Source organism: Providencia vermicola (genome assembly GCF_020381325.1).
GTDB lineage: Bacteria > Pseudomonadota > Gammaproteobacteria > Enterobacterales > Enterobacteriaceae > Providencia > Providencia vermicola.
The window spans coordinates 1-57671 of record NZ_JAGSPI010000002.1; the positions used below are offsets into that span (position 1 = coordinate 1).

The 57671-nt window shown below is 41.4% G+C and carries 54 protein-coding genes, 3 tRNA genes and 1 rRNA gene (1 of these 58 running past the window's edge); 20 read left to right on the forward strand and 38 right to left on the reverse strand.

Going from position 1 to position 57671, the window contains the following annotated elements; all coding sequences use genetic code 11:
• Both KDJ85_RS02580 and gmhB read right to left on the reverse strand, forming a co-directional pair.
• Nucleotides 1-472: ribosomal RNA gene (locus tag KDJ85_RS02580) — 16S ribosomal RNA — on the reverse strand; the annotation flags it as partial.
• A 431-nt stretch (nucleotides 473-903) separates the two neighbouring features.
• Nucleotides 904-1470 carry a D-glycero-beta-D-manno-heptose 1,7-bisphosphate 7-phosphatase gene (gmhB, locus tag KDJ85_RS02585; protein WP_225818360.1) on the reverse strand — a complete coding sequence of 189 codons (567 nt, stop codon included), beginning with the start codon at nucleotides 1468-1470 and terminating at the stop codon, nucleotides 904-906.
• Between the two features lie 170 nt (nucleotides 1471-1640).
• On the opposite strand from gmhB, the gene metN reads away from it, so the two are divergent.
• From metN to proS, 6 genes are all read left to right on the forward strand, one after another.
• Nucleotides 1641-2672 (forward strand): methionine ABC transporter ATP-binding protein MetN, encoded by a 1032-nt coding sequence (gene metN / locus KDJ85_RS02590; RefSeq protein WP_225818361.1) that lies wholly within the window; start codon nucleotides 1641-1643, stop codon nucleotides 2670-2672.
• A complete protein-coding gene (gene metI / locus KDJ85_RS02595) occupies nucleotides 2665-3318 on the forward strand; it encodes a methionine ABC transporter permease MetI (RefSeq protein ID WP_206083774.1) in 654 nt (217 codons plus the stop codon). The genes metN and metI overlap by 8 nt, the downstream gene beginning before the upstream one ends.
• Before the next feature lie 60 nt (nucleotides 3319-3378).
• Nucleotides 3379-4200, forward strand: coding sequence for a MetQ/NlpA family lipoprotein (locus tag KDJ85_RS02600; protein ID WP_225818362.1), 822 nt, complete (start codon nucleotides 3379-3381; stop codon nucleotides 4198-4200).
• Nucleotides 4201-4325: 125 nt separating this feature from the next.
• Nucleotides 4326-4730, forward strand: coding sequence for an Rcs stress response system protein RcsF (gene rcsF / locus KDJ85_RS02605; protein WP_047756065.1), 405 nt, complete (start codon nucleotides 4326-4328; stop codon nucleotides 4728-4730).
• Between the two features lie 7 nt (nucleotides 4731-4737).
• The gene (tsaA, locus tag KDJ85_RS02610) at nucleotides 4738-5457 is read left to right on the forward strand and encodes a tRNA (N6-threonylcarbamoyladenosine(37)-N6)-methyltransferase TrmO (RefSeq protein WP_225818363.1); all 720 of its coding nucleotides are present in this window, start codon (nucleotides 4738-4740) and stop codon (nucleotides 5455-5457) included.
• A 99-nt stretch (nucleotides 5458-5556) separates the two neighbouring features.
• On the forward strand, nucleotides 5557-7275 hold the full coding sequence (proS, locus tag KDJ85_RS02615; RefSeq protein ID WP_225818364.1) for a proline--tRNA ligase: 1719 nt from the start codon (nucleotides 5557-5559) through the stop codon (nucleotides 7273-7275).
• Between the two features lie 61 nt (nucleotides 7276-7336).
• Here proS and chbG read toward each other — a convergent pair whose 3' ends face one another.
• From chbG to nlpE, 7 genes are all read right to left on the reverse strand, one after another.
• Nucleotides 7337-8092, reverse strand: coding sequence for a chitin disaccharide deacetylase (gene chbG / locus KDJ85_RS02620; protein ID WP_225818365.1), 756 nt, complete (start codon nucleotides 8090-8092; stop codon nucleotides 7337-7339).
• A 35-nt stretch (nucleotides 8093-8127) separates the two neighbouring features.
• The gene (locus tag KDJ85_RS02625) at nucleotides 8128-9480 is read right to left on the reverse strand and encodes a 6-phospho-beta-glucosidase (RefSeq protein ID WP_225818366.1); all 1353 of its coding nucleotides are present in this window, start codon (nucleotides 9478-9480) and stop codon (nucleotides 8128-8130) included.
• A gap of 121 nt (nucleotides 9481-9601) precedes the next feature.
• A complete protein-coding gene (chbR, locus tag KDJ85_RS02630; RefSeq protein WP_225818367.1) occupies nucleotides 9602-10468 on the reverse strand; it encodes a transcriptional regulator ChbR in 867 nt (288 codons plus the stop codon).
• Nucleotides 10469-10477: 9 nt separating this feature from the next.
• A complete protein-coding gene (chbA, locus tag KDJ85_RS02635) occupies nucleotides 10478-10822 on the reverse strand; it encodes a PTS N,N'-diacetylchitobiose transporter subunit IIA (protein ID WP_047756063.1) in 345 nt (114 codons plus the stop codon).
• Nucleotides 10823-10866: 44 nt separating this feature from the next.
• Nucleotides 10867-12228 (reverse strand): PTS N,N'-diacetylchitobiose transporter subunit IIC, encoded by a 1362-nt coding sequence (gene chbC, locus KDJ85_RS02640; protein ID WP_225818368.1) that lies wholly within the window; start codon nucleotides 12226-12228, stop codon nucleotides 10867-10869.
• Nucleotides 12229-12336: 108 nt separating this feature from the next.
• Nucleotides 12337-12657: a PTS sugar transporter subunit IIB gene (locus KDJ85_RS02645; RefSeq protein ID WP_225818369.1), complete on the reverse strand. Its 321-nt coding sequence runs from the start codon at nucleotides 12655-12657 to the stop codon at nucleotides 12337-12339.
• 376 nt (nucleotides 12658-13033) lie between these two features.
• Nucleotides 13034-13690: an envelope stress response activation lipoprotein NlpE gene (gene nlpE / locus KDJ85_RS02650; RefSeq protein WP_225818370.1), complete on the reverse strand. Its 657-nt coding sequence runs from the start codon at nucleotides 13688-13690 to the stop codon at nucleotides 13034-13036.
• Nucleotides 13691-13964: 274 nt separating this feature from the next.
• Between nlpE and rof the strand changes: the two genes are divergently transcribed.
• Complete coding sequence (rof, locus tag KDJ85_RS02655; protein ID WP_042848970.1) at nucleotides 13965-14228, forward strand: Rho-binding antiterminator; 264 nt, start codon at nucleotides 13965-13967, stop codon at nucleotides 14226-14228.
• A 60-nt stretch (nucleotides 14229-14288) separates the two neighbouring features.
• On the opposite strand, the gene tilS is transcribed toward rof, so the two are convergent.
• From tilS to rpsB, 19 genes are all read right to left on the reverse strand, one after another.
• Nucleotides 14289-15641, reverse strand: coding sequence for a tRNA lysidine(34) synthetase TilS (tilS, locus tag KDJ85_RS02660; RefSeq protein ID WP_225818371.1), 1353 nt, complete (start codon nucleotides 15639-15641; stop codon nucleotides 14289-14291).
• A gap of 17 nt (nucleotides 15642-15658) precedes the next feature.
• On the reverse strand, nucleotides 15659-16543 hold the full coding sequence (locus tag KDJ85_RS02665) for a DMT family transporter (RefSeq protein ID WP_225818372.1): 885 nt from the start codon (nucleotides 16541-16543) through the stop codon (nucleotides 15659-15661).
• A 109-nt stretch (nucleotides 16544-16652) separates the two neighbouring features.
• On the reverse strand, nucleotides 16653-17612 hold the full coding sequence (gene accA / locus KDJ85_RS02670; protein ID WP_225818373.1) for an acetyl-CoA carboxylase carboxyl transferase subunit alpha: 960 nt from the start codon (nucleotides 17610-17612) through the stop codon (nucleotides 16653-16655).
• Nucleotides 17613-17624: 12 nt separating this feature from the next.
• On the reverse strand, nucleotides 17625-21107 hold the full coding sequence (gene dnaE / locus KDJ85_RS02675; protein ID WP_225818374.1) for a DNA polymerase III subunit alpha: 3483 nt from the start codon (nucleotides 21105-21107) through the stop codon (nucleotides 17625-17627).
• 11 nt (nucleotides 21108-21118) lie between these two features.
• Nucleotides 21119-21712 (reverse strand): ribonuclease HII, encoded by a 594-nt coding sequence (rnhB, locus tag KDJ85_RS02680; protein WP_206083758.1) that lies wholly within the window; start codon nucleotides 21710-21712, stop codon nucleotides 21119-21121.
• Nucleotides 21712-22860, reverse strand: coding sequence for a lipid-A-disaccharide synthase (lpxB, locus tag KDJ85_RS02685; RefSeq protein ID WP_225818673.1), 1149 nt, complete (start codon nucleotides 22858-22860; stop codon nucleotides 21712-21714). Before lpxB ends, rnhB begins: the two co-directional genes overlap by 1 nt.
• Before the next feature lie 56 nt (nucleotides 22861-22916).
• Nucleotides 22917-23714 (reverse strand): acyl-ACP--UDP-N-acetylglucosamine O-acyltransferase, encoded by a 798-nt coding sequence (gene lpxA / locus KDJ85_RS02690; RefSeq protein ID WP_225818375.1) that lies wholly within the window; start codon nucleotides 23712-23714, stop codon nucleotides 22917-22919.
• 1 nt (nucleotide 23715) lies between these two features.
• Complete coding sequence (fabZ, locus tag KDJ85_RS02695; RefSeq protein ID WP_047756012.1) at nucleotides 23716-24168, reverse strand: 3-hydroxyacyl-ACP dehydratase FabZ; 453 nt, start codon at nucleotides 24166-24168, stop codon at nucleotides 23716-23718.
• Between the two features lie 129 nt (nucleotides 24169-24297).
• Entirely contained in the window at nucleotides 24298-25335 is a 1038-nt protein-coding gene (gene lpxD / locus KDJ85_RS02700) for a UDP-3-O-(3-hydroxymyristoyl)glucosamine N-acyltransferase (protein WP_225818376.1), read from the reverse strand.
• Nucleotides 25336-25338: 3 nt separating this feature from the next.
• A complete protein-coding gene (gene skp / locus KDJ85_RS02705; RefSeq protein ID WP_206083755.1) occupies nucleotides 25339-25833 on the reverse strand; it encodes a molecular chaperone Skp in 495 nt (164 codons plus the stop codon).
• 89 nt (nucleotides 25834-25922) lie between these two features.
• Entirely contained in the window at nucleotides 25923-28337 is a 2415-nt protein-coding gene (bamA, locus tag KDJ85_RS02710) for an outer membrane protein assembly factor BamA (RefSeq protein ID WP_225818377.1), read from the reverse strand.
• A gap of 41 nt (nucleotides 28338-28378) precedes the next feature.
• Nucleotides 28379-29731 (reverse strand): sigma E protease regulator RseP, encoded by a 1353-nt coding sequence (gene rseP / locus KDJ85_RS02715; protein WP_225818378.1) that lies wholly within the window; start codon nucleotides 29729-29731, stop codon nucleotides 28379-28381.
• A gap of 8 nt (nucleotides 29732-29739) precedes the next feature.
• A complete protein-coding gene (cdsA, locus tag KDJ85_RS02720) occupies nucleotides 29740-30600 on the reverse strand; it encodes a phosphatidate cytidylyltransferase (RefSeq protein ID WP_225818379.1) in 861 nt (286 codons plus the stop codon).
• A gap of 9 nt (nucleotides 30601-30609) precedes the next feature.
• Entirely contained in the window at nucleotides 30610-31365 is a 756-nt protein-coding gene (gene uppS / locus KDJ85_RS02725) for a polyprenyl diphosphate synthase (RefSeq protein WP_225818380.1), read from the reverse strand.
• A gap of 186 nt (nucleotides 31366-31551) precedes the next feature.
• Nucleotides 31552-32745 carry a 1-deoxy-D-xylulose-5-phosphate reductoisomerase gene (gene ispC / locus KDJ85_RS02730; protein ID WP_225818381.1) on the reverse strand — a complete coding sequence of 398 codons (1194 nt, stop codon included), beginning with the start codon at nucleotides 32743-32745 and terminating at the stop codon, nucleotides 31552-31554.
• A 147-nt stretch (nucleotides 32746-32892) separates the two neighbouring features.
• On the reverse strand, nucleotides 32893-33450 hold the full coding sequence (frr, locus tag KDJ85_RS02735) for a ribosome recycling factor (RefSeq protein WP_125890289.1): 558 nt from the start codon (nucleotides 33448-33450) through the stop codon (nucleotides 32893-32895).
• 108 nt (nucleotides 33451-33558) lie between these two features.
• Entirely contained in the window at nucleotides 33559-34287 is a 729-nt protein-coding gene (gene pyrH / locus KDJ85_RS02740; RefSeq protein ID WP_206083748.1) for a UMP kinase, read from the reverse strand.
• Between the two features lie 217 nt (nucleotides 34288-34504).
• Nucleotides 34505-35356 carry a translation elongation factor Ts gene (gene tsf / locus KDJ85_RS02745; RefSeq protein ID WP_206083747.1) on the reverse strand — a complete coding sequence of 284 codons (852 nt, stop codon included), beginning with the start codon at nucleotides 35354-35356 and terminating at the stop codon, nucleotides 34505-34507.
• A gap of 143 nt (nucleotides 35357-35499) precedes the next feature.
• Entirely contained in the window at nucleotides 35500-36225 is a 726-nt protein-coding gene (gene rpsB / locus KDJ85_RS02750) for a 30S ribosomal protein S2 (RefSeq protein WP_102139937.1), read from the reverse strand.
• A 660-nt stretch (nucleotides 36226-36885) separates the two neighbouring features.
• Here rpsB and map point away from each other — a divergent pair.
• The 4 genes from map (at nucleotide 36886) to KDJ85_RS02770 (ending at nucleotide 42112) form a co-directional block, all read left to right on the forward strand.
• Entirely contained in the window at nucleotides 36886-37683 is a 798-nt protein-coding gene (map, locus tag KDJ85_RS02755; protein ID WP_225818382.1) for a type I methionyl aminopeptidase, read from the forward strand.
• Between the two features lie 108 nt (nucleotides 37684-37791).
• Nucleotides 37792-40428 (forward strand): bifunctional uridylyltransferase/uridylyl-removing protein GlnD, encoded by a 2637-nt coding sequence (gene glnD, locus KDJ85_RS02760; RefSeq protein ID WP_225818383.1) that lies wholly within the window; start codon nucleotides 37792-37794, stop codon nucleotides 40426-40428.
• 62 nt (nucleotides 40429-40490) lie between these two features.
• Nucleotides 40491-41318, forward strand: coding sequence for a 2,3,4,5-tetrahydropyridine-2,6-dicarboxylate N-succinyltransferase (gene dapD, locus KDJ85_RS02765; protein ID WP_225818384.1), 828 nt, complete (start codon nucleotides 40491-40493; stop codon nucleotides 41316-41318).
• Between the two features lie 413 nt (nucleotides 41319-41731).
• The gene (locus tag KDJ85_RS02770; protein ID WP_047755916.1) at nucleotides 41732-42112 is read left to right on the forward strand and encodes a DUF3461 family protein; all 381 of its coding nucleotides are present in this window, start codon (nucleotides 41732-41734) and stop codon (nucleotides 42110-42112) included.
• Nucleotides 42113-42190: 78 nt separating this feature from the next.
• Here the strand turns inward: KDJ85_RS02770 and KDJ85_RS02775 are convergent, their stop codons facing one another.
• The 3 genes from KDJ85_RS02775 to KDJ85_RS02785 are packed head-to-tail and all read right to left on the reverse strand — an operon-like array spanning nucleotide 42191 to nucleotide 43762.
• The gene (locus tag KDJ85_RS02775) at nucleotides 42191-42643 is read right to left on the reverse strand and encodes a flavodoxin (RefSeq protein ID WP_047755915.1); all 453 of its coding nucleotides are present in this window, start codon (nucleotides 42641-42643) and stop codon (nucleotides 42191-42193) included.
• Between the two features lie 21 nt (nucleotides 42644-42664).
• On the reverse strand, nucleotides 42665-43423 hold the full coding sequence (truC, locus tag KDJ85_RS02780; protein WP_225818385.1) for a tRNA pseudouridine(65) synthase TruC: 759 nt from the start codon (nucleotides 43421-43423) through the stop codon (nucleotides 42665-42667).
• 3 nt (nucleotides 43424-43426) lie between these two features.
• Nucleotides 43427-43762: a YqcC family protein gene (locus KDJ85_RS02785; RefSeq protein ID WP_225818386.1), complete on the reverse strand. Its 336-nt coding sequence runs from the start codon at nucleotides 43760-43762 to the stop codon at nucleotides 43427-43429.
• Between the two features lie 239 nt (nucleotides 43763-44001).
• Between KDJ85_RS02785 and KDJ85_RS02790 the strand changes: the two genes are divergently transcribed.
• Nucleotides 44002-44889, forward strand: coding sequence for a DUF535 family protein (locus KDJ85_RS02790; protein WP_225818387.1), 888 nt, complete (start codon nucleotides 44002-44004; stop codon nucleotides 44887-44889).
• 445 nt (nucleotides 44890-45334) lie between these two features.
• Here the strand turns inward: KDJ85_RS02790 and syd are convergent, their stop codons facing one another.
• Complete coding sequence (gene syd / locus KDJ85_RS02795) at nucleotides 45335-45895, reverse strand: SecY-interacting protein (RefSeq protein WP_225818388.1); 561 nt, start codon at nucleotides 45893-45895, stop codon at nucleotides 45335-45337.
• Nucleotides 45896-46038: 143 nt separating this feature from the next.
• Here syd and queF point away from each other — a divergent pair, with 143 nt between their 5' ends.
• The 3 genes from queF to xni all read left to right on the forward strand — a co-directional run bounded on the left by queF (nucleotide 46039) and on the right by xni (nucleotide 49134).
• On the forward strand, nucleotides 46039-46884 hold the full coding sequence (queF, locus tag KDJ85_RS02800; protein WP_225818389.1) for an NADPH-dependent 7-cyano-7-deazaguanine reductase QueF: 846 nt from the start codon (nucleotides 46039-46041) through the stop codon (nucleotides 46882-46884).
• A gap of 108 nt (nucleotides 46885-46992) precedes the next feature.
• Nucleotides 46993-48360 (forward strand): nucleotide 5'-monophosphate nucleosidase PpnN, encoded by a 1368-nt coding sequence (ppnN, locus tag KDJ85_RS02805; protein WP_225818390.1) that lies wholly within the window; start codon nucleotides 46993-46995, stop codon nucleotides 48358-48360.
• Nucleotides 48361-48378: 18 nt separating this feature from the next.
• Entirely contained in the window at nucleotides 48379-49134 is a 756-nt protein-coding gene (gene xni, locus KDJ85_RS02810; protein ID WP_225818391.1) for a flap endonuclease Xni, read from the forward strand.
• Between the two features lie 55 nt (nucleotides 49135-49189).
• Here xni and rlmM read toward each other — a convergent pair whose 3' ends face one another.
• Genes rlmM through KDJ85_RS02825 form a run of 3 tightly spaced genes read right to left on the reverse strand, consistent with a single transcriptional unit; the run spans nucleotide 49190 to nucleotide 51650 of the window.
• Nucleotides 49190-50293: a 23S rRNA (cytidine(2498)-2'-O)-methyltransferase RlmM gene (gene rlmM, locus KDJ85_RS02815; RefSeq protein WP_225818392.1), complete on the reverse strand. Its 1104-nt coding sequence runs from the start codon at nucleotides 50291-50293 to the stop codon at nucleotides 49190-49192.
• Nucleotides 50286-50681 (reverse strand): DUF423 domain-containing protein, encoded by a 396-nt coding sequence (locus KDJ85_RS02820; RefSeq protein WP_206083735.1) that lies wholly within the window; start codon nucleotides 50679-50681, stop codon nucleotides 50286-50288. Before KDJ85_RS02820 ends, rlmM begins: the two co-directional genes overlap by 8 nt.
• A gap of 27 nt (nucleotides 50682-50708) precedes the next feature.
• On the reverse strand, nucleotides 50709-51650 hold the full coding sequence (locus KDJ85_RS02825) for a transcriptional regulator GcvA (protein ID WP_206083734.1): 942 nt from the start codon (nucleotides 51648-51650) through the stop codon (nucleotides 50709-50711).
• A gap of 700 nt (nucleotides 51651-52350) precedes the next feature.
• Here KDJ85_RS02825 and csdA point away from each other — a divergent pair.
• The gene (gene csdA, locus KDJ85_RS02830; protein ID WP_225818393.1) at nucleotides 52351-53556 is read left to right on the forward strand and encodes a cysteine desulfurase CsdA; all 1206 of its coding nucleotides are present in this window, start codon (nucleotides 52351-52353) and stop codon (nucleotides 53554-53556) included.
• A gap of 29 nt (nucleotides 53557-53585) precedes the next feature.
• Nucleotides 53586-54044 (forward strand): cysteine desulfurase sulfur acceptor subunit CsdE, encoded by a 459-nt coding sequence (gene csdE, locus KDJ85_RS02835; protein ID WP_225818394.1) that lies wholly within the window; start codon nucleotides 53586-53588, stop codon nucleotides 54042-54044.
• A 37-nt stretch (nucleotides 54045-54081) separates the two neighbouring features.
• On the opposite strand, the gene tcdA is transcribed toward csdE, so the two are convergent.
• Together tcdA and mltA are read right to left on the reverse strand one after the other, a co-directional pair.
• Entirely contained in the window at nucleotides 54082-54903 is an 822-nt protein-coding gene (gene tcdA, locus KDJ85_RS02840; RefSeq protein WP_225818395.1) for a tRNA cyclic N6-threonylcarbamoyladenosine(37) synthase TcdA, read from the reverse strand.
• A gap of 30 nt (nucleotides 54904-54933) precedes the next feature.
• Complete coding sequence (gene mltA, locus KDJ85_RS02845) at nucleotides 54934-56043, reverse strand: murein transglycosylase A (RefSeq protein ID WP_225818674.1); 1110 nt, start codon at nucleotides 56041-56043, stop codon at nucleotides 54934-54936.
• Between the two features lie 263 nt (nucleotides 56044-56306).
• Between mltA and KDJ85_RS02850 the strand changes: the two genes are divergently transcribed.
• The 3 genes from KDJ85_RS02850 to KDJ85_RS02860 all read left to right on the forward strand — a co-directional run bounded on the left by KDJ85_RS02850 (nucleotide 56307) and on the right by KDJ85_RS02860 (nucleotide 56612).
• Nucleotides 56307-56383 (forward strand) — tRNA-Met (locus KDJ85_RS02850).
• Between the two features lie 56 nt (nucleotides 56384-56439).
• A tRNA-Met gene (locus KDJ85_RS02855) sits at nucleotides 56440-56516 on the forward strand.
• A gap of 19 nt (nucleotides 56517-56535) precedes the next feature.
• Nucleotides 56536-56612, forward strand: a tRNA-Met gene (locus KDJ85_RS02860).
• A 113-nt stretch (nucleotides 56613-56725) separates the two neighbouring features.
• Here KDJ85_RS02860 and amiC read toward each other — a convergent pair.
• On the reverse strand, nucleotides 56726-57671 hold the 3' portion of the coding sequence (gene amiC / locus KDJ85_RS02865; protein WP_225818396.1) for an N-acetylmuramoyl-L-alanine amidase AmiC. Its footprint extends 305 nt past the window's final position; the window shows 946 of its 1251 coding nt (coding positions 306-1251); its start codon lies off the right edge, out of view; it ends in the stop codon at nucleotides 56726-56728.

Below are 57671 nucleotides of genomic sequence, written 5' to 3' on the forward strand. Positions count from 1 at the left end.
TGATGATATTAGCATCAACGCCTTCCTCCCGACTGAAAGTACTTTACAACCCTAGGGCCTTCTTCATACACGCGGCATGGCTGCATCAGGCTTGCGCCCATTGTGCAATATTCCCCACTGCTGCCTCCCGTAGGAGTCTGGGCCGTGTCTCAGTCCCAGTGTGGCTGATCATCCTCTCAGACCAGCTAGGGATCGTCGCCTAGGTGAGCCATTACCCCACCTACTAGCTAATCCCATATGGGTTCATCCGATAGCGCAAGGACCGAAGTTCCCCTGCTTTGCTCCTAAGAGATTATGCGGTATTAGCCACCGTTTCCAGTGGTTATCCCCCTCTATCGGGCAGATCCCCATACATTACTCACCCGTCCGCCGCTCGTCAGCGGGAAGCAAGCTTCCCCTGTTACCGCTCGACTTGCATGTGTTAGGCCTGCCGCCAGCGTTCAATCTGAGCCATGATCAAACTCTTCAATTAAAAAGCTTGATGCTCAAAGAATGTTTACTGTCGCCTGATTTCCAAAGAAACCAGATTACCTATTAGTTCATATATATGAATTAACGTGTTAGTCACTCTTCAAGACTTAAAATCAAATATTTTTTTGATAGTGTCCTGTGAGTGCCCACACAGATTGTCTGATAAATTGTTAAAGAGCGTTGCAGCATTTCGTATTGAAATTTGACCTTCTGGGTCGTTGCTGCGAGGAGGCGTATAATACGTTTTCCTCCGTGAGAGTCAAGCAATTTTTTGCTTTTTCTTTTCAGAATCTCTCGCTGCCGTTTCAGTGTTCACCGCGCTTTGCGTTGTCTTGTTCCCGGTCAGTGGATGCGCATTATAGGGAGTCAGAAAAATCTGGCAAGTGTTTTTTAAAACTTTTTTTCTGACTGCTCGCTTATCACCCAAAATGACTATTTTTTGATTCTTTTTAGCGTTTCAGGCAGGTCTGCAATGCTATTAATCACGAAATCGGCACTATTCATGGCTTCTTCTGTCACAGGTTCGCCACTTTTAACTAACACTGTCGCCCCAACTTTTGCTGCTTTACCTGCTAAAATATCTGCGAGTTTATCACCAACCATTATAGAAGCTGCCATATCTATATTTAAGAAAGCCTGAGCATCTAATAACATGCCAGGTTTTGGTTTACGACAATTACAGTCTTGGCGATATTCTTCAACATCTGACTCAGCGTGATGTGGGCAGAAATAAATGCCGTCCAGGTCAACACCACGATCGGCAAGCGACCAGTCCATCCATTCGGTTAATTGCATAAATTGGTCTTCGGTATAAATGCCACGACCAATACCCGATTGATTTGTGACAACCACTAATGCATAACCCATTTTTTTTAATTCCAACATGGCTTCAATTGCGCCTTCAATAAATTCGAAGTCATCTATTTTATGTACATAGCCATGATCGATATTAATTGTTCCGTCTCTGTCTAAAAAGACTGCTGGTATCCCGTTACTCACCTGTTTACTCCTCAAACTAAATATCTTTTTAGTATCTCACGAAAAGAAATGAAATGAGAATAGAATAAATCGCACAATCTTTATTGACTTAGACGTCTAGACGCCTTAACATCCAACCATATTAGATACACTATCTAAAGAACAATTCAGATAAAAGTTAGAAAACATAAATGATAAAGCTCTCAAATATAAATAAAGTTTTCCAGCAAGGAAGCCGTAGCATCCAAGCGCTGACTGATATTAGCTTGCATGTACCTTCTGGTCAGATATATGGCGTTATTGGTGCTTCAGGCGCAGGTAAAAGTACGTTAATTCGTTGCGTGAACATGCTAGAGCGCCCAACCTCAGGCCAAGTTGTTGTTGATGGGCAAGATTTAACATTAATGACAGAAAAAGCGTTGACGAGAGCACGCCGCGGTATTGGCATGATTTTCCAACATTTTAACTTATTATCTTCGCGCACTGTTTTTGATAATGTTGCTTTACCACTAGAACTCGACAATACGCCTAAAGACAAAATTAAAGAGCGAGTTGATGAGCTATTAGAGTTAGTCGGTTTAAGTGAAAAGAAAGAGGCTTATCCTGCTAATTTATCTGGTGGGCAAAAGCAACGTGTTGCAATCGCGCGGGCTTTAGCAAATTCACCAAAAGTTTTACTGTGTGACGAAGCGACTAGCGCATTAGACCCTGCAACAACGCGTTCCATTTTAGAACTATTAAAAGACATTAACCGTCGTTTAGGGTTAACCATCTTATTAATCACTCACGAAATGGATGTCGTAAAACGTATTTGCGACCAAGTTGCAGTGATTAGTGGCGGTCAATTAATCGAACAAGATAAAGTGAGCGAAGTGTTCTCTCACCCGAAAACACCTGTTGCACAGGCTTTTATTCAGTCAACGTTAGTTATTGATATTCCAGATGACTATAAAGAGCGTATGAGTACAGAGGCTGGTAAAGATTTATCGCCATTAGTGAAATTAGAATTTACAGGTCAATCCGTTGATGCACCACTAATTTCAATGGCAGTACGTAAGTTTGATATTGATATTAATATTTTAAGCTCTCAGATTGATTACGCAGGCGGCGTAAAATTTGGTGTGATGCTAGCTGAGCTACATGGCATTAATGGTGGTGTTGAGTCCACAATTGAATTTTTGAAAGAGCACCACGTGAAAGTAGAGGTTTTGGGTTATGTCTGAGAGAATGATTTATTTGCTGATTAACGGCACCATCGACACTATCACAATGACCTTTGTTTCTGGCTTTTTAGGCTTTGTTTTAGGCTTACCATTAGGTGTTTTGCTTTATATTACGCGTAAAGACCAAGTGATGGAAAATGTCGGTTTATATCGTGCACTTGCCGTTATAATTAATATTTTCCGTTCAGTACCATTTATTATTTTACTCGTTTGGATTATTCCATTAACGTCATTTTTAGTGGGTACAACCATTGGTTTAAAAGCCGCTATCGTCCCTTTAACCATTGGTGCCGCGCCATTTATTGCACGTATGGTTGAGAATGCGTTATTAGAAATTCCAAGTGGTTTGATTGAATCAGCACGTGCCATGGGGGCAACGCCTCTTCAGATCATTCGTAAGATATTGATCCCTGAAGCAATGCCAAGCCTGATTAACGCAGCAACTATTACTTTAATTATGTTAGTTGGTTATTCCGCAATGGGCGGCGCAGTAGGAGCCGGTGGTTTGGGTCAAATCGCTTTGCAATATGGTTACCAAACCTATAACCCTGTTGTGATGAATACCGTAATTGTTCTTCTTGTCATTTTAGTAAACGCAATCCAGTTTGGTGGCGAGTACTTAATGAAAAAAGTTTCACATCGATAGTCAGTAAAATAGCGGCGCCATTAAGGTGCTTATAAAGTCCGTATGAAAGGGGTAATACCAATGTCTATTAAATTAAAATCTATCGCAGTTGTCGGCGCGCTATTAGGCACACTCGTTTTAGCGGGCTGTGGCGAAAAAGAAAAAGATGCTAACAGCATTAAAGTTGGTGTGATCATGGGCAAAGAATTAGAAGTTGCTGAAGTCGCACAAAAAGTTGCTAAAGAAAAATACGGTTTAGATGTTGAGCTGGTTTCATTTAATGATTTCGTATTACCAAACGAAGCATTAAGCAAAGGCGATATTGATTTAAACGCCTTTCAACACAAGCCATACCTTGATCAACAAATTAAAGATCGTAATTATAAGTTAGTACCAGTTGGCAATACGTTTATTTACCCAATTGCTGCTTACTCTAAAAAAATCAAATCTGTTGATGAGTTAGCTGATGGCTCACAAATCGCATTACCGAATGACCCAACAAACTTAGGTCGTTCTTTACTGCTACTGCAACAACAAGGTTTAATTAAACTAAAAGATGGCACAGGTTTAATGCCTACTGTCCTGGATGTTGTTGAGAATCCAAAAGGTCTGAAGTTTGTTGAACTAGAAGCGCCACAGCTACCACGCGCACTTGATGACCAAAAAATTGCTTTAGCTATCATCAATACAACTTGGGCTAGCAGCGCAACACCTAAACTGACGCCTGCAAAAGATGGTTTATTTGTTGAAGATAAAGATTCTCCGTATGTGAATATTATTGTTGCCCGTGAAGACAATAAAGATAACGAAAATGTAAAGAAATTTATCCAAGCTTATCAATCAGATGAAGTTGCTAACAAAGCTAACGAAGTTTTTGATGGTGGCGCAGTTAAAGGCTGGTAATCTTTTTTATTATTAAAAAAACGATTAAAATACCAGATGGCTCCGTGCCACCTGGTATTTTTTGCAATTTATAGACTATAAAAATAACGATATTTTATTGAATCATATAAGAAAGGTAATAACTTATGAGACTGTTATTGCTCACCTTAGCGGCGTTCACGTTAGCTGGGTGTGGGATTAACCAATACACGAGTCCAGGGGCAAACAAAGGTTTCACGAGTATGAAATTGTCTAAGCCTGTGCCAAGTGTGACTGAAGAACCAGAAACAGCAAATGTTAAATTAATGAATAGCCCTGAAGAACTCCTAGGGATGCCTTTCAAAGATTTAGGTATTGTTTCTGGTGAGTCTTGCAGAGAAAGCGTTCAAAGCCCTCCTGCAAATCTAAATACAGCGAAAAACAGTATGTTATCACAAGCTGCTTTTATCGCTGCTGATGCTGTCCTTTTGCACCAATGCCAGACAATGACCGCTCCTGGTTGTTATCAAGCAACGATTTGTGAAGGTAGCGCATTAAAAATTGTTGAATAACCGTCACATGCAATCTTTTCAATTTGACGCTATTGGTCATATCGAATCTCCATATAAAGAAAAGTTTGCCATCCCGCGCCAACCTGGGCTTGTTCCAGGTGGTGTAGGACGTCTACACCTTCATCCCCCTTTCAATGATGCCAATACCGTTCGTGGCTTAATGCAGTTTAGTCATATCTGGGTAATTTTTGTTTTTCATCAAACAATGAAAGGCGGCTGGAAACCATTAGTTCGCCCACCTCGTCTCGGTGGTAATGATAAAATGGGTGTGTTTGCAACTCGTTCAACATTTAGACCAAATCCAATTGGTATGTCCCTTGTTCAGTTAAAAGGAATTTCCATCAAAAATAACCAAGCTATACTCGAGCTTGGCAGTCTGGATCTCGTTGACGGTACGCCTGTCATTGATATCAAGCCTTATTTACCTTTTGCAGAGGCAATACCAGAAGCAGCTGCGGGATATGCTCAGGATGCACCTTCAGATAATATGCAGGTTATATTCACACAAGCCGTTGAAAACCAATTAGCCTCTTATCAACATCAATATCCGGCTCTAAAGCAATTTATTGAACAAGTTTTGATGCAAGACCCTCGCCCTGCGTATAAAAAACAATCTACTGAAATTCGTGACTATGCAGTTCATTTATTAGATTTTAATATTCGTTGGCGAGTATTTAATGGTGTGACTGAAGTATTCGCTATCGAACCCTATGAAAAAACGTGTTAACCCCTTTTGGCGAGTCTCAGTCGCTGGTAGACTAGCTCTCTATATACTTTGGTAAGCAAGCGGCTTGCCATAATTTGTTGTTCTAATGGAACCTATACAATGCGTACTAGCAAATATCTGCTCTCAACTCTAAAAGAGACCCCTGCGGATGCAGAAGTTATCAGCCACCAGCTGATGCTGCGTGCAGGAATGATCCGTAAACTTGCCTCTGGTCTGTATGACTGGTTACCCACAGGCGTGCGTGTTCTGCGTAAAGTCGAAAACATCGTCCGTGAAGAAATGGAAAATGCAGGCGCTATCGAGGTATCTTTACCTGTCGTTCAGCCTGCAGATTTATGGCAAGAAAGTGGACGTTGGGAACAGTATGGTCCTGAGTTACTGCGTTTTGTTGACCGCGGTGAGCGCCCGTTTGTCCTTGGTCCAACCCATGAAGAAGTGATCACTGATTTAGTGCGTAACGAAATCACGTCTTATAAACAACTGCCATTAAATTTATTCCAAATTCAAACCAAATTCCGTGATGAAGTTCGCCCACGTTTTGGCGTCATGCGTTCACGCGAATTTATTATGAAAGATGCATACTCTTTCCACATTAGCCAAGAATCATTGCAAGAAACCTATGATGCAATGTACGAAGCATATAGCAAAATTTTCACGCGTATTGGCTTTGATTTCAGAGCGGTTCAAGCAGACACTGGTTCCATCGGTGGTAGTGCATCTCACGAATTCCAAGTGTTAGCAAAAAACGGTGAAGATGATGTTATTTTCTCCACTGAGTCTGACTATGCCGCAAATATCGAATTTGCCGAAGCATTAGCGCCAACCACGCCACGCGGGGCACCAACCGAAGAGCTTCGTTTAGTCGATACACCAAATGCAAAAACAATTGCTGAGTTGGTTGAGCAATTTAACTTACCTGTTGAGAAAACAGTTAAGACTCTCATTGTTCATGCCGAAAAAGATTCAGGTCATACGTTAGTGGCACTATTAATCCGCGGCGATCATGAACTAAATGAAGTTAAAGCTGAAAAACATCCTTTAGTCGCTAGTCCACTTGAGTTTGCAACAGAAGCTGAGATCAGAAATGCAGTGAATGCCGGCCCAGGATCACTAGGCCCGATCAATATGCCTCTACCGATTGTTATCGATCGCAGTGTTGCAGTGATGAGTGACTTTGGTGCAGGTGCAAATGTTGATGGTAAACATTACTTTGGCATCAACTGGGAACGTGATTTAGCATTACCTGAAACTTATGATTTGCGCAATGTCGTCGAAGGTGATCCAAGCCCAGACGGTAAAGGTGTACTACAAATTAAACGTGGTATCGAAGTTGGTCATATTTTCCAATTAGGTACCAAATACTCAGAAGCGATGAAAGCATCTGTACAGAACGAAGAAGGTCACAACCAAATCGTCACCATGGGTTGTTATGGTATTGGTGTAACACGTATCGTCGCCGCAGCTATTGAACAAAGCCATGATGATCGTGGAATTATTTGGCCAGATGCAATTGCACCTTTCCAAGTTGCTATTTTGCCAATGAACATGCACAAATCTTATCGCGTTAAAGAAGTCGCTGAAAAACTGTATGCAGACTTAAAAGCAAACGGCATTGATGTGATTTTTGATGACCGTAAAGAACGCCCAGGTGTGATGTTTGCAGATATGGAGCTGATTGGTGTTCCATACACTATCGTGATTGGTGACCGCAACTTAGATAACAACCAGATTGAATATAAATCACGCCGCAGTGATGATAAAGAATTGGTTGGCTTAGAAAATGTCGTTAGTTTCCTTAAAGGTAAGCTCGGCAAATAAGTTAGGTTAAAAGCCAAAAAATAGAGCCCAAATTCTAGTCATATTGAATTTGGGCTTTTTTTTAAATATCTCGGTAGGAACCAACTTTAAAACCACGAGCTATTATTTGTGATTTTAAATTTTCCGAGGTTAATACTTCCAACTCATTTAAACGTGGATAAGCGTAGTTGCTTTTTAATAACGCATTATCAATAAAAGCGGGATGACTCATGACCTCAATAGAGTGGTGGCCCTGTGCTTTGGCTTCATCAATAATCTTCAAAAACAATGTTTCTGAAATCTCATCACCATAAAACTCACTACTGAAACAGTCAGTGCTTGCCACTTGATATGACAATGGTGGCCAATTTTTTTCTAATTGGCGGTCTACACGCAATGCAACTCCCTGTTCTTGTGCAAAACCCACGACTATTGGGAAAATTCCTTCAATCATATGTACATGATGATGGCTATCAATATGGCTGGGCTTTTGGCCAAAAATTTCAATAAATTTGTGATATTGCAGATTCAGTTCTTGTTCAATCTCAGATAAAGGTAAATCATTAATATCGATATCCCACAGCCATTTACCCAACATTCCATTCCGACTGAGAGTCGGCATTGATGAAAAAGGCTTACCTGCCGTTAAAACAAAATGCATTCCCACCGCTAAACTCGGATTTTCATGACTTAATTTAGCCGCGTGAGATATGGCAGGCATATTCATCATTGCACTCGTTGAATTAACAACGCCATTGCGATGAGATTCGATAATGCCGTAATTCACAGCTTCGCATAATCCAAAATCATCGGCATTCACAATAAGTAATGAAGCCATTTGTTCTCCCTTAATGCTATAAGCAATTTAACTAATTAACTTTCCTGCTCAAGTTGTTGTATAGCTGCTGCAAAGTTCGGCAGGTGTTTTTTATGGGCGATAAGTAGTTCTTTCGAAATTAAACGCGCATCATTATCGGAGTGAATTAATGGGTTCAAATTCATCGCCAGTAATACATCATTAAACTGACCATTGACAGCTGCTTGGCTAGTAGCAATTTCAAAGTTTTTTAAGGTATAAATTAAGCCAAGTACTTTATCATCAAAATGCGTTACTCGTGGGTGCGGTTTCGCACCATCACGCCCAAGTAGGCAAGTCATTTCCACCGTCCAATCTTCAGGAATATTATCAATATGCCCCTGATGTGGAATATTAACGTAATGCTCCGTATTTTTATCGTTATAAATCGCGTTAATGACTTCACAAGCTGCATCCGAATAATAGGCTCCACCACGTAACTCAAGCTCTTTAGGTTTCACATATAGTGATGGATCCTTATAAAGTTCAAATAGCCGATGCTCTACTTTTTGCACTATTTGAGCTCGAGCCCCACCTTTATAATATTCACCAAGCTCGATAGCTAACATTTCTTTTGGTTTAAAGTAATACAGTAAATAAGAACAAGGGATCAGATTTAAGCTGCGAATTAGTCCTTCTTCAAACGCAAGGTCAGTGATGTTTTTTACTGAGTTGGCACTTAACGTACCTGACGCAATACCATTTAATAGCTCATCAAAACGAGAAACTCCATTAACAATCACATCCTTGATAAAAACCATATGGTTTAAACCGAATAAGTCGATGGATAACTCATCGTTATCTGACAGATTAAGAACATCTGTAATAAACATTTTCATGCCAATAGGAATATTACACACACCAATAAAACGCTTAAAGTTAGTGTGCCGGTAAACCGCTTCTGTCACCATCCCGGCAGGGTTAGTAAAATTAATCACCCATGCATTAGGGCAAATTTCTTCCACATCTTTAATAATGTCAAAAATAACTGGGATGGTACGCAACCCTTTAAATAATCCTCCAGCACCATTGGTTTCTTGGCCTAGATAACCATGCTTTAATGGAATAGACTCATCTAATTCACGAGCTTTTAATTGGCCGACCCTTAATTGCGTAGTCACAAAATCAGCATCTTTAAGTGCTTCTTTGCGATCCAATGTCTTCACTATTTTTAATGGAATGTTTGCATGTTTAACCATGCGTTCGCATAAATCAAAAATAATCTCTAGTTTTTCTTTGCCTTCCTCAACATCCACCAACCATAACTCAGTGATCGGAAGCTCATGGTAACGTTTAATAAAACCTTCGAGTAATTCAGGTGTATAGCTACTACCGCCACCAATCGTGACAACTTTTAACTTCTGAGTCATATTAACCTCATAGAACCTTATACAATAGACATAGAAAGGCACACCATCTTTATTAGAAAAGATGGTTATGCTTGAATTTTTTAATTAAGAATGTTTTGAAACTTAGTTTAATTAATACTAATTAACCCACCATTTTCTGCTCAACACTGTATAAATTTTTCCGATAATCACTTGGCGTCAGTGAGGTTGACTCTTTAAATTTTTTCACAAATAAACTTGGGCTACTGTAACCAGACTCAAATGCAATATCGGTAATCGAATAGTTGGTAATTTCTAATTGTTTTTTAGCAAAATTAATTCTGATATCGTTAATAATTTGCATTGGTGTTTTACCATAAAAACGTTTTGTCGCCCTTGTTAAATACTCTTGTGATTTCCCCGTCATAGTGATCATATTTTGCAGAGCACTTTCACTGAACATCGCAATATCGTGCATGTCTTCAAGTGTATTTTTAAGCCATTGAGGAGCATCATCTTGCAGGCTTTTTTCGCGAAAATGACGTAATCTATTGACGACATTAAACGTGACTAATTCAATAAACTCATTAAATTCGCTATCTCTAAAATTTAAAGAGGCGATGACGGACTCAATATAAGCCATAAATTCATTTTTTAATGGATAGCTTTGTGACGCAACAAAGCAGCTTGGTAATAATGGCAAATAGTGTTTATCAAAAAACGATTTGCTAATTCCAACATTTAATATTCGAGTTGGCCCAAAGTCATAAGCACTTTCGTGATATGAGCCAATAGGTAAAAAAACAAAATCCCCTCGCTCTAATAATATCTTTTTTCCATTAATAAATTGGTAACAACGCCCCGTTAATACAATCGTATATTCATAATAGTCATGTTGATGCAGTCCACTTGCACTCTCAACTTTATTATAAATAAAGACATGAAAGGTTTTATTGTTAAACAGTTCGCTTTCTTGAACTAATTTAATTTCAGCATTAGTGTCAGTTCTTTTCATCAGTGTCTGCATCATTATCCCCTTTTAACGGTTTAATTTTTCATGTAGCTCAATTAATTCAGTAATCAATTCGCGAGCTAGCATGGCATTCATTAAATGATCTTGAGCATGAACAAGGACTAAACTAACTTTAATTCTGCCCTCCCCCATGTCGCTTTCAATGAGCTGAGTTTGTACTTTATGTGCTTCATTCAAAGAAGAGTGGGATTGCTCCATTAAACTTTTGGCCGTGGCGAAGTCGCCCTCTTTAGCCTTTCTTAATGCGGTATAAGCTAAACTTCTCGCTTGACCTGCATTAATAATTAAACCCATGACAACTTCTTCTAATTCATTAGTTTCATCTTCTTGAATATCATCGAGTTCAAACATATTTTTATCTCTACTTAAATGGGAGGAGCAAGCTCCTCCGTTTTTTAAAACTTCAGTGCATTAGCAATATCTTCTTCGCTTTCTTCTTCATCTATCGTGTTTTGGGCTTTATTCGAAATCACCACAAATGGTAGATAAACCAGAACAGCAACACCAAGGTTAAATAAAGCAAGTAGTAAGGCGGCAATACTTCCATTGGTGTTAAAGAAGGCAGCTAAGCCTGTTGGCATTGTCCACGGTGCAATATTGGTCACTGGTGGGATAATCCCTAAAGAATACGCTGCTACCATTATTCCAGCCAATAAAGGCTGAATCAGAATAAATGGAATAAACATAACTGGGTTCATGATGATAGGTAATCCAAAAATAATTGGCTCATTTATTTGGAAAATACCCGCTGGTAACGCTAATTTTGCGACTTGGCGGTGATCTGCACGACGTGAAGCAATAAAGATAGCAATGATCAGCCCTAATGTTGCCCCTGTTCCGCCTAAGAAGACGTAGGAATCAAGCATTGGTTTTGCCCACATATGGAAAGATTTACCCGCAGCAATTGCCGCATCGACCGAACCATACTCCGCATATAATGAGACGTTTTCCAGTGCCCATGGCGTCATAATCCCACTATCTAAGGCCGTCAAGGCAAGTGAACCGTGAATACCGAAGAACCACAGCAATGACGTAAATACCACATAAGCCCAACCAACGACATTCCCCATTGATGCGAGAGGAGTCGACACCGTATCCATAATAATCTGGTGGAAATTTGTACTAATGCCGCTAGAAAGCGCCCATGACACAATCCCCATTATTGATAAGATAATAAAACCAGGAATAAGTGCAGAGAATGAACGGGAAACAGATGGAGGTACGCTATCAGGTAATTTAATCACCCAGTTACGACGTACAATAAATGCAAACATTTCGGCAACCACTAACCCCAAAATAATACCCGAAATGATATTTGCCCCACCCAACCAATTCGCGCCAACAGCATAAGCACCATTCACTTCGTAAGGTGTCACCGTCATAAAAGCAGCAACAGCCAGTAGACCTGCGGCTAATGGGTCAACTTTTCGCTCTTCAGCTAATGCCATCGAGATAAAAAAGGGCGCCATGAGGGACATAATACCTAGTGTCCCGTTATACACATTCCCCCCTATCGCTTTAAATCCATTTAAAGTTTCAATTGTCGATGGTTCTAATCTCACACCCAATGAGTAGAAGAACGACCCAGCATCAAAGCTTAAAAACACATTATTAATTAATACAAACATTGCCCCGACTAATGTCAGCGGCATAATACGAATAAAACCATTCTTTATTGCATTAACGTGAGGTTGCTTTCCCAATCTAACTGCGAAGGGCAGAAGCACCTTTTCAAGCGAAGTGATAACAAGACTCATAAAAATACCCTCGATTTTTTGAGTGTGCTCCATTCTGATTAGGCTAATCTGCAATAAATAGCACTAAGATTGATGGAGTTATTATTGAGTAGGGGTAGCTCTCTAATGTTAATTTGCTGTATGTTTTTTTATGCTTGCAACGGCTGCTTTTAATACCCCAAGTCCATCCACTTTGCCGTATAACAATGAATCAATCACCTCGACAGGCTTATTGGGTAGTATTTTTTGAATATCCGTTAACATCCAAGCAATTTGAGGGCCGAGTAAAACTAAATCTGCGTCAACACCTTTCTCATTCGCTAAACTTTCAGGGAAAGCCTCTATGTTGACAGGTACATCATATTTTTCTGCTTGTTGCCTCATTTTGTTAACTAACAATGAAGTAGACATGCCAGCAGAACAAAATAAATAGATATTTTTCTTCTTCATTCCTTATCCTTTGATTTGTTCTATTTTTTAGTTACCGCTTAGATTTATAAGTTTTTTTACAGACTTACGGCTTTTCTTAAATCAACAAACTAAAAATTAAAATTATTTCTAGTTGAATGGAGTATACGGACTTCCCTTAGTTTACGATATTTCATTGTTATCAAAAATTGTCTCTGATTGACCAACTGCTATGATAACCCTCACAAAATAAGCAAATATTTTGCGACAATAAAAAAGTTATACTGATATCAAAAAAAGGAATGCTTGAAGGAGTACAGATATAGATAAGGTGTTTTTCTATTGATATTTTAAGACGTTAAATAAAAAAGCCCAATATTTCTATTGAGCTTTTTAAGGGAGATACATGCCATCTAAATTATTTGCAAGATGCCGTTTTATCAAATTTAATTTGCCCTGTTTGAACAAGTGCAGGGTCAAATTGACCATCTTCCATTGATGGACGAACCGTATAATAGCCTTCAACTTCAACATAAACAGGTGTTCCGCCATCAACGCCTGTTTCGCTGTACGCTTTTTCTAGCTCAATACCCGAAGCAGAATATTGACGCCCTGTATCACACTCTGTAAATACTGCGGCATCCGCCATATAGCGATATTTCCCTATTTTTTTACTTGGCTGAACACGGTTTAACGTATAGTTCAGTTCCGTTTCAATTGGGTTACCTTCTAAATCCAGCAAAGTGACGGACTCACCATTATCGGCTTTAGCAAAAAAGGTATTCTCACCTTGCGGATTAGTAGTACGGAGCTTATTACCTTCAAGGTTCCATTTGCCTGCTTCATGGAAGCCGCTGTTGCCGTCTTTTGTTCCCAAGTAAATCAATTGTTCTACATAACTACCATCTTGGTTAACTAACAATGTTGCTTCAATGCCTGAGCAATCTGCACAAGGTAATACCCCAGTATAGACCTGATCAACTGGCGTTTTATTGGTATTTTGCGCACTACTTTGGCAGCCTGCTAATGCCACTGTACCAACCGTCATTAAGACTAATAATAGTGATTTTTTCATGATAATTCCCTTGAAATCATTCGTTTTTAACTCGTTTACCAATATTAATCATCATAGCATCTCAAGCCATAAAAGAATGGAAACAGTAACATAATTCAGACATAACTGATAAAAAAATACCACGCATTAATTGGATGAATAAGAATTATCTTTTTCATCCAGTAGCGATTATAGTTATTAAAATTACTATGCTATTATCGTACTAAGCATTTTTTTGCTTGATACAACATGTTCAAGGCGGCAATAACCGCCACTAACACAGTGGTGAGGGAATATGTCTACAGATACTGAATATCAACCTATCAATTGTGATGATTACGAATATCTAGAAATTGCATGCCAACGTCAGTTGAAGTTGCAAATAAAACTTAATGACGGCGAGAATATTGAAGGGCAAGCCAGTGATTTGCTCCTACGAAAAAAAGTCGAGTACCTGATTGTTGAAACACATGAAGGAACCAAGGAGCTACGACTGGATTGCATTAATTCCTTCAGTCATCCTGAAATCGGCACAATTGTTGTCGACCACTCCCACTAATACTCACAATTTGAGTTCTTCTTACCCCTTATGATGGTCACAGTCATAAGGGGTTTCTTATTATAAAGCTAACTGAAATCTCGATTCCTGCTGCCAATCTATTGCAATCCCCAATAATTCATCATTCATTAACCCTTCTGGTGTGATAAAACAACCCACTGCCGTAATCAGTTGGTCATTGTAATAAATCAGTGGGATACGCTCCCGCATCCATGGCGCAATGCCCAATTCCTGCCATATTTTTTTACTGCTTCTTGAACGGTGCCGCCCCACAATATTAAGTGCGCCTTGCAAACCAAAACGCACAGTCACTTTTTCATCTGGCTCCGGAGGGCGAATTTGCCCTTGCCCATCCATAACCTGTAGTCGCCCAAGTGATTCAGGTAGTTCAAACGAAGCGGGATATGACCACGCATATTGCTGCCCCACCAAGTTTTCAATACGTGGAACTATCCACAATACACCTTGGTAACGGCGAACTTCAACCTGCCCTAGACGGCAAACAGGTTCAGCATCTTGTCTGGCAAGCGCCACTTCTTGCCAAATACGCTCTAACTGGTTAAATGGCGGCATCGGGAGTTGATGCAACCCAATCCAGCGGCGGATCAACGCGTTACGTTTCGCCGAAGAACAGTGCTGTAATTCATCAATAAATAAACCACCTCGGTAATCAATCATACCTTCAAGCGTTTCTTGCAATAACTCATCCAGCAAGGATTCTTGCTCCGCACATAGCAATGCACTACGAGCAATAGCATTGGACATATGCGGCCAACGAGCAGTTAAACGGGGTAAAATATGCAGCCGAAGGAAATTGCGGTCATAACGATCATCTTGGTTGCTATCATCCTCCACCCAAGGTAACTGCTGCTCTTGCATGTATGCTTCTAAATCAATACGGGCGACGGTTAATAATGGGCGCAACAATTGTGTTTGCCCTTGTGGCGTAACAAAGGGCAGAGATTCAGGCATTGATGATAACCCCGCAGGACCACTTCCACGTTTTAAAGCTAATAAAAATGTTTCTGCTTGGTCATCCAAATGCTGAGCAGTCACCAACACTTCATCAACATCAAGTTCTTCACGGTAAGCCTGATAACGAGCATCTCGCGCAGCGGCCTCAATACCTTTTTCACTAGGATCAATGAAAACAGGGCGGCAAACAAAGGGAACCTCCCATTGTTGGCATAGCTGCGCACAATGCTGCGCCCACGCATTTGCCTTAGTATTTAGGCCATGGTGGACATGGATAGCGCGAATACTTAATGATGAGTCATTATTTTTCTTGAGCTGACAAAGGGCATGTAACAAGACTGTTGAGTCAATTCCACCACTAAACCCAACGAGTATTTTTTTATAATCACCAATTTTTTCACGTACTCGCTCAATGACCATGGATGATATCTGTTCCATTCATTCGCCCTTTTTAGCTATTGCTGATTGCGGCGTTTTGCACCAACACATAAAACACCTGAAATAATCACTAACATAACCCCAATAATATACGCGATTTCAAATGGGTCACTTAAAAGTAAAACTAACCACAACACAGATAATACAGGGGATAAAAATACCACTGAGGCAATTTTTGTTGAATTCCCTGTATTCATTGCTTTAAACCACAAGATATAAGACACACCATTAATGAGTACCCCATTAATCAGCGTCGGCCAAAATGTACCTTGGGACGGCAACTGCATTTCACTAAATGACAACAGGAGAACCAATGAAGTCAATGTCGAGAAGATAAATAACCAGACTGTACTAATATACGGATCAATAGAATATTGGCGTGAAAATACTGACATTAAAGCAAAGCAAAATGCACCACTAAACACTAACAATAATGCTATTGGGTTATCCACATGCAATTGGGTGATTTGCCCTTTAGTAAACGTGATAATAACGGCAATAAAACCAACTACAACCCCCACAATTTGCCGCCCCGACAATCTATCTTTTAATAATATTACCGATAAAAGAATAATAATGAGTGGCCAGCTATATTGGATCACCAAAACGGCGATACCATTTTCTATGGAATAACCGTAGTACAATAACAAATAGAAAAGGCAATCAAGAAATCCAAGAACAAAGACTTTGCCTAAAATATTTCTAGGTAAAATCAACAATTTGGCAGGCGTATAGCCTGATGCCAGTGCCACCGCGATAACGGCAATGACCGAAATGAGATTTGACCAAAATAGAAATTGGAAACTATCCATCCCGTCTTGCCCAAAGCGTGAAACTATTGGGATAAAGCTCCAAATCAATACGCAAGAAAAAGCATAAATTAAATAATTATATTGTCGCACTGCCATACCTATTTTTTATTATTCGTTGTGAGTATTGATAATGTTCAATAAAAAACGGGAGTTAGCAAAAGCGAACTCCCGTTTTATCTAATATAGGATTTGCTAGAAATTAGCAATAACCATATTCCATCAAGCGCTGATAACGACGGTCTTTTAATGCATCCGCATCTAAAATTTCCAGCTCGTTAAGGTCTTCAATGATACGTGCTTTTAGATGTGCGGCTATTTCATCGTAGTTACGATGTGCACCACCTAAAGGCTCAGAAATAACGTTATCAATCAGTTTTAGTTCTTTCAGGCGCGGTGCTGTAATTCCCATCGCTTCAGCCGCCAATGGGGCTTTGTCTGCGCTTTTCCACAGAATGGATGCACAACCTTCAGGTGAAATAACGGAATAAGTGCTGTATTGCAGCATGTTCACTTTATCACCCACACCAATGGCTAACGCACCACCAGAACCGCCTTCACCAATGACAGTACAAATTACTGGTACAGATAAACGTGACATTTCACGCAAGTTACGTGCTATCGCTTCTGATTGACCACGCTCTTCTGCACCAACACCTGGGTAGGCCCCTGGAGTATCAATGAAAGTGATAATAGGCAGATTAAAACGCTCAGCCAGTTCCATCAGGCGCAGCGCCTTACGGTAACCTTCAGGGGCTGGCATACCAAAATTACGACGGATTTTTTCTTTCGTTTCACGCCCTTTTTGGTGCCCGATAATCATCACTGGACGCCCCTCTAAACGCGCCAAACCACCGACAATGGCTTTGTCGTCAGCATAAGCACGGTCACCCGCTAATTCTTGGAAGTCCGTGAAAATGCGAGAAATGTAGTCCAGTGTATAAGGACGACGAGGATGACGAGCGAGTTTAGCAATTTGCCAAGCACCCAGATCAGAGAAAATTTTACGTGTCAGTTCAACACTTTTTTCACGTAAACGAGCAACCTCTTCATCAAGGTTGACCTCTAAGTTGTTATCTTGACGGCTTACGGCTTTTAGAGAATCAATTTTTGCCTCTAATTCCGCAATTGGCTGTTCAAAATCAAGAAAATCCAGACTCATAATATTCCTATTTTAGTCAAATTCTAATTCTACCTGCTCACTACCCAGCAGAGTTCGAAGATCGTTCAGAAGGGGATCCACGGGTGTCACACGCCAAACAACGCCAAATTTAAGCTTGGCTCTGGCATCGTCCTTCTGGTAATACAGATGAACCGGGATAGTGCCCGAACGGTGAGGTTCAAGCGCACTGCGCAACCGGTTCAGTAATTGATCGTTAATTTGTTTATCTGACAGTGAAATCGCAAGTCCGCGTGCATATTTCTCCCTTGCCTCACTAATGTCCATTAACTCACGTACTGTCATTTTATTACCACCATTGAAATCATCAAAGCTGACCTGACCGGTGGCTATCAGGATATTGTCTTTTTCCAACATATGTTGGTATTTATCAAGTGCATCTGAAAATAGCATAATATCCAGACGACCGGAACGATCATCAAGCGTGCAGATACCTATTCTATTCCCACGCTTGGTCGTAATCACTTTAGCTGAAAGTACTAAACCTACCACAGTTGTCACTTGACCACGAGGGGTTGGGTTCACATCTTTTAATCTAAGGCCATTAGTATAGCGTTCTATTTCACTCAAGTATCGTGTTATTGGATGGCCCGTTAAATATAAGCCTAGGGTTTCCCTTTCCCCATCCAATACCACTTGTTCTGGCCATTTTGGCACGCTTGCGTACGAGCTTTCCACTTGCTCTGGCGCTTCAGCTAATACCCCAAACATATCTGCTTGGCCAATCGCTTCAGCTTTCGCATGTTGATCAGCAGCTTTAAGTGCATCCTCAAGGGAAGACATCAAAGCCGCACGGTGAGGGCCTAATCGATCAAACGCCCCTGCCATGATCAACTTTTCCATCACGCGGCGGTTAATTTTTTTAATATCAACACGGGCGCAAAGGTCAAAAATTTCTTTGAAAATCCCACCTTGTTGGCGAGCTTCGACGATGGCTTCAATTGGGCCTTCCCCTACCCCTTTGATGGCACCGATTCCGTAAACTATCTCACCTTCGTCATTCACATGGAAGTGATAAAGCCCACTATTGATATCTGGCGGTAATACCTTCAAGCCCATTCGCCAGCATTCATCAACTAAACCAACGACTTTTTCTGTATTATCCATATCCGCGGTCATTACCGCGGCCATAAATTCAGCAGGGTAGTGTGCTTTTAACCACAGTGTTTGATAAGAAACCAATGCATACGCTGCAGAATGCGATTTGTTAAACCCATAACCCGCAAATTTCTCTACCAAGTCGAAGATTTTCATCGACAATTCGCCGTCAACACCGTTTTTGATTGAGCCTTCTTCAAAAACAGAGCGCTGCTTCGCCATCTCTTCTGGTTTCTTTTTACCCATAGCTCGGCGCAACATATCCGCACCACCAAGAGTATAACCCGCAAGAACCTGCGCAATCTGCATAACTTGCTCTTGGTATAAAATAATACCATAAGTTGGCTCAAGAACAGGTTTTAACGATTCATGTTGCCATTGTACATCAGGGTATGAAATCTCTTCACGACCATGTTTTCGGTCGATAAAGTTATCTACCATGCCTGATTGCAAAGGACCAGGGCGAAATAACGCAACCAGAGCGATCATGTCCTCAAAACAGTCAGGACGTAACCGTTTAATTAAGTCCTTCATTCCACGGGATTCTAACTGGAACACCGCCGTGGTCTCAGAACGTTGCAGCATATCAAAACTTTTTTGGTCGTGTAATGGAATCGCTGCAATATCAATTGGTTCTAAGTTTTTCTTAGCCCGACGAGCGTTAATCATCTCTAACGCCCAGTTAATGATCGTTAACGTCCGTAAACCAAGGAAGTCGAATTTCACTAACCCAGCATATTCAACGTCGTTTTTGTCGAATTGTGTAACAGGGTTATTCCCTTCTGCATCGCAATACAGTGGGGCAAAATCAGTAATTTTAGTTGGTGCGATAACCACACCACCAGCGTGTTTACCTGCGTTTCGAGTCACCCCTTCAAGTTTTCGCGCCATATCAATCAACGCTTTAACTTCTTCATCTGCTTCATAAATTTCAGGAAGCTGTGGCTCTGCTTCAAAAGCTTTTTCTAATGTCATTCCTGGGTCAGGGGGAACTAATTTAGAAATTCTATCCACAAAGCCATAAGGGTGCCCAAGGACACGCCCTACGTCACGAATAACCGCTTTTGCCGCCATCGTACCGAAGGTAATAATTTGTGATACCGCATCACGACCATACATTTGCGCCACGTGATCAATAACTTGGTCACGTTTTTCCATACAGAAGTCGACGTCAAAGTCAGGCATTGAAACCCGTTCAGGATTCAAGAAACGCTCAAACAGTAAGTCAAATTCTAATGGATCAAGATCCGTTATTTTAAGTGCATAAGCCACTAATGACCCCGCACCAGATCCCCTTCCAGGCCCAACAGGAACACCGTTATCTTTTGACCATTGGATAAATTCCATCACGATCAAGAAGTAACCTGGGAAGCCCATTTGGTTAATTACATTGAGTTCAATGTCCAGACGTTCATCATATTCAGGACGTTTTTCTGCACGCACTTTTTCGTCAGGGAATAAAAATTCAAGGCGTTCTTCGAGCCCTTCTTTTGACCGCATAACCAAGAAATCTTCGGTTTTCATATCCCCTGTTGGGAATTGCGGTAAGAAGTATTCACCAAGACGAATAGTTACGTTACAACGCTTAGCAATCTCTACACTGTTCTCTAATGCTTCAGGAATGTCGGCAAAAAGCTCGCACATTTCTTCTTCAGTACGTAAGTATTGCTGAGGGCTATAGTTTTTCGGCCTTTTTGGGTCGGCAAGCGTGAATCCATCATGGATGGCAACACGAATTTCGTGAGCATCAAAATCGCTGCTTTCAATAAAACAGACGTCATTAGTCGCAACGACGGGTAAACCTTTTTTTGTCGCCAATTCGACGGCTGCATGAAGATAACTTTCTTCATCTGGGCGGCCTGTTCTCACTAACTCAAGGTAATAACAACCCGGAAAATGCGTTTCATAAAATTCAAGACATTCGTCTACAAGAGCTTGATTGCCGCGCAATAGAAATTGACCGACATCCCCTTTACGCCCACCAGAGAGCAAGATAAGCCCCTCTTTGTGCTTTGCCAGCCACTCACGCTTAATCGTCGGCCCAATTGCACCATAACCTTTTTGGTAAGCTTCTGAAATCAGCAGAGTCAGGTTTTGATACCCTTCATTATTGCGAGCGAGAACGGTTAGGTGAGAGATTTCATCGCCTAATAACTCACTTTCAACATAAAAATCAGCCCCGATGATCGGCTTGATCCCTGCACCATGAGCAGCACCATAGAATCTGACTAACCCACAAAGGTTAGTAAAATCAGTAATTGCAAAGGCAGGCATGCCCATCGCCGCAACTTTTTTGACTAATGGGCCTGTTTTAGCGAGCCCATCAATCATGGAGTAGTCACTGTGCACACGCAAATGAATAAAACGAGGTGATGCCATCGATTAAATACCTATTTTTGACTGTCTAAAGCTCGTCTCACAGGAGCAAAGCTTTTACGATGGAATTCGGTTGCACCATACTGCGCCAATTTTTCTAAGTGATATGCGGTTGGGTAGCCTTTATGCTTTGCAAAGCCATATTCTGGAAATGCTTTGTCCAGCTCAACCATCTCCCTATCCCGTACCACTTTCGCTAAAATGGATGCTGCGCTTATTTCTTGCACAAGGCTATCGCCTTTGACCACCGCCTGTGAAGGCATTGGTAGTTCAGGGCAGCGATTGCCATCAATTAAAACAAATTCAGGGACGATAGATAACCCTGCAACGGCACGCTGCATGGCTAACATCGTCGCATGTAATATATTTATTTTATCAATTTCTTCAGGTTCTGCACGGCCAATACACCAGCACAACGCTTTTTCTTTAATTTCGTCGAATAGTTTCTCGCGTTTCTTTTCGCTGATTTTTTTAGAGTCGGCGAGCCCTGCAATCGGGTTATTCGGGTCAAGGATTACCGCAGCGGTGACTACCGCTCCGACTAATGGCCCGCGTCCGACTTCATCAACGCCAGCAATTAAGTTGGCTTTGGGATAGATAAATTCCATTAATTTCTAACCAAATCGAGTACTGCTTGTGCAGCTTGTTTATCTGCATCACAACGGATTAGTTGATGCAGATGTAAAAAAGTTTCTTTTAATTTATCAACTCGCTCTCCCCCTTCCAATAATGGAAGCAGTTCCTGCGCCAGTTTTTCTGGCTGACACTCTTCTTGCAGCAGTTCTTTGACAATTTCTTTTTCAGCAAGCAGATTTGGCAAGGAAACATATGGGGTTTTGACTAAGCGCTTAGCAAGCCAAAAAGTGAATGGTTTCATTCGGTAACCAACCACCATAGGACATTTAGTCAGCATGCATTCTAAGGCTGCGGTTCCCGATGCTAACAGTGTAGCATCCGCCGCTATCATCGCATCACGGGCTTGCCCATCTAGAATATGCACAGATAATTCGGGTGCAGCAGTGGCTTTTATGGTATCAAATTGCTGGCGACGCTTTGAATTAACCAACGGTACCACAATGTGCAAATCAGGGAAGCGTTGTTGGAGTATTTGCGCCGTTTGTAAAAAATCGGCACTCAACATTTCGACTTCTGAATGACGGCTTCCAGGCAATAATGCGAGGCATTTTGCATTTTCGGGAATGCCGAGGCGTTCTCGCGCAGCAAGTTTATCTGGGTTCAACGGGATCGCATCCGCCATCGTGTGGCCAATAAAGCGACAAGGCACATCAAAACGATCGTAAAACGCTTTTTCGAAGGGTAAAAATGCTAAGACTAAATGAGTGGAGCGACCAATTTTAAATACGCGTTTTTGTCGCCATGCCCAAACGGAAGGGCTAACGTAATGAATGGTTTTAATGCCTTTCGCTTTTAAGCGCCCTTCAAGAGTGATGTTAAAATCAGGGGCATCAATTCCGACAAAAATGTCGGGTTGTAACTGCGTAAAACGCTGGGTCAAGTCTTTACGAATGGATAATAAGCGAGGTAACCGGCCGAGAACTTCAACAATCCCCATCACGGCTAATTCTTCCATTTCATACCAAGCTTCACAGCCTTCAGCTTGCATCAACGGGCCTGCTACACCAACAAAGCGCGCATTAGGCACTTGTTCTTTAAGTGCACGAATAAGCCCTGCACCGAGAATATCACCAGATGTCTCTCCGGCAACAAGGCCAATAGTAAGTGGACGGTTATCAATCACCGAAATTCGCTCCTTAATAAAGGCCTAGTCACGTTAACCACAGTACCTTGTGATTAACGGATAATACCACGCTTAGATTGTGCAGAATCTTCTAAGAAATCACTAAACACTTTAACATGTTCGTTTACTTTTGCCGCTTCTGCGATTTCTTCACGCGCTTCTTCTAATGATTTACCTGAACGATACAACGTCTTGTATGCATTACGAATAGCATGCAGTGATTCTTTTTCAAAACCACGACGTTTTAAACCTTCAAGGTTTAAGCCAAATGGTGTTGCATGGTTACCTTGTGCAATAACATAAGGAGGCACATCTTGTGCCACACCAGAGCAGCCACCAACCATAACATGAGCACCAATTTTACAAAATTGATGCACCGCAGTCATGCCACCTATAATCGCGTAATCGCCTAACGTGACATGGCCACCAAGGGTTCCGTTATTTGCAATAATGCAGCGATTACCAATGATACAATCGTGAGCTATATGCACGTTAACCATCAATAGGTTATCGTCACCCACTTTTGTTAGGCCAATATCTTGGACGGTACCACGGTGGATAGTCACGCTTTCTCTAATGCGGTTTCTATCACCAATTTCAACACGAGTTGGTTCGCCTTGGTACTTCAAGTCTTGGTTAATTTCACCGATTGAAGCAAACTGGAAAATGACATTATCGCGGCCAATTTTAGTATGGCCATTAACGACAACGTGAGATTTCAGCTCAGTGCCTTCGCCAATTTCAACATTCGCGCCAATATAACAAAAAGGGCCAATACGCACATTGGCTCCAATAATCGCACCCTCTTCAACAATGGAGGAAGGATGGATATAGGCAGTATTGTCAATCATATCAGACCTCACGGCGACGGGCGCACATCATTTCTGCTTCGCAGGCCACTTCTCCATCAACTTTTGCAACGCCTTTAAAACGTGCGACTCCGCGACGTTCTTTAATAAATTCAACTTCTAAGACCATTTGGTCCCCAGGTAGAACAGGACGTTTAAAACGTGCATTGTCTATCGCTGCAAAATAATACAGTTCACCCGGCTCTAATTTTCCGACGCTTTTAAATGCTAGAATACCTGTTGCTTGCGCCATTGCTTCTAAAATTAAAACACCTGGGAAAATCGGTTTACCAGGGAAATGCCCTTGGAAAAATGGCTCGTTGAAGGAAACATTTTTAACTGCGCGCAAAGATTTGCCTTCTTCAAAATCCAATACACGGTCAACCAAAAGAAATGGGTAACGGTGTGGAAGGAGCTCTAAAATTTCTTCAATATTCAGAGTATGATTATCACTCATCGAAATACTCTTCCTGTCTATTAATACGGTTATTATTAACGAATCGGCCTGCTTTAACCTTAAATTAGGTTAACTGGCAGGCCGGAAAACGTAACTCAGATAACTATTTTAGCCTGAATTACAAAATGATTACTGATTTTTTTGATTTTGGCTATCTAATTCACGTTCAACATTTTTCAGTCGCTTATTCATCTCATTGATACTTAAGACTAAAGCAGCTGTTTTACGCCAAACTTTATTAGGTTGTAAAGGGATGCCTGAAGAGTAAACACCAGGTTCAGTGATAGGACGCATGACCATTCCCATTCCCGTTACTGTGACCTTATCGCAAATTTCCATATGACCGTTGATCACACTCGCGCCACCAATCATACAGTAACGGCCGATTTTTAAGCTGCCAGCCATAATTACGCCGCCAGCAACTGCGGTATTATCACCAATAATGACATTATGTGCAATTTGGCACTGGTTATCGATAATAACCCCATTGCCAATCACTGTGTTATCAAGTGCACCGCGGTCAATTGTTGTACTTGCGCCGATCTCAACACGATCGCCGATGATCACGGTGCCTAATTGTGGGATTTTGATCCAATTACCGCGATCATTTGCATAGCCAAAGCCATCTGACCCGATCACAGTACCTGATTGCACCAAGCAGTGTTCGCCAATTTCAATATTGTGGTAAACGCTGACATTTGCCCATAAACGAGTGCCAGCCCCAATACGTGTGTTTTTACCCACAAAACAACCCGCGCCAATCACCACGTTATCACCCAGTACAACACCACTTTCGATAACGGCATTTGCGCCAATTGCGACATTTTTACCGAGTGTTGCATCATTGGCAATCACTGCGGATGCATGAATATCTTCAGCCGGGCTTGGCGTGGTATCCATGATTTGTGCCATCCGTGCATAGGCTAAGTACGGGTTATCAACAACCAGTGCTGCGACTTTGCAGGATTCGAGATCTTTTGCTGTGAGAACCACTGCAGCAGCTTGGCAATCGGCCAATTTGTCGCTGTAACGGCTATCAGATAAAAAAGTTATCTGTTGATTATTCGCTGAATGCATAGGTGCAATACTGGTGATGACGATATCGCCATCACCATGTAATTGTGCATTCAACTGCTGAGCAAGATCAGCCAATCGAATTGAAGACATCTATTATTTAACCTGTTTTTGAACCTGACTCGTGATGTCGATGCTATCTTTTGCATATGCAACTGCGTTTGCATCGATAACGACATCGTAGCCTTCTTTAGCGGCAACAGACTTAATAGAGTCCTGAATACGAGTTAAAATCTTATTACGCTCTTCACCTTGACGACGACGGTTGTCTTCTTCAAATTTCTGCGCTTTTTCAGCAAAAGTGTCACGTTTAGTCATGAGTTCGGATTCAAGTTTTTCGCGCTCGCTTTGCTTCATGGTAGCACCATCACGACGCAGTTTTTCTACGCGTGATTGCAGGTCTTTTTCCAGATTCTGCAATTCAGTCGCACGGCTTTTGAATTCGCTTTCAAGCTGTTTAGCAACGGCTTCACGCGCAGGCATATTTTGGAAAATTTCACCAACGTTTACGATAGCGATTTTTTCAGCATAAGCCCCCGCAGACATTGCTAAAGCAATACTCACACCCGCTGCACACAACAATTTTTTCACACTAAACTCCTTAGCCCATATGTATGGTTGGAAATTTTGGTTGCCCCCATAACATTATGGGGGCCTTCATAGATAGAAACTGGACTAGATTACCACGTTCTACCAATATTAAATTGGAACTGTTCTGATTTATCCCCTTCGTAGTCCTTAATCGGCTGCGCATAAGAGAAGACCAGAGGTCCAAGTGGGGACATCCACTGTAAAGCCACACCCGCTGAAGCACGGACATTAGACGCCTTACCGTAGTCAGGCATACCCGCGCGCCAATCGGATGGAATACTATTCCAGTTAGTATCCCATACAGTACCCGCATCAACGAAAAGAGAGGTACGAACTGAGTTCGAATATTTCTCATCGAGGAACGGTGTAGGGGTAATTAACTCAAACGATGCTGCATACATGGCATTACCACCAACTGCATCACTCGATGGGCTACCTGGCTCAGGACCATCTTTTCCATTAATTTTCTTCAAGTAAACCGCTTTCGGACCGATATTGTTCGAGCGGAAACCACGAATGGTACTCGAACCACCCGCATAGAAGTTTTCATAGAATGGCATTTGCTTGCTGCCGATACCGTCACCATAACCTGCTTGAGCACGACCCAGCACAACCCATGTTTCATCTTCATTTAATGGATAGTACTGCGCAGTATCAAAACGCAACTTATAGTATTCGTTATCAGAACCAGGAATAGTCACTTTACCAGAGACATTCGTTTTATTACCTGAAGTTGGGAAGAAACCACGGTTTAACGAGTTGTAAGTCCAGCCTAAGTTAAGCGTAAAGTCATCCGCATCAAAGCTTTCTTTATTACGGCCATTTTCTGTAATTGGTGGATTTTTCCCCATAGAATCAAGGTAATCCCACATCGCAGCTTGAGCACGCATATCAGAAAGACGGTTATGAACATAACCCGCACCCACACGGAAAGAGTTATTTTCATTGAATGGGAAGCTTAAGAAGCTATCTAAGCCATACGTTTTGTTGTTATAGCCAGACAGGTCAGCATCTTTCGCACTAAAGTCGTTATAGAAAACGCGACCACCCAAGCTCACACCATTAACAGTGAAATAAGGGTCAGTAAAGGAGAACTCAACGTTAGTTGAATAGTCATTTTTACTTGCGTTGATACCAACCGCGTTACCAGTACCTAACCAGTTATCTTGCGTAACACCGACTTGGAAGCTCACGCCACTTTCTGTACCGAAACCGATACCGAAGTTCATCGAGCCTGTATTACGTTCTTTAACTTTATAGATTACATCAACTTGATCAGGGCTGCCTGGCACACGCTGAGTTTCAACATCAACAGTTTCGAAATACCCTGTACGATTCAGACGTTCTTTACCAAGCTCGACAAGGTCATTCCCCAGCCATGCTCCTTCCATTTGACGCATTTCGCGACGTAGGACAGTATCTTTACTAGTGTCATTACCTTGGAAACGAATTTCACGAACGTAGAAACGGTTACCTGCATCAATGTTCAGATGTAATTTAACTGTTTTATCGGTGTCGTTAATTTCAGGCTGAGTCATCACTCGTGGATAGGCATAACCATAACGACCAAACAATTCTTTGATCTGGTTTTCCATCCGCGTCACTTGCGCACCATTGTATAACTCACCTGGTGTAATTGTGATCAGCTCTTTGATTTCATTTAAATGTTCAGCCGTATTACCATTAATTTCAACGCCAGAAATTTTGTACTGGTCGCCTTCAGTAATGTTAATCGTGATGTAAATACCTTTTTTGTCTGGGGTCAGACTAACTTGGGTAGAATCAATATTAAAACGTGCATAACCGCGATCAAGGTAGAAACTGCGCAGCGTTTCTAAGTCGCCCGCCAGTTTTTGCTTCTGATATTTTTGGTCTGCCGCAAGGTTCCACCATGGGACATCATCACGTAATTGCAGCTTGTTAACCAATTCAGCAGTCGTGTAGTTTTTGTTCCCCACAATGTTAATCTGCTGAATTTGCGCAGAAACACCTTCGGAGAATACAAATTTTAAATCCACACGATTACGCGGTAATGGTGTCACAACGGCTTTCACTGTCGCGTTGTATTTACCCACACTGTAGTAAAAGTCTTCTAAGCCTTTTTCAATATTCGCGATTGTCGTGCGGTCAAGTGCCTCACCCACGCGGATATTTGAAGCCTCCAAGTTCTGCTTGAGCATATCGTCTTTAACAGATTTATTACCTGTAAACGTGATGCTTGCGATGGTTGGCCGCTCTTTAACTTGAACGATCAGCGTGTTTCCATCACGCAGGACCCTAACATCTTCGAAGTTACCCGTTGAAAATAATGATCGAATCGAACGACTAATATCGTCGTTATCAATCGAATCACCCACCCTAACAGGCATGTTCAATAATGCTGCACCAACGGCGACGCGTTGTAGACCTTCGAAACGAATGTCTTTAACTACGAATCCGTCTGAACCGTATGCAGTGGCGCTGCCTAGAAGCAGCGACGCTATGAGCAACTTTTTCATCGCCATCGTTGTTATGCGTATTCCTTACTGGTCCCCAGCTTACAAAATTAGAAGCGAGAGAAATCATTAAAAAGTGCAAGTCCCATTAACAGAATCAATGCCATTGCACCTATCCGAAAACTAAAGTCTTGTACTCGCTCAGACACTGGACTTCCCTTAATTTTTTCAATTAATAAGAAGAGCAAATGCCCCCCATCTAAAACAGGCAAGGGAAACAGATTGATGATACCTAAATTCACGCTAATAAGCGCAATAAACATCAAATAATATACCAAGCCTGATTCGGCTGATACCCCCGCTCCTTTCGCGATAGATATCGGACCGCTTAAGTTATTGAGTTTGACATCCCCAACAACCAATTTACCCATCATGTTGACCGTTAGCTTCATCAACTGCCACGTTTTATCACTTGCTTGGTAAAACGCAGAAAATGGCCCGTATTGCTGTACCATTTTATATTCATCTGCCAACGGTAACACTGAAAGTTCCACCCCCGCAAATCCAATTTTCTCACCACGCTGCCCATCTTGGCTATCTGGCGTTAAGGTGAGTGAAATACGTTGTGAAGAACGTTCAATCTCTAATTTTAACGGTGTTCCTGGATTCATACGAATAATTCGAGTCACAGGGTTCCAATACCCAAGTTCCTCACCATTAACACTCACAATTCTATCGCCTGGAATTAAGCCCGCCCGTTCACCAGCTTGACCTACGGTTACTTTTTGAATCACAGGGTCGATTCTGACTGAAACTGGCATAATGCCCAGTGACAAAATCGGATCTTGCTTTTCAGGGTCAAATTTCCAGTCAGTTAAATCAACTGTTTTAGTTATGGGTTCACTATACCCTTGTGGCAACACTTGCGCAGTTAACTCGCGATCACCTATTTTACCAACTAATGCTAAGCGCGCCGAATTCCAATCAGGTGTTTCGATACCATCAATGGATTTTAGTTCCATTTTTGGTTCAAAATTCGCAACTGCTGCAATCGAACCAGGTTTTATATCCTCAATAACTGGCTTCACAGAAGGAACACCAATCATAAAGACTATCCAGTAGACAACAATAGCCAACAAAAAGTTCGCAATTGGACCAGCACTAATAATTGCCGCGCGTTGCCCTACCGTTTTATTGTTAAATGCTTCATGTCGGCGTTCAGGAGAAACGTCACCAACACGTTCATCCAACATTTTGACATAACCGCCCAGCGGGATTAACGCCAAAACAAACTCAGTACCGTGTTTATCTACTTTACGCCACAACGTTTTACCAAAACCAATGGAGAAACGCTCAACATAAACGCCACAGCGGCGTGCAACCCAATAATGGCCAAATTCGTGTACGGTTATCAGCACACCAATTGCAATAATAAATGCCGCTAAGCTCCAAATAAATCCCATTTATCTTCCTACAGCCCAAAGCCGTTAAAAATTAACAAATTCAGCCCAGCAAATACTGGAATTGCTGCAGTTAAGCTATCGATACGGTCAAGAATACCACCGTGACCAGGGATTAAATGACTACTGTCTTTAATACCAGATTGGCGCTTAAACATACTTTCCGTTAAATCGCCAAATACAGATACTACAACAACAATAATTGAAGTCACTAGCAAATAATCTGGCATAGCAGGGATTGGCGCATATGCACTAAATACCCAAGAAATAATCCCGGCAGTGATTAAACCACCAACGAGGCCTTCCCACGTTTTGCCTGGAGAGACTTTTGGGGCCATTTTATTACGGCCAATCGTACGACCAAAGGCATAAGCACCAGAGTCCGCTCCCCATACCAATAACATGACATACAGTAGCCACCATGCACCAATAGCGGTGTCATTCTGGTAGCCCACGGTACGCAGTGCCATCATTCCGCAGTAAAAAGGGATTATAGTTAATACCCCAAATAATAAGCGAATAATAACAGACTTACCCCATGAAGCTGATGCTGGATAAGTGACAACAAGGATAATAGCAACCCCCCACCAGACCAGCCCTGCCCATAGTCCATAAAGGATCATTGGCGCATTGGATAATACCGTGATGTCAGGGATTGAAAATTGTATTGCAAGTAATATTGCAGCAAAAACAACCGCTAAGCTAATTCGTTTAACTTGTGAATGCCATCCTGCAAATTGCGCCCATTCCCAAGCACCTAGTGCAGAAACCGCAATCACAACTAAACCAAAATTCGCTGGAGAAAGAAAAAACAACGCCGCAATAACAATTGGTATCAATACTATCGCAGTAAGCAAACGATATTTCAGCACATCTATCCCCTATTCTTTGACGAGTTCGTCATCTGATTCAGCCCCACCATAACGACGCTCGCGCTTACTAAATGCATCAACCGCATCCTGAAACACCATTTCATCAAAATCTGGCCACAAAACGTTGGTGAAATAAAATTCCGCATAAGCGACTTGCCATAATAGGAAGTTGCTAATTCGATGTTCTCCCCCTGTTCTGATGACTAAGTCGACATTCTCTTGGTCATGCATACAGATTGAGTTATTAATAGAGTCTTCATTGATATCATCAATAGAAAGCTCACCACTTTGCACTTTTGCAAAGATTTGCTTCACACTGTTGGCGATATCCCAGCGCCCACCATAGTTCGCTGCAATATTTAATATTAAGCCTGTATTGTTTTGCGTCAGTGCTTCTGCTTTATCAATGCGTTTTCTAAGACGCTCGCTAAAGCGGTCAATATCCCCTATCACTTTTAATTTAACATTGTTCTTGTGTAGGTTTTTGACTTCATTATCGAGTGCAAAAACGAATAATTCCATCAACGAACTGACTTCTTTTTCAGGCCTTCGCCAATTTTCACTGCTAAATGCATAAAGCGTGAGCGAGCTGATTTTATTTTTTACCGCAAAACGCACAGAGTTACGTACAGATTCAACACCTGCCTTATGGCCTGTTATTCTGAGTTTTCCTCTCTGTTTTGCCCATCGCCCATTACCATCCATAATGATAGCGACATGCTTAGGCATCATCGATTCAGAGAGATTTTCACCACTAGAGTTCATTAAATGTTAATCCTTGTGAGTACCGCTTTGAGAATACCACTCAATAATAACCACTATTATTAAGTTTGCTGATAAGACACATCCTTAATTCTCTGCTAAATACTAGGTTATCTTTCTTTTTTTAAACGCATCACATATTAAAGATAAATTATGGTTATCAGCAACTAAATAAATCACATACCAAGCTTAAACTGTCTGAGCGATTATTTTTATCGCATCACGACGTGCACATTCATCGATTTCTAAGACCTCTTCAATAGAAACAGGTTCAGAAAAAACTTGGTTTTCTAATATTTTGTGATTAATTTTCGCGATATCTGTAAAACGAATTTTCCCTTCAAGGAACGCCGCTACCGTCATTTCATTTGCCCCATTTAGTGCTGTTGTCGCTGCTTGCCCTTGATGACACGCATCAATAGCAAGTTTCAAACAAGGGTAGCGCTGATAATCAGGTTGCACAAATGTTAATGATGAAAGGCTAGCGAAATCAAGCGGTTTTGCACCTGACATAATACGCTGCGGGTAAGCCATGCTATACGAAATTGGGGTGCGCATATCAGGGGTACCAAGCTGTGCGATGACACTACCATCTCGGTATCTCACCATTGAGTGGATCACCGATTGTGGGTGAATAATCACTTCCATCTGTTCAGCATTTGCATTGAAGAAATAACAGGCTTCAATATATTCTAGCCCTTTATTCATCATAGTCGCTGAATCAACTGAAATTTTACGTCCCATCGACCAATTCGGGTGATTACACGCTTCATCTGGCGTCACGTTATCAAAGTGCGATAGTGGCGTATCTCTAAATGGGCCACCTGAGCCTGTTAAAACAATACTGGAAATACCTGAAGCCGTTAAATCAGCAAAACCTAAGTTAAGCTGAATAATTTCAGGTAAACTTTGGAAGATAGCATTATGTTCACTATCAATTGGAAAGACTGAGGCATTATGTTGACGAATCTCATTAAAGAATAAACGGCCACTGGTAATTAAAGACTCTTTATTCGCTAATAATATTCTTTTACCTTTGCGGATCGCTGCCAAAGTGGGTAATAACCCAGCAACACCCGTAATTGCTGACATCACTTGGTCTGCCTCATCAAGGCCTGCAAGGTCAATTGCCGCTTTTTTGCCCGACAACACTTCTGTTTTGTTATTATTCTCAGATAAAATTGCCCGTAACGCCTTAGCCGATGACTCATCCGCCATGGCGGCATATTTCGGATTAAACTCAAGACACTGCTTGGCCATTTCGGCAACATTTTTACCTGCAACAAGGGCAAGAACTTGGAATTTTTCAGGATTTTGACGAACAACAGAAAGTGTATTAGTACCAATTGAACCTGTTGAACCCAGGACTGTCAGACGTTTCATAGTGATCAGATACTCTGTATTAATTCAATACTGAGATTATATCAGCTTAGTGATAAGAAAGGATTTTTTAATGGGTACGAAAAATAATAAAGCCACGCTAACGCACACTTTTCGAGCTTACGTTGGTGGCTTTACTACCAAGATGGATTAAAACTCCATCAACTCTGCTTCTTTTTGCGCTAGTGATTCATCCACTTTCTTGATGTAGTTATCAGTCAGCTTTTGAATGTCATCTTGTGAACGACGCTCATCATCTTCACTGATTTCTTTATCTTTTAGCAGCGCTTTTACTTTGTCATTAGCGTCACGACGCACGTTACGAACAGCGATACGACCTTGTTCCGCTTCACCACGAACCACTTTAATTAAGTCTTTACGACGTTCTTCCGTTAACGGAGGAAGTGGAACACGGATAACGGTACCAGCGGAAGATGGATTCAAGCCTAAATCAGACGCCATAATCGCTTTTTCAATCGCAGGTGACATGCTACGGTCAAAAACAGAAATAGCTAATGTACGTGAATCTTCAACTGTCACGTTAGCTAATTGGCGCAATGGTGTCGCTGAGCCATAATATTCAACAGTGATACCATCTAATAAACTTGGAGATGCACGGCCTGTACGAACTTTGCTGATTTGGTTTTTGAATGCTTCAAGGCTCTTTTCCATACGGTCTTGAGCATCTTTTTGGATTTCGTTAATCACGTTTTCAACCCTTAAGAACTGATTATTAAAGGCCGCAATGCGACCTCGCTTAAATTGTCTGAATTTATCTTAGATAATACATTTAAACTCAGGCTGTGTCTCTGAGTATTAGTTGTGAGAAATCAGAGTACCTTCGTTTTCGCCCATGACAACACGGCGTAATGCACCTGGTTTATTCATATTGAAAACACGAATTGGTAAGTTATGATCGCGAGCTAATGTGAAGGCAGCTAAGTCCATCACTTTTAATTCACGTTCCAAAACCTCTTGATAATTCAGGTTTTCATATAATACGGCATCAGGGTCTTTTGCTGGATCAGCTGAATAGACACCATCAACTTTTGTGGCTTTTAACACAACATCCGCTTCAATTTCAATACCGCGTAAACACGCTGCAGAGTCTGTTGTAAAGAATGGATTACCTGTTCCCGCAGAAAAAATAACAACACGGCCGTGACGTAGCAAGCTGATGGCTTCCGCCCAGCTGTAATTATCACAGACGCCGTTTAATGGAATAGCAGACATCAGTCTTGCATTCACATAAGCACGGTGCAAAGCATCGCGCATAGCGAGTCCGTTCATCACCGTGGCTAACATACCCATGTGGTCGCCGACAACACGGTTCATACCAGCTTGTGCCAAACCAGCACCACGAAACAGGTTACCACCGCCAATAACCACACCGACCTGTATACCCAGTTCTATGAGTTCTTTGATTTCCTGAGCCATACGATCTAAAACGCTAGCATCGATACCAAAACCTTCTGCGCCTTGTAAGGCTTCGCCACTTAATTTAAGCAGAATACGCTGATAAACGGGTTTTGCATTGGTAGCCATGGTGTTCTGTCCTAACAGATTATTTATTGTGGTAACATACGCAGAACACGCAGGTTCTACATACCTAAATTTGAATAGATTTTTAAACCTTAATTACCCACGTAATATTTCAAGCCAAAAGATAACGTTGATGGTCTCTCATACCCGCTAACTCATGTTTGTTTACTTGAAAGAAACGTGAATAAAACAGAGCCGCCAATTGGCGGCCCTTAGTTGATTACTTGCTCATCGCAGCAACTTCTGCTGCAAAGTCAGTTTCAACTTTCTCGATACCTTCACCAACTTCGAAACGAAGGAAACCAGAAACAGTAGCACCTTTCTCTTTCAGTAAGTCACCAACAGATTTGCTTGGATCCATAACGAAAGGTTGGCCAGTCAAAGAGATTTCGCCAGTGAATTTGTTCATGCGACCGATAACCATTTTTTCAGCGATTTCGCGTGGTTTACCTGATTGCATTGCGATGTCTAACTGAATTTGGTGCTCGTGAGCAACAACATCAGCTGGAACGTTGTCTGGAGTCACATATTCAGGTTTGCTTGCAGCGATGTGCATAGCGATGTGTTTCAGTAATTCTTCGTCTGCGCCTTCGCCAGCGACTAAAACACCAATACGAGCACCGTGCAGGTAGCTACCTACTTGTGCGCCTTCCAGAATAGCAACGCGACGAATATTGATGTTTTCACCAATTTTCGCAACTAATGTTGTACGAGCTTCTTCGAATTTTGCTTTCAGCGCGTCGATGTCAGCATTTTTATCAGCAACAACAGAAGCTAAAACTTCTTTACCGAATGCTAAGAAACCTGCGTCTTTAGCAACGAAGTCAGTTTCACAGTTCAGCTCAACCAGAGCACCTGTTTTACCATCGTTGAAAACTTCAGTCAGGATAACACCTTCAGCTGCAACACGGCCTGCTTTTTTAGCCGCTTTTGCTTGACCTGATTTACGCATGTTATCAATCGCTAATTCGATGTCGCCATTAGCTTCAACAAGTGCTTTTTTACATTCCATCATACCTGCGCCAGTACGTTCGCGCAGTTCTTTTACCAATGCAGCGGTAATTCCAGACATGTGATTTATTCCTCGATATTCCCCGTGAGAGTCTTCCCCACGTGGATAGTTCTGATTCATATATAAAAGGGGCCTAAATCAGGCCCCTTCTAACATATAGCAGTACCTGTATAGCAATACCTGTTAATAAGGTTAGAACCTTATTATTCAGCTTCTACTAAGCTTTCTTCTGCTTGAACAGCCAGATCTTGCGAACGACCTTCACGAACGGTGCTTGCTACAGCGCCCAGATACAGTTTGATTGCACGGATTGCATCGTCGTTACCAGGGATAATGAAATCAATACCATCTGGATCAGAGTTAGTATCAACGATAGCAAATACTGGGATACCCAGGTTGTTTGCTTCTTTGATAGCAATGTGTTCGTGGTCTGCATCGATAACGAACAGAGCGTCAGGTAAACCGCCCATATCTTTGATACCGCCTAAGCTGTTTTCTAACTTACCAAGTTCACGAGTACGCATCAGCGCTTCTTTCTTGGTCAGTTTGTCGAAAGTACCGTCTTGTGATTGAACTTCTAAATCTTTCAGACGTTTGATTGACTGACGAACAGTTTTCCAGTTAGTCAACATTCCGCCTAACCAACGGTGGTTAACGAAATATTGGTCACAGCTGTTAGCAGCTTCTTGAACGGCTTCGCTTGCAGCACGTTTAGTACCAACAAACAGAATTTTGCCTTTACGAGAAGCAATTTTAGTCAACTCAGCCAGAGCTTCGTTGAACATTGGAACAGTTTTTTCCAGGTTGATGATATGAACTTTATTACGCGCGCCGAAAATGAAAGGTTTCATTTTTGGGTTCCAGTAACGAGTCTGGTGACCAAAGTGAACGCCCGCTTGTAACATATCGCGCATGGAAACAGTTGCCATTTAATACCTCTGTATTTAAGTAATTGGGGTTATGCCTCCACGAATCCCATACTACCGACTCTATAGCTGCGTCTAAACGCATAAGAGCACCCCGGCGCACGTGTCGATTCGTGTGTGTTATACACAATTGAGTTTAAGTTTCGCAAATCCAATTCCCTTTTCAGGAAACCTCATTTTGCTGCCATAAATTGACATTTCAATGAAGACGAGAAGAAATAATATGGATTGCCGGCGCGCTTTATACCATAAAACCAACTTAGAAGCCAACTTTTGTTGATTTTTTCACACATAAAAATGCGTGAAAAATGGATTTTATGGTTCGCATTTCGCCTATCTAATACGTGATCCGTATTGGATTAATTATAGACCTTTTTTGATGGGATGAAAAAGCCCTATTTTTATAGTGGATACTCATTCACTTACGGACTTTTTTTTGCATTTTGTGCGGTTAAAAGCTCAAAATGAACAAGCCGCTCGCGTCTGTTACCTTATTCTAATAGCAACTTCAACTCTCGAACCTTTCGATAGCTAGTTGGCAGAAAATGCGGTGGCTGTTACCATAAGTGTTATTAATGCTAAAAAATGGTCTCAAAAACCCATTTTCAACCTCTCATTTTTTAACATGTCATCAATCATTGCTGGCATGAATGGACTGAACTCATGGCTATTATTATCAAAACTGAAGAAGATATTCAGAAAATGCGTGTTGCTGGCCGCTTAGCTGCCGAAGTATTAGAAATGATCGCACCGCATGTGGTACCCGGTGTTAGCACGGGTGAGCTGGACAGACTTTGCCATCAACACATTGTTGATACACAACAAGCTATTCCAGCATGCCTGAACTACCATGGTTTTCCAAAATCCGTTTGTATTTCCGTTAATGATGTTATCTGCCACGGTATTCCAAGCGATGAAAAAATCCTAAAAGACGGTGATATCGTGAATATCGATGTCACTGTGATTAAAGATGGCTTTCACGGCGATACTTCAATGATGTTTATTGTTGGAAAACCAACTATTCAAGGCGAACGCCTGTGCCAAGTCACCCAAGAAAGCCTATATTTAGCCATTCGTATGGTTAAGCCTGGCATTCGCCTACGTACCATCGGTAAAGCGATTCAAGAATTCGTTGAAAAACAAAGTTTCTCCGTTGTTCGTGAATATTGTGGTCACGGTATTGGCGAAGGTTTCCATGAAGAGCCACAAGTGCTGCATTATGATGCAGATGACAGTGGCGTTATTCTGCAAAAAGGCATGGCATTCACCATCGAACCTATGGTTAATACAGGCGACCACCGTATTCGCACGATGAAAGATGGCTGGACGGTAAAAACTAAAGATCGCGGCTGGTCTGCACAATATGAGCACACCTTAGTTGTCACCGACAATGGCTGTGAGATCCTTACACTGCGTAAAGAAGAAGAGCCGTTTATTTCTGCGGTTTTAGTTAACGAATAAATTTCCCCAAGAACCCTCAATTAAGGGGGTTCTTCCTCTGTTCATCTTTCATAAAAAACCGTAAGCTGGTCGTAGTTTCTTTATGGCTATCAATACGGAAAGATAAAGATGACGGCATCCTCTGCAACATATCTTGCACCAAACCACTTCACTGCCCACGACCTTGACCTCATTACCTTAAGGCAACATGTTGATGATTTTGACCGTTGGCTTGAAGACAGCTTTAATCAAGGTAAAAATGTGGTTGATTTAATTCACATTCGTAGTGATTACCTTGATGCTTTGCTGACAAGGCTTTGGCAGGCTTTCGCATTCGACAAACAAGCAAATATGTCCCTTGTGGCTGTCGGGGGGTATGGTCGACATGAACTCCATCCACTTTCTGATATTGATATTTTAATTCTCAGTAAACAGCCACTTCCTGAAGATATCGCCACAAAAATTGGCCAATTTATCACGTTACTGTGGGACTTGCGCTTTGATATTGGGCATAGCGTCCGTTCTCTTGCTGAATGTATCGAAGCAGGCAATGCCGATTTAACAACAGCAACCAATTTAATCGAATCACGGCTTATTTGCGGTGATATCACCCTTTTCTTATCGCTACAAAAAACCATTTTCAGTGATGACTTTTGGCCATCAGCCACCTTTTTTGCAGCAAAAATTGCTGAGCAACAAGAGCGCCACCAGCGCTACCACAGTACTAGTTATAATTTAGAACCCGACATCAAAAGCAGCCCTGGCGGCCTACGGGATATTCATACCTTACTTTGGGTTGGAAGGCGCCATTTTGGTGCGACCACAGTAGATGAGATGGTTGGTTTTGGTTTTTTGACTGAAGAAGAACGCCAAGAGCTCAAAGAATGCCTCACTTTTTTATGGAAAATTCGTTTCGCGCTCCACTTAGTGGTGAAGCGCCACGATAACCGTTTACTGTTCGATCGCCAATTTAGCGTCGCACGTTTATTAGGCTATGACGGTGAAAAAAATCAGCCTGTAGAACGCATGATGAAAGATTTTTATCGTGTGACTCGCCGCGTGAGGGAGCTAAATCAAATGTTATTACAGCTATTTGATGAAGCGATTTTAACCCTTAAGCCAAATGAAAAACCGCGACCGATTGATTCACAATTTCAATTACGCGGCACATTAATTGATGTCATTGATGAAAACCTATTTATCAACCAACCTGCTGCCATTTTAAAAATGTTCTACCAAATGGCTCGCTATCCAAACATCACGGGTATCTATTCCACAACATTGCGCCTACTGCGCTTTGCCCGACGAAACTTGAGCGTGCCACTGTGTGAAATCCCTGAAGCACGCAAGTTGTTCCTAAAGATTCTTCGCCACCCGCGAGCAATTAAAGGCGCATTTGTCCCCATGCACCTGCACAGCGTACTTAGCGCCTATACGCCGCTTTGGAGCAACATTGTTGGGCAAATGCAGTTTGACTTGTTTCACGCCTATACCGTTGACGAGCACACCATCCGTGTTTTACAAAAAATCGATAGTTTTACGCTTGAAGAAAACCGTCGGGAACACCCTTTGTGTGTCAGCGTTTACCCTAAACTGCTGCAGCCTGAAATTTTACGCCTTGCGGCTATCTTCCATGATATCGCCAAAGGTCGTTCAGGGGATCACTCAGATTTAGGCGCTGATTTTGTGTATGACTTTGCGCTACTGCATGATTTATCAGCAAAAGAAGCTGAGCTCACTGCATGGCTTGTTAAAAACCACTTATTGATGTCAGTTACAGCTCAACGCCGAGATATTCAAGACCCTGATGTTATCAAGCAATTTGCAGGTGAAGTAAAATCGGTTTCTCGACTTAACTATTTGATGTGTTTAACGGTTGCAGATATTTGTGCCACCAATAGCACTCTATGGAACAGCTGGAAGCAGAGCTTAATTCGCGAACTTTTCCTATCAACGGAACATCAGCTCAACCAAGGCATGCAAAGTACGCCAGATTTACGGGAGCGCATTCGCCATCACCGCAATCAAGCGTTATCTCTGCTTCGCCCCCTCGCAATTGATGAAGAGAAACTGCAAAAACTGTGGTCACGCTGCCATGCCGACTATTTTTTACGCCACACCCCGTCACAGCTCGCTTGGCATGCCAAAAATCTGTTAAATCATGATTTAACTCAGCCTTTAGTGCTGATCAGCACTCAACCGAAACATGGTGGAACAGAAATTTTTATCTGGTGTCACGATAAATCTCATCTGTTTGCCGCCGTAGCCAGTGAACTAGACCGTCGCAATTTAAGTATTCACAGTGCTCAAATATTCACCAACAAAGACAATATGGCGATGGATACTTTTGTCGTACTTGAGCCAAATGGATCGCCGCTCGCCAAAGACCGTTATGACCACATACGCAAAATGTTGTTACTGGCGGTACAGCAACCTGAAATTTCCCTGCCGAAACAACGTACATTGCCCTCTAAATTACGCCATTTTACGGTTCCTACCAAGGTCAACTTCTTACACTCCACCAATGAACGCCGCACCTACATGGAATTATTCGCGTTAGACCAGCCAGGTTTGCTGGCAAGAATTGGTCATATTTTTGCACAGCTAGAAATTTCTTTATACGGCGCGAGGATCACCACAATTGGTGAAAAAGTAGAGGATTTCTTTGTGTTAGCAGATAAAGAACACAAAGCACTCGATAAAAAAATGCAACAAGCGTTATCAGAAAGGTTGACAGAAGCCCTACAATCGAAGGATAAAATATAACGTTCATCACATTTTTATGGTGAACGCTCACTTTTATGTTATTCAAGAGGGAAATACAATCAATGCAGCATTTACAAGCGATCATTGAAAACGCATTTGAAGACCGTGCTAACATCACACCAAACACGGTTTCAGCCTCCGTTAAACAAGCTGTTTTGGACACTATCGCGTTATTAGATAGCGGTAAACTGCGTGTTGCCGAAAAAATAGCAGGTGTCTGGGTCACTCACCAATGGTTAAAAAAGGCCGTCTTACTGTCATTTCGTATCCAAGACAACCAAGTGATTGACGGTGCTGAAAGTCGTTATTTCGATAAAGTGCCAATGAAATTTGCCGATTACGACCAAACACGCTTCGAAAAAGAAGGTTTTCGCGTTGTACCACCTGCCGCGGTTCGTAAAGGTGCCTATATCGCCAAAAACAGTGTACTTATGCCATCTTATGTCAATATTGGAGCCTATGTCGATGAAGGAACAATGGTCGACACTTGGGCAACTGTAGGCTCTTGCGCGCAAATTGGTAAAAACGTGCATTTATCCGGCGGTGTCGGTATTGGTGGCGTGTTAGAACCATTACAAGCGAATCCAACCATTATCGAAGACAACTGCTTTATTGGCGCACGCTCTGAAGTTGTTGAAGGTGTCATTGTCGAGGAAGGCTCGGTGATTTCCATGGGTGTCTATTTAGGGCAAAGCACTAAAATTTATGACCGTGAAACGGGCGAAATTTTTTATGGTCGAGTTCCTGCTGGGTCTGTCGTTGTATCGGGCAATTTACCGTCGAAAGAGGGTAACTACAGCTTATATTGTGCAGTCATCGTCAAGAAAGTGGATGAAAAAACACGCGGAAAAGTTGGCATCAATGAATTATTAAGAACTATTGATGAATAACTAGTTTTCTAACTGTTTCTCCTCCTAAACCTTTTACTGCTGTTTTTTGAATCACTTAGCAGTAATCTGGTAAAACGAAGCTATCCCGAAATGCATACGCTGTATGCAACTCGGGTGGCCAAGTTTCCCTATCTTCCCCATAACTCCTTTTTCTTTTCACCGTTTTATTGCAAAGAGAAGTTGGTCAATTTCGAGAAATCGCGCATAATATGTTCGTGGCTTTTGCCGTTTACCATCAATAAAACTGTATTATTTTATTTTTCATTATCATGATGCTATTTACGTAATGGCTTAATGTTATTTACGTCTTTAGGTCAATAGCACAGTACAAGAGAAATAAACTGGTATTGTTACGGCCTGTTCACACGATTATTCTGTTCACCGACTCTGACTCTACAGTTAAGCGAGCTAACATGTACGATAATTTGAAAAGTTTAGGCATTAGTAACCCTCAGGATATCGACCGCTATACCCTGCGCCAAGAAGCAAATAACGATATTTTGAAAATTTACTTCCGTAAAGACAAAGGGGAATTTTTTGCCAAAAGTGTAAAATTCAAATACCCACGCCAACGTAAAACTATCGCGGATGGTGGTAATAATTTCAAAGAGATCCACGAAATTAACACCAACCTTCGCTATGCCATTGAAGAACTTGATCAAATTTGCCAAACAGATAAAACTGACATTGATTTAAAACACAAAATCCTTGATGACTTACGTCATTTAGAACATGTGGTTTCAAACAAAATTGCAGAAATTGAAGCTGACTTAGAAAAACTGACTCGTAAGTAACTGACCTGCCAAATAATTTACTGCGCCGTGAAACCACCTGAATTCGTATCGAAAAGGGTTATTCCACGGTGCAGGTGCTTACAGTAATTCACTCCACGCTTCAACCCACGGTTTTGCAAACTCTTCTGGAACATCCACTTCAATAGCGTCAATAAAAAGAATATCACCAATACGCGTAGCTGATTGTTCAGTCAGCACTTCATCAAAACGCAACCCAGCACCACAAAAACTTTCATAACTGCTATCACCTAAGGCAATTAACCCATAACGTAAATCAGGTTGGTAACCAACAACATCATTGATTTCATTAAAAAGTGGTGCAATAGAGTCAGGTAAATCACCTTGTCCTGTAGAGGAAGTCACGATTAACGCAATTTCATTTCCTGAATTGTATAATTGCCAATCATTCAGAGTGGGTTCGTCAAAAACAACCACTTCATGCCCTCGTTCCTCTAAGATTTCTTGTGCTATTTCTGCCACAGCTAAAGAGTTGCCATAGACAGTACCAACAAAGATACCTATTTTTGACATAACGCCTCCCTCTAAATTTATTTAAACTGATGGATTAATAACTTTCATACTTAAATTAGCGACTTGTGCTGACCACCCAAACTGCTCAATCAGTGATATCCATTGTGCATCCCAAGGTGCAACCAGCGATATATTTTCTTCTGTTATAGGATGACTTAAATTTAATTGACTTGCGTGCAACATCAGGCGCGATACAGAGAAATGTTCTGTTACCCCTCGATTTTGGCGTAAGTCACCATGTTTACTATCCCCAATAATTGGGTGGCGTAAGTGAGACATATGCCGCCTGAGCTGATGTTTTCGACCTGTTTGTGGTGTTAATTCGACTAAACTAAACCGTGCCGTTTCATAGCGACCGATGGCCACAGGGCATTCCACCGTCGCAATTGGACGGCAATGGGTAATGCACTCTTGTAGCACAGGCTCCCGGGTGGCATGTTTGTCTGCAATTTTGTCTAACTCTTCCAGTAAAGGGTAATCAATTGTTTGCTCATCAGTCAGATAGCCACGCACAATGGCATGATACGTTTTCTCTAACTGATGTTTTTCAAACTGAGTAGCTAGCAACCTCGCAATGTCACTCGATAACGCAAATAATAAAATACCCGATGTCGGTCTATCGAGACGGTGAATGGGATAAACATATTGGCCAATTTGGTCACGCAATGTTTGCATCACAAAAACAGTTTCTTTGCTATCTAACCAACTGCGGTGAACTAACATACCTGCGGGTTTATTCACCGCAATCATATATTCATCTTGATAAATGATTTCTAACATCAATCACCTGTTTGAATCAGTTGAAAAAATGCCGTCTAGCTCACGCAAGTGCTGGATAATAGCCACATATTGCTCTTCTTCATCGTGCTTATAGGCTTCTTCAAAATACGGCGCGATAGCAAAATTTGCAGGTAACGTGCCACCTTGGTCAATAATCGCTTGTAAACGTGGAATTAAGATCCATTGTAGCCATTCCAGTGCTTCCATCGTATCAATGCAAAATGGCTCGACACTCTTAAACGCATCCTGTTCAGGTGGATGCTCACGCCACAATAATTTTAATTTCATTTCCTCTTCGAGATGGCGAAGCTTTTCAACAATGCGTTGTTCTGTGTTCATATTTAACCCTTTTAGCCTTTATGCTGCGAAATATACTGTAATTTTGCCAATGATTCTGTCGGATAAATGGGGTTGTTCTATCTTATATACAAGCGGGTTTACTTCTATTGCATTTATTTATTCCAAATAAATATAATTCAATAAGTTTCGTTGATGTTTTGTTAGGGTGTACACAGATATAATAAAATGTTTTTTTAATTGAATTTTAGCGAAATAATTAACAATAAAATGGTCTATCTATGGGATTACTAAAGCAGTGGCGCAAGGAAAATAAGGCATGGAAGGCCTTCAGTGGTAAATATGTTGAACTCAAAAGAAAAATTCGCATAGCGAAGCTCCCTTCTGTGCAATATCAGCAGTACCAAGGCATGTGTCAGACATATCAAAGTGCTCAGCTCGCTTCTGAAATTGACGGAGTACCCCATTTTATTGAGCGCCCAATTAATAAATATCTACATAAAGCTTGGAGTGGAAAGCAAAAATTGCTGACAGCAAGCTATACACTAGATTTAATTGAAAAAACCTTTACCCCTGAAGCCGTAGAAAAAATGTTTTCGGCAAAACGTGAAGGGTTAACTGTTGCAAATATTGAGCTGAAATCTGGTGATTTTGCACAGCTCACCTTGATTTATTCTCAATACCCAAGAGAAGGCGATCTTACCTTACACCTGCGCAATGAAACGGGTGATGATATCTATTTAATGAGTTTTTCTTTTGGGCCTGAAGGGCAACTCTATGTTTGCTCACTGCAAGGCCCATCAACCGACCAAAGTGTTGAGCAAGTTCGTCTAATCACCAAACAAATGCATGGAATGAGGCCTAAAAACCTATTAATGTCTGCAGTTTATGCTGTCGCGGCCTATTTCAAAGTGACATCAATCCAAGGCATTTCAAACAATAGCCATATTAAGAGCCAACACTTAAAATCGAGCTATGATACTTTTTGGCAAGAATGTAGTGCAACATTAGCTTCTGATGGTTGGTACCAGCTTCCATTACAAGAGCCAGTTCGTGATATAGAATCCGTGAAAAGCCAACGTCGTGCTGAATTTCGTCGACGTGAAGCACTTCGTGATGCGATGAGCCAAGAAATTATTGCATCACTCAGTGCGAACTCAGTGAAGTAACAATCCGTTGATTACAAGCTAGAATAACAAAAAAAGCCAGCCGGCCTAAATCAGGCCGACTGGCTTAACATTACATTTTAGATTTTAATGCATCCTGCAAAACGACATCCTGTCGTTCAACATCCTGTTGAATAAAACAATTTAATAGGTTGTTCCTGCCTATTAAGCAGTCCATCGCTTTGTTTTTTCATTTTTTATACATTACGATGTATAAAAAGCTAAACGAACTTACCCTGTCCAGCGGCATAAGAATGTATTAAATCTATTAATGAAACAACCTAGCTGAGCAAACAAAAATTAATTTTAAAAAGCGGTGTTCCCATTATTGGTAGTAACGTCATGAAATTAAAAGTTAATTAATTATCATTTTAATAAAATCAAATAACTTTGAGAAATTACTTAACCCAATTGTAAGTTTTGACTTACAACATTCATCCTAAAATACTTACTCCTGAGGCTCAACAATAGGGAGTAACTCTTCAATAAAACTCGCTAAATTTGGTGAAAGTACGCGCCGCTCTTGGCTACCAAATTTTTCTAAGATCACCTCCCCTGTTAAATTACACAGCGAGATTATTTCAATTTCAGAGTCTATTGTGGCAATAAACAAAGTTGGCGATAACTTTAAACGCTTTTGAGTGACTAAATGCCCAATTAAATTTTCTTGTAAGCGAATAAAATCCTCTTCATTCCATACTTGTACCAAACTTAAGGTAATATCACGAAATGTGGCTTTCATGTCCCCAGCCAGCTGAGTGGTATAAAAATGATGAATATCGTCTTGTAAACTGATATCCAATGCCGTAGCGACTTTATTTAAATGTGCGTCCTTAATGGGAAATGCTTGCGGCTCCCAATAAACCCAGTTCTCGCCAGTTCTCACGACACAAGGAGAAGGAATACCATATAAATCAACAGATGCAGGTGGTAACCCCGTTTGTTGTTCCCACGCTGAAATATAATTTTGAGTAAAACGCTGTAACGCTTGAGAGAGTATTGTATTCATAATTACGTAATTTTTACGGCTAGCCTAAATTGAAAGACGTCAATATGATGGATAAATGGTATTATGACAGATGTTTGCAGGCGAATAAAATGTACTCATTGCGCCTTTTAGCCTCATTTTGTTTATGAAGTATAAGGATCACTATGTCACACTACCAGAACAATCCCGCTCTTGACAATTTAACCCTCGGGAAAAAAACGGCGTATCACGACCAATACGATGCCTCGCTACTACAGCCCGTCCCTAGGAGCTTAAACCGTGATCCGCTGGATATTTATGCAAATTCGCTGCCATTTCATGGTGCTGACATTTGGACCTTATATGAACTTTCTTGGCTAAATCAACGTGGCGTTCCCCAAGTGGCTATTGGTTCAATCAGTGTGGATGCAACAAGTGACAACCTGATTGAGTCTAAAAGTTTTAAGCTCTATCTCAACAGTTTTAATCAAACTCGCTTTGAAACTTGGGAAAATGTGCGAAGCGTTTTGCAAAATGACTTAAGCCACTGTGCTAATGGCAAAGTTGACGTTACACTTCATAAGCTAGAAGCTTTTTCTCATCAGCCAATCTTACCCTTTAAAGGGCTATGTATTGATGAGCAAGACATTACTATCGAACAATACGAGTTTAATCGTGACTATCTAGCCAATTGTACTCAAGAACCGATTGTTGAAGAAACATTAGTCAGTCATTTGCTAAAATCGAATTGTTTGATTACAAATCAACCTGACTGGGGCTCTGTACAAATCCACTACCATGGCCCTAAAATCAATCATGAAGCACTCTTACGCTATTTAGTTTCGTTTCGCCATCATAATGAGTTTCATGAGCAGTGTGTTGAACGAATTTTTAACGACATTATGCAACTGTGTAAACCCGAAAAATTGAGTGTTTACGCGCGTTATACCCGCCGCGGGGGGCTGGACATTAACCCATGGCGTAGCAATGAAATTTTTGAACCTGAACTTGGCCGTTTGGCTCGCCAATAAGTACACATGTAGTTAAAAAATGCTTGAAAAACAGTTGAAAAGTAAATGCACTAGTGCATTTGCGGTACAATTCACCTATCAAGAACCCATGGGGTAAAGGAGTACTACTTGATTACGCATATCAGTCCATTAGGATCTATGGATCTACTCTCGCAACTTGAAGTTGACATGCTTAAACGCACTGCAAGTAGCGATTTATACCAGTTATTTAGAAACTGCTCACTCGCGGTTTTACATTCTGGAAGCCTTACTGATAGCAGTAAAGAGCTACTAGAAAAAAGCAAAGACTTTGATATCAATGTATTACGCCGTGAGCGTGGTGTAAAACTTGAGCTTATTGAGCCGCCAGAAAAAGCATTTGTTGACGGGAAAATTATTCGTACTTTACAAGCTAACTTATTTGCAGTTTTACGCGATATTTTATTCGTTCACGCGCAAATAAACCAAGCTAAAGAGCAACTCCATTTTGATACAGAAAATGGTACGCACATCACCAATATGATTTTCTCTATCCTACGCAATGCTCGTGCATTACATATTGATGATGACCCAAGCATGATAGTTTGCTGGGGCGGCCACTCAATAAATGAAATTGAATATCAATATGGCCGTAAAGTCGGTAACGAACTGGGTTTACGTGAACTGAATATCTGTACAGGCTGTGGGCCTGGTGCGATGGAAGCACCAATGAAAGGTGCGGCTGTTGGTCATGCCCAACAACAGTATAAAGATAGTCGTTTCATTGGCTTAACCGAACCTTCAATCATCGCAGCAGAGCCACCTAACCCATTAGTTAACGAATTAATTATTATGCCTGACATCGAAAAACGGTTAGAAGCGTTCGTCCGTTTAGGTCACGGTATTATTATCTTCCCTGGTGGCGTTGGTACCGCTGAAGAGTTGCTGTATTTGCTGGGCATCTTGATGGATCCTGCCAATAAAGAGCAAGTTCTCCCACTTATTTTAACGGGCCCAAAAGAAAGTGCTGAATACTTTGAAGTCCTCGATGATTTTATCCGACATACTTTAGGGGATGATGCGAGCAAACACTATCAAATTATTATCGATGATGCTCAAGAAGTGGCGCGTGTGATGAAAAGAAGCATGCCACAAGTAAAAGAGAATCGACGTAGCACAGGCGATGCATACAGCTTCAACTGGTCAATTAAAATTGCGCACGACTTGCAGCACCCGTTTGAGCCAACACATGAAAATATGGCCTCACTGAACCTTCATCCAGGGCAAGCACCTGAAAAGTTGGCTTCAGATTTACGCCGTGCGTTCTCGGGTATCGTTGCAGGTAATGTGAAGGAGTTTGGTATGAAAGCCATTGAAAAACATGGTCCATTCAAAATTCACGGTGATAGCGATCTCATGAGGCGTATGGATGTGTTACTCCAAGGCTTTGTTGAGCAACATCGAATGAAATTACCAGGTGGTACTGCATACGAGCCTTGCTATGAAATCGTAAAATAAATCTGTAATGGCGTATTTATGATCCATTTATTAATTATTGATGCATTAAATTTAATACGCCGCATCCATGCGGTGCAAGGAAGCCCGTGTGGAGAAACCTGTCTATCTGCGATATCACAATTGCTCACTCATACAGATGCCACACACATTGTCGCGGTGTTTGATGAAGAAGGTCGCCATCAAAGCTGGCGTCATGAAAAACTCCCTGATTACAAAGCAGGTCGGTCGCCGATGCCTGAAGATTTGCATGCTGAGCTCCCTGCTCTAATGGCTTTATTTACGGAAAAAGGCATTCATTGTTGGCAGTCTGCAGGGGATGAGGCTGATGATTTAGCGGCCACGTTAGCAACGCGTATCGCAGGAGCTGGGCACACCGTTACCATCGTTTCCACCGATAAAGGTTATTGTCAGTTGCTTTCGCCTAATCTACGCATTCGCGATTATTTCCAAAAACGTTGGCTAGATATTCCTTTTATCGAAAAGGAATTTGGGGTTTCTCCTGAGCAACTTCCTGATTATTGGGGACTTGCGGGGATCAGTAGCAGCAAAGTTCCAGGTGTCGCAGGTATTGGCCCAAAAAGTGCGGCAATACTATTGCAGCAATATCACTCTATCGAAAACTTATTTGCGAATTTAGATAAACTGGAAGAAAAGTGGCAAAAAAAGCTAGTTAATCAACAAGAAATTGCATTAATTTGCCGCGATATTGCCACATTAAGAACGGATATTGCACTGCAAGGAAATTTAAACCAGCTACGTTATATAGGCAACTGATCAAAACAAAAAGGCCGCTGAGTTAATTAGAGGCCTTTCTTATTGGTTTTATAAATTAATAATATTCACGCGCCATTGGGTTTGCTGACCAAATACGCATCACATGCACAGTCACTTCTTCACGATCATGATAAAGCTGCTTAGCTTGAATGAGCACGTTTACACCCCGTTCTTTCAGCTGTACCTGCATCTTTTCTAATATGTGTGAAACTTCTTCATAGCGCTTTTTCATTGGCAGTTTTAGGTTAAATATGGCCTCACGACACCAACCTTGAGCTAACCAATCCGTCATCAATGCAGCTACCTTTGCTGGCTTCTCAACCATATCACACACTAACCATGTGATGTTTTGCGATGAAGGTTGAAACTTAAAGCCATCTACACGGTGATGAGTAACTTGCCCTGTATCCATCAAACTTTCTGCCATCGGGCCATTATCAACCGCATGAACCATCATGCTGCGTTTCACTAGTTGATAAGTCCAGCCACCTGGGCAAGCGCCTAAATCGACTGCTTTCATCCCACTGGCAAGACGCTCATCCCACTCTTCATAAGGAATAAAGACGTGAAATGCTTCTTCTAACTTCAAGGTAGAACGGCTGGGCGCATCTGATGGAAATTTTAAACGCGGAATCCCCATATAAAAATTTGAGCTATTATTGGTATATGAATACCCCGTATAACAGCAACCTGGGGCAATAAAAAACACGTGGATCACGGGTCTTTTGAAATTCTCAAGTGGAAGTAAGATTTTTTCTTTACGCAACGCATTACGTAGAGGCACCGTAAATTTACGGCAAAACTTCATCAATTCTTTGGATTCGTTGGTATCTGCGACTTCCACCCGAATATCACCTGCTCTCACCACTTGTTGGCTTAGTGCATTGACTATTGGGGTGATACGATCTTCTGGTGGCAGGTCTTTTAATAAATCACCAACCACAATCATTTGGCGAGCAAAAATTAGCTCGCGAAAAGGCAATGTACGGGCGAGGGTGTCTGCATCTTCAGCTTGGTAGCACTCAAAAATGACATAACCACTATTTTCTTTTACACGGGCAAAACCATAAATTTCTTTTTGCCCTGCTTTGTCCGTAATCTCTGCTGCGCACTCTTTTTCAAAGCCTGGTCGACAATAAAGTGCAATCTTATTACTCATTGCGTGACGCCGATTTCCTTAGACGCATAGCGCCAATAACTACTAACAACCAACCAATCAGGAAACAAACTCCCCCTATTGGCGTAAAATAAGAAAAGTATTTTACCTGCAATAGGGCCATACAATAAAGGCTACCGCTAAAAAGAAGTATCCCAACAGAGAAAAAAACACCTGACCAATAAAACCATAGGATCACTTTACGTAATAAAATTGCGCCTAATACCATTAATGCAATAGTATGCAACATCTGATAACGCAATCCAGTTTCAATCCAGTCCATTTGATGGACACTCATAATTGACGATAACGCATGAGAACCAATAGCCCCAAAAGCAACAGTAAAAAAGCCACTAATTCCAGCGAAAATTAACATCAAACGACTATTCACAGTAACACCTTTTGTTTAAATACTTGATTACTGAATAAGCGCCACATCTTGGTCACCCGTAATAAAACCCAATTTTTCTTGTTCACTCGCTGCTTGCGCAAGGATCCACTGGCGAAATGCAGCTATTTTGCCTAAATCTGCTTGGCTTTCTTGGCAAACTAAATAAAACGCATTTTTACTAACTAACACCTCGCTAAAGGGACAAACCAAACGCCCTGCGTCAATTTCATTCTTTGCCATTACATTATTGGTTAATGCAACACCTTGTCCATGTACTGCCGCTTGAATCACCATAGCACTATGGCTAAAAATCGGCCCTTGTTGTACATTCACTATATTCTGTAGCTCTAGCTGTTTAACGTACGCTTGCCAGTCTCTTCGAGAAGAATCATGAAGCAGTGTATGTTTTGCTAAATCTTCTGGATTTTTTAGTTGGTTTTCCCCTGTCATTAATGACGGAGCACAAACTGGCATTAAATATTCAGCGTAAAGCCTATCAGTTCTTAAACCAGACCAATTTCCTCGACCATAAAAAATCGCCACATCCACATCATCTGCGAGTTTATCTTCTTCTCTATCAACGGCTTGAATGCGAACATCAATACCTGGGTAAGCTTGGTTAAACCCCGAAAGCCTAGGTACCAACCATTGGATAGCAAAACTGGGTGATAAACTCACCGTTAATGCACCTTTGGCACTTCTTGCTTGCAACTTACGTGTTGCTTCATTTAAAGAAGAAAATATTTCTTTAATATCAAGGTAATAACTTTGCCCTTCCTCCGTTAACAGTAATGATCGATTACGTCGACGAAATAACTTCAAGCCAAGGAAGTCTTCCAAACTTTTCATTTGATGACTGACAGCAGCTTGAGTGACAAATAATTCTTCTGCTGCCTTAGTAAAACTTAAATGACGCGCAGCGGCATCAAACACTCTCAGGGCATTCAGTGGCGGTAATCTTTTAGACATAATCACTTCTACTCGGCATCTCGTTATGCATTAGTTTTTTTCATCCGAAGCATTATAATTTGTCCCTTGAGGATCTGCCAGTAAATACCTATAGTATGCGCACTTCCTAAGCCGGAACGAAAAGTTACAGAGTTTAGTTACTTTGAAACTTTTGGCTTTGTGGTTGTGATGTTGTGTTTGCAAGTTGTCTGGTTGAACCAGACTTTGTAGCTTTTGCTACTGTTTTTTTCACTTCCTGTACATTTACCCTGTCTGTCCATAGTGATTTTTTATAGTGCACCGCCAAAACGCGGTGCTTTTTTTTGATTTTTTTTACTGGTATTTACTTAGGGAAAATGAAAAATTTAACTTAGTAAATACAAATAGCTACAGATAATTACTAGTGTACCGAAAAAACTTTAAGTTAGATATTTAAGATAATTCCTGAAAATAATTCAGTTTATGCTTTCTAAAAAAGAACTCTCAAACAAAAAGGATTACTTTGCGGTGCAATACACGGAATCACCCAAAAAAATTTACTTTTGATATTGCTAATAAGTAATACCAAACGTAACAAAATATTTCAATGTTTTGATTGAAAATGACAAGTTTAAATTAATCAAAAAATAATCAATAATGTACGGATAAATGTACATCTCTGTAGACAATACCCACAACTATCAGATAACACAGATAATTATTGACTAAAAAGAAAAAACCTATGGATCATTTTAGCGCTACCGCATTTCGCCAATTATTTCCTGCAATAAATTCCTCAACATTATTTTTTGATAGTGCAGCAACTGCATTGAAACCAATTGCAATGATTGAGGCTTCAAATGATTACTATCGCTTATCTGGTAGCTCGGTTTACCGCGGTCAATCACCAGAGTCATTAAAATTAACTCGCGATTATGAATTAGGCCGTATTCGAACGGCAAAATTTATTAATGCCGCCAGTGAAAATAATATAATTTGGACACGAGGTACCACCGAGTCGATTAATTTGATTGCTCAGAGTTATTTTCGGCCAATCTTACAAGCCGGTGATGAGATCATTGTCAGCGAAATAGAACACCATTCAAATTTATTACCTTGGATGATAGTTGCTAAGCAAACTGGCGCTAAAATTATAAAATGGCCCATCGAACAAGATGCCTCACTCAGTTTAGCGACGCTAAAATCACTGCTGAATAACAAAACCAAAGCCATTGCTATTACACAAATGTCGAACGTCACTGGCTTTCAGCCTGACTTATCAGCAATCACTCATCTCGCCCATCAAATAGGTGCCCTGGTTATCGTTGATGGCGCACAAGGCGCTGTACACAGCCCTATTGATGTTAGTGCTGAAGATATCGACTTTTATGTTTTTTCCGCCCATAAGCTGTATGGCCCTACAGGCCTTGGTGTTTGTTATGGAAAAACCGCATTATTAGAAGCCATGGCCCCTTGGCACGGCGGGGGAAAAATGTTGACTGAGGTGAATTTTGAAGGTTTCACGCCAGCCCCCATTCCTCAATGTTTTGAAGCAGGCACTCCTAATATTGCTGGCGTTATTGCTTTTTCAGCCGTTCTTGAGTGGATTCGATCTATCGATTTAGTACAAGCAGAAGCTTATACTTGCTCACTTATCGAACAAGCCAATAAAAAACTCTCACGCATTCCTGGTTTTATTGGTTATAGTGTGCCTAATTCACCATTACTTTCATTCAATTTTGAAAGTATTCACCATAGCGATTTAGGTGTGCTCTTGACTGAACAGCATATTGCATTACGCTATGGACAACATTGTGCTCAACCTTTAATGGATGCCTTGAATATTAGTGGCTGCATACGCATCTCTGTGATGCCATATAATAACCTACAAGATATTGATAAACTTATTAATGCAGTTACTCGCTCACTTTCAATACTCAATGACTAAATCAATACTAAAGATAAAAAGGAAGCCTAATGACTTCGACTAAATATGAGCTTGCTCCGCACCCTTTTGGTACAGAGATTAAAATTCAGGAAATAGTTGAACAGTTTTCCACACATAAAGCCTGGGAAGATAAGTACCGTTTGCTTATCCAATTAGCGAGACAATTACCTACACTAACTGATGATGAGAAACAACAAACTCAAGAAGTGAAAGGCTGTGAAAACCGAGTGTGGATTGGCGCAATACTCAATGATGATGAAACTTTCCATTTCTATGGCGACAGTGAAGGCCGCGTTGTAAAAGGGCTTTTTGCGATTTTATTAGCTGCTATTGAACAAAAAACAGCGAAAGAAATTATGGAATTCGATTTCACTGAATTGTTGGAACAAACAGGCTTGCCTAGTCAGCTCAGCGAATCTCGTCAAAATGGTATTCAATCATTAATTACGGCAATTCGAAATATTTCCAATGAAATGACGCCTGCCTAATCAACGAAAGAGGCTATCTATCGCAATAGCCTCTTCACTATTTAATGTTTTTTTCTGCATCTCTTTGGGCTTTCGCCATCATTTTTTTCAACGCATGTGCTACAGCAATAAAGCCAAAGCTTGCTGTGACCATGGTGACTGCCCCAAAACCTGATGCACAATCCATTCTTTTTGAACCTTCTGCAGTACTTTTTGCAGCGCAGACACTGCCATCACTTTGTGGATAAACAAGCTGTTCCGTGGAAAACACGCAATCAATTCCTAGCTTGCCTTTACCATTTTTAACCACATTAAAGTCCGACTTTAACCGCTCACGAAGCTTTGCCGCTAATGGGTCTTGAATAGTTTTCGCCAGATCTACCACTTGTATTTGTGTGGGATCTATTTGACCACCAGCCCCACCGGTTGTGACTATAGGGATTTTATATCGCCTACAATAAGCCAGTAGTGCCGCTTTAGGCCGAACACTATCGATTGCATCAATAACGTAATCAAACCCCGTACTGAAGTACTGAGCGACATTATCGACAGTGATGAAATCATCAATGACATTCACCACACACTCTGGGTTAATCTCCAAAATCCTCGCTTTCATCACCTCAACCTTCGGTAAGCCAACGGTTGATTTAATAGCATGTAATTGACGGTTAGTATTCGTGACGCAAATATCATCCATATCAATTAAGGTGATTGCACCAATCCCAGAACGAGCTAATGCCTCAGCTGCCCATACACCAACCCCCCCCACACCGACGACACAGACATGAGAGCGCGCAAAAAGATGAAGGGCTTTTTGCCCATATAAACGCCCGATCCCAGCAAAACGCTGCATCCAAGCATCTGAAAGCTCAGCTTGCATAATAACAAACAACCTTAGTTAAGACGGTAATTACATTGCACCAAAAAGGGGCTGACTCTTTTTCAGCACCCAGACGCGTCCATAATGGTTATAAAAGCCAGCCATTTTGCCTGCGTCATGGCCTGTTCCATGGTAAATATCGAAGTGGTGGCCTTTAATCGCTCCCCCTACATCCAAGGCAACCATCATACGCATTTCGTATTGCCCCGTAAATTTACCATTACCATCTAAAACAGGAATTTCCGCCAGCAATGCCGTTCCTGCTGGGATCAAGGTTTTATCAGACGCAACTGACGCTTTTGCTATCAACGGAACTGCGCTAGCGCCTCTTACTGGTACAAAAGATTGTGGTTTGAAGAAAACAAACGATGCATTTTCCTCCAATAATTGACGAACTTCTTGCTCACTATGGCTATTTGTCCAATCGTGGATAGCTTGTAAAGACATTTGGCTTAATGGCACTTCGCCACGGTCAACAAGAACTTTACCGATACTTTTATACGCGTGTCCATTTTTCCCCGCATACCCAAAGAAATTCAGCGGACTACCATCACCAAAATCGACATAGCCACTCCCTTGAACTTCCATCATAAAATTATCTACAGCGGAATTACTGTAAGCCAAAATGAGGTTATTACTCAAAGCGCCATTATAGATAGCAGCTCGGCTAGGTAACCGCGATTTCCCTTTTGGGGGCATGCCATATAATGGATGGCGAAATTCCCCTTGTGGTGAACGTCTTGCTTCAATAACAGGTGTGTAATACCCCGTAAATTGAACGTTCCCGTAATTATCAGCCCCTTCCATTTGGAATGCCGATAAATTGAAGTTGGCGAGCTGTGCCGGGTTTCCACCAGCCATTAACCAATTTTCAATTGCATGATAGGTATCACGGTTGTTTTGGAATAAACGCGGAGATGCATTTTTAATTTCAATAATTTGTTGATTAAAGTCAGGGGCGTTTATTGGTTTACCTTGAACATTTACCTGATTAACTTTCTGTAAATCTTCAACAAGACGACCATCTTTGTATTGTTGGCCTTTATCCGTTGGGTGAGTTTGGCATCCTGCCAACAATGAAAAAAAGATACCTGTGACTATCCACTTATTTACTGCTGACCATTTTTTCACCGATAGCATATTAATTACCTTCATTAATTCTAAGTTCATGCTCCACCATCCAAATACAACCCACCATCCAATATGAAACGCACAATAGCAAACCCAAAATGGGAATGAAACGAGTAAACATATTTAGTTAAATTATTTTTCTTTACCGCCCCTTCAAAGTTCAAAAAATAAGCATAACGTGCGTATTTTGTTCTGTAGAGTGCTAAAAATGAAAAAAAAACACGAAAAAACTTGCATCAGATCTCATCCCGAGTATAGTGCCCGCTATCGGACGCGGGGTGGAGCAGCTTGGTAGCTCGTCGGGCTCATAACCCGAAGGTCGTTGGTTCAAATCCAGCCCCCGCAACCAATACTGAGTTAATCAGTAAAGTAGTAAAAAAATCAAAACGTTGTAAAGAATTCAGTCGCGGGATGGAGCAGCTTGGTAGCTCGTCGGGCTCATAACCCGAAGGTCGTTGGTTCAAATCCAGCTCCCGCAACCAATTTTTTTACTTCTTCAGTCGCGGGGTGGAGCAGCTTGGTAGCTCGTCGGGCTCATAACCCGAAGGTCGTTGGTTCAAATCCAGCCCCCGCAACCATTTCTTCTCCTAGCACCACACTCTCAAAAATATTAATCACCGCATTTATTTTTACAAATAAAAAAGGCGACTCGCTTTTTGCTTATCACCTGTTTGTTTACCGTTCATTATGGCTAGTTGCGGATCGCTAACTCACCACCATTGCGGAAGTAAGCTTTTACTCCTTCAAAGATAGACTCTGCCATTTGTTGTTGGAACTTGGCCGTCTTCAGCTTACGCTCTTCTTCTAAGTTACTGATAAACGCGGTTTCAACTAATATTGATGGAATTTCAGGTGCTTTGAGTACCGCAAACCCAGCTTGATCAACCTTATTTTTGTGTAATCGGTTGACTTTCCCCATACGTTTGAGTACTTCATCGCCAAATTTCAAACTATCATTAATCGTTGCTGTCTGGACTAAATCCAACATTGTGTGGTCAAGATACACATCACCACTCTTACTTACACCACCAATTAAATCGGCCTCATTCTGAGTTTGAGCAAGGTAGCGAGCCGTATTACTGGTTGCTCCTTTAGTCGATAATGCAAACACCGATGAGCCATGTGCTGAACGATTAGTAAATGCATCTGCGTGAATTGAAACAAATAAATCAGCCTGCATCTTACGTGCTTTTGCAACACGCACTTTAAGAGGAATGAACACATCCTCATTACGTGTCATGTATGCACGCATTTTAGGGTCTTTATCAATCAACGCTTTTAAGCGCCGTGCAATCTGCAAAACAACATCTTTTTCACGTGTTTTATATTTCCCTATCGCACCAGGGTCTTCCCCTCCGTGCCCAGGGTCAATCATAATAATAATTGGGCGATCCGTCCCTGCTTTACCTGGTTTTTTCGCTTGCACTGGCATACTTTCTTCGAGGTCACCTTTATTGTAGTCCTCGAGTAATGCTAATAATGGATCATCGCTAGTATCCACACCTTTACCTGGATAGAAATCAAGGACTAAACGGTGTTTAAACTCCCCCACAGGCGACATGGTAAAGAATTGTGGGGTCACTTTATTTTTCACTTCAAAAACAAGGCGTACGGTTTTAGGATCAAATTGCCCCACT

Bases quoted from the DNA above. Each gene is read 5' to 3' on its own strand.
- metN (WP_225818361.1), top strand. From the start codon at position 1,641: ATGATAAAGCTCTCAAATATAAATAAAGTTTTCCAGCAAGGAAGCCGT.
- metI (WP_206083774.1), top strand. From the start codon at position 2,665: ATGTCTGAGAGAATGATTTATTTGCTGATTAACGGCACCATCGACACT.
- KDJ85_RS02600 (WP_225818362.1), top strand. From the start codon at position 3,379: ATGTCTATTAAATTAAAATCTATCGCAGTTGTCGGCGCGCTATTAGGC.
- rcsF (WP_047756065.1), top strand. From the start codon at position 4,326: ATGAGACTGTTATTGCTCACCTTAGCGGCGTTCACGTTAGCTGGGTGT.
- tsaA (WP_225818363.1), top strand. From the start codon at position 4,738: ATGCAATCTTTTCAATTTGACGCTATTGGTCATATCGAATCTCCATAT.
- proS (WP_225818364.1), top strand. From the start codon at position 5,557: ATGCGTACTAGCAAATATCTGCTCTCAACTCTAAAAGAGACCCCTGCG.
- chbG (WP_225818365.1), bottom strand. From the start codon at position 8,092: ATGGCTTCATTACTTATTGTGAATGCCGATGATTTTGGATTATGCGAA.
- KDJ85_RS02625 (WP_225818366.1), bottom strand. From the start codon at position 9,480: ATGACTCAGAAGTTAAAAGTTGTCACGATTGGTGGCGGTAGTAGCTAT.
- chbR (WP_225818367.1), bottom strand. From the start codon at position 10,468: ATGATGCAGACACTGATGAAAAGAACTGACACTAATGCTGAAATTAAA.
- chbA (WP_047756063.1), bottom strand. From the start codon at position 10,822: ATGTTTGAACTCGATGATATTCAAGAAGATGAAACTAATGAATTAGAA.
- chbC (WP_225818368.1), bottom strand. From the start codon at position 12,228: ATGAGTCTTGTTATCACTTCGCTTGAAAAGGTGCTTCTGCCCTTCGCA.
- KDJ85_RS02645 (WP_225818369.1), bottom strand. From the start codon at position 12,657: ATGAAGAAGAAAAATATCTATTTATTTTGTTCTGCTGGCATGTCTACT.
- nlpE (WP_225818370.1), bottom strand. From the start codon at position 13,690: ATGAAAAAATCACTATTATTAGTCTTAATGACGGTTGGTACAGTGGCA.
- rof (WP_042848970.1), top strand. From the start codon at position 13,965: ATGTCTACAGATACTGAATATCAACCTATCAATTGTGATGATTACGAA.
- tilS (WP_225818371.1), bottom strand. From the start codon at position 15,641: ATGGAACAGATATCATCCATGGTCATTGAGCGAGTACGTGAAAAAATT.
- accA (WP_225818373.1), bottom strand. From the start codon at position 17,612: ATGAGTCTGGATTTTCTTGATTTTGAACAGCCAATTGCGGAATTAGAG.
- dnaE (WP_225818374.1), bottom strand. From the start codon at position 21,107: ATGGCATCACCTCGTTTTATTCATTTGCGTGTGCACAGTGACTACTCC.
- rnhB (WP_206083758.1), bottom strand. From the start codon at position 21,712: ATGGAATTTATCTATCCCAAAGCCAACTTAATTGCTGGCGTTGATGAA.
- lpxA (WP_225818375.1), bottom strand. From the start codon at position 23,714: ATGATTGACAATACTGCCTATATCCATCCTTCCTCCATTGTTGAAGAG.
- fabZ (WP_047756012.1), bottom strand. From the start codon at position 24,168: ATGAGTGATAATCATACTCTGAATATTGAAGAAATTTTAGAGCTCCTT.
- lpxD (WP_225818376.1), bottom strand. From the start codon at position 25,335: ATGTCTTCAATTCGATTGGCTGATCTTGCTCAGCAGTTGAATGCACAA.
- bamA (WP_225818377.1), bottom strand. From the start codon at position 28,337: ATGGCGATGAAAAAGTTGCTCATAGCGTCGCTGCTTCTAGGCAGCGCC.
- rseP (WP_225818378.1), bottom strand. From the start codon at position 29,731: ATGGGATTTATTTGGAGCTTAGCGGCATTTATTATTGCAATTGGTGTG.
- uppS (WP_225818380.1), bottom strand. From the start codon at position 31,365: ATGAACTCTAGTGGTGAAAATCTCTCTGAATCGATGATGCCTAAGCAT.
- ispC (WP_225818381.1), bottom strand. From the start codon at position 32,745: ATGAAACGTCTGACAGTCCTGGGTTCAACAGGTTCAATTGGTACTAAT.
- pyrH (WP_206083748.1), bottom strand. From the start codon at position 34,287: ATGGCTACCAATGCAAAACCCGTTTATCAGCGTATTCTGCTTAAATTA.
- tsf (WP_206083747.1), bottom strand. From the start codon at position 35,356: ATGTCTGGAATTACCGCTGCATTGGTAAAAGAACTGCGCGAACGTACT.
- rpsB (WP_102139937.1), bottom strand. From the start codon at position 36,225: ATGGCAACTGTTTCCATGCGCGATATGTTACAAGCGGGCGTTCACTTT.
- map (WP_225818382.1), top strand. From the start codon at position 36,886: ATGGCTATTATTATCAAAACTGAAGAAGATATTCAGAAAATGCGTGTT.
- glnD (WP_225818383.1), top strand. From the start codon at position 37,792: ATGACGGCATCCTCTGCAACATATCTTGCACCAAACCACTTCACTGCC.
- dapD (WP_225818384.1), top strand. From the start codon at position 40,491: ATGCAGCATTTACAAGCGATCATTGAAAACGCATTTGAAGACCGTGCT.
- KDJ85_RS02770 (WP_047755916.1), top strand. From the start codon at position 41,732: ATGTACGATAATTTGAAAAGTTTAGGCATTAGTAACCCTCAGGATATC.
- KDJ85_RS02775 (WP_047755915.1), bottom strand. From the start codon at position 42,643: ATGTCAAAAATAGGTATCTTTGTTGGTACTGTCTATGGCAACTCTTTA.
- truC (WP_225818385.1), bottom strand. From the start codon at position 43,423: ATGTTAGAAATCATTTATCAAGATGAATATATGATTGCGGTGAATAAA.
- KDJ85_RS02785 (WP_225818386.1), bottom strand. From the start codon at position 43,762: ATGAACACAGAACAACGCATTGTTGAAAAGCTTCGCCATCTCGAAGAG.
- KDJ85_RS02790 (WP_225818387.1), top strand. From the start codon at position 44,002: ATGGGATTACTAAAGCAGTGGCGCAAGGAAAATAAGGCATGGAAGGCC.
- syd (WP_225818388.1), bottom strand. From the start codon at position 45,895: ATGAATACAATACTCTCTCAAGCGTTACAGCGTTTTACTCAAAATTAT.
- queF (WP_225818389.1), top strand. From the start codon at position 46,039: ATGTCACACTACCAGAACAATCCCGCTCTTGACAATTTAACCCTCGGG.
- xni (WP_225818391.1), top strand. From the start codon at position 48,379: ATGATCCATTTATTAATTATTGATGCATTAAATTTAATACGCCGCATC.
- rlmM (WP_225818392.1), bottom strand. From the start codon at position 50,293: ATGAGTAATAAGATTGCACTTTATTGTCGACCAGGCTTTGAAAAAGAG.
- KDJ85_RS02825 (WP_206083734.1), bottom strand. From the start codon at position 51,650: ATGTCTAAAAGATTACCGCCACTGAATGCCCTGAGAGTGTTTGATGCC.
- csdA (WP_225818393.1), top strand. From the start codon at position 52,351: ATGGATCATTTTAGCGCTACCGCATTTCGCCAATTATTTCCTGCAATA.
- csdE (WP_225818394.1), top strand. From the start codon at position 53,586: ATGACTTCGACTAAATATGAGCTTGCTCCGCACCCTTTTGGTACAGAG.
- tcdA (WP_225818395.1), bottom strand. From the start codon at position 54,903: ATGCAAGCTGAGCTTTCAGATGCTTGGATGCAGCGTTTTGCTGGGATC.
- mltA (WP_225818674.1), bottom strand. From the start codon at position 56,043: ATGCTATCGGTGAAAAAATGGTCAGCAGTAAATAAGTGGATAGTCACA.